We start from the raw sequence: 45,928 nt of genomic DNA on the forward strand, positions 1-45,928 counted from the left end.
CGATGCTTCGCGATGGGACCTTCTACCAGGCCCCGACCCCCTCACCGGCTTGACGAAGGACATAGGGGCACTTTTTCGCCCGCAGGCTTGCTGCGTCCACGATCACCGACGACCAGTCGATGCCGCCGGCGCCGCCGTGGGCGTCGAGGACCTTCTGGTGCAGCCGGGACCAGACCCCGGCCCGGGTCCAGTCCTGGAACCGGCGGTGCGCCGTGGGCACCGAGACACCGAACTCGGCGGGTAGATGCCGCCAGGCACAGCCCGCGGTCAGGACGTAGACCACCGCGGTGAACACCGCCCGGCCCTCGATCGGCGCCGTCCCACCGCCCTGGTGGCGGGTCTCGAACCGTGGCAGCAACGGCTCCACCAGCTCCCACAGATCATCCGGGACCAGCCGTAGAGCCAGGCTGTTCTCCATCACACCCATGATCAGATATGTGCCCGAACCACCACACGAGACACGCTCTTATTGAATATCGCCACAGCATCGTCGCGGCAGGAACGGCCGGTCCGAACCCGTATGGCCAGCCCTCGCATCGCGCCTCCCACGTAGCTGGTCAGCCGGGATCATGGGAGTGGCCGTGCTGTCTGCCCGGACTTGCGGGTGAGCGTGCTGGTGACTGCATGACGGACCGACCTGGCCCGGGTACACCGAAACCGCTACCACACCTCCGTCGAGACTCACGCACCGAAGATCATCGTGGGGCGCGAAGGTCCGTCGCTGGCTGCGCGTCCACACGGACCCGGGCCGGTCACCGAAAGGCCGCTACTGGTCTGGCACTTCAACGCCGACACGATCGCGGTCGACGAGGCCGCCGACGTGATCGATGCCTTGAAACAGGCCGCCGCGGAGGAGCCGAGGAGCCGAGGAGCCGGAAAAGGGGCTGCGGGCAGGGACAAGTCGGGCAGAACATCGACGGCTGCCCCGGGCGAGCCGAACAGCGACGCCTCCGGCGCCGACGCGGTGCGCGCCTGAAGGCCGAGGGCTTCCACGCCCGCTGCCCGGCGGTGCCGACAGCCTTACTGGCTGGTCGTGCGCGCCCTCGCCCCGATGCGCCTCGTGCCCACCTGCGACGGCCAGCCCAGCTACATCCCCCGCCACACCGTTCCGGTAACGCGTCCTCGACCTCCTCGGCGTCGACCCCACCCACCATGATCATCGAGTGGCCATGCGAGCCCGTCAAGACCGGATGTGCGGAGGACAGGTCACCTGGTAGGACGACAGCGGCAACGCGTGAGGGGCGCAGGACCCACAGATTTCCCCCCACCACACTCAGCGGGTCTCCGCCGGCACATCACCTCGAGTCGGTCATCCACAGGTCCAGCTCGCGGATCGCCTCGTCGGCGGAGCGGGCCACATTCTCGTCGTCGGGGGCCGCGATGACGGCCATGAGAAATTCCACCACTGACATCTGGAGTTGCTGGAGGTCGGAGTCCTGCTCGGGCATGTCGGCTCCTCAGGTCGCGGGGCGGATTCGGGTAGACGGCTGCGCGGACGGTACGGTAGCGGTCAGAAGGCGTTGCACGCCCGGAAGATGTGCGCCAGGCCCGACAGCGACGCCTGCCCGTCGAAAGCCACATACTCCGGAACCACGGTCTGGGGAGCCCACTTCTCCTTGTACGCGAGCTGGGTCTGCGCCGGGTAGAGCGCCGCTCCCTGCTCCCACAGGAAACGGGTGAGCCACTGGAAGGCGCGGCTGTGGCCGGGCACGTCGAGGGCCTCGTCAAGGCCGGTGAATGGAGTGAAGCCGAAGTGCAGCCACTGCACACCCTCGGCCCGGAACGTATCGATCGCGGTGGCGTTGATCGCCTCCATCAGGCCTGGCGACCCACCTGGCACCCGACGGCTCAGGTCGTGCATCCAGCCGGCCCGGCGACCGTACACCGGTGAGTACGAGACGTATCCGACCGCATCGCCGTCGATCGTGCCGAGGAAGAGCCTGCGGTGACGCTGGGCGGGACCACCAATCTCGCCGACGAGGAACTCGAGGGGGCGGGCATGCTCGCCCTTCGAGGACAGCCAGGCGCCGTCGATGCGCCGCAGGCTGTCCTCACACCGGCCGGCATCGGCCTCCTGCACCTTCAGCCCGTTGCGGAACGCCCGTGAGATCTTGTTGCGCAGCTGCATGAACCGGGTCCCACGCAGGCTGAAGTCTGCCAGGTCCACCGCCCACGATGCTCCGATCTGGTTGACCGTCAGGTTGTGCCGCCGGTACGCATCGGCGTCGTAGGATTGCAGCTGTACGCCTACCAGGTGCAGGCTCTCGGCCCGCACGTACGCGATGAAGCGTTCGAGCAGCTCGTCGTACGCGTCCGACGATGCGAACGGCCCGCCGAACTGGACCAGGTGCCGACCGGTCCGCCGGTAGACGATCACGCCGTCCAGCCCGCGGACGATGAAGGCATCGTTTCCTGCGCCGACCGCCAGGAACGAACTCGGGTTCTCAGCCTGCGTATGGCGTCGGACGGCGTCGAGAACCTGGTTGTGGATCTTCTCGGAGTATGTATCTGATGACATTCCACGGCTCCCTGCTCGCCGAGTGGTCGATGAAGAGCAGAATAGCTCCTTATATCGAGCCTCAGGGGCTTTACATGGCAGCCAGGACGCCGTCAGCCTAACGTCAGAATGATATCAGCGGGATCGTTCATAGTCGGTTCCGTGAACGGAACGGGGAAACCCGGGACGGGAACAAGGAGAGGTGCCCGGAGCGGCTCATCGGGGACCGGGAAAACCGGTCTGGCTCACGCCAACGCAGGTTCGAATCCTGCCCTCTCCGCGCTTGGCGCAGACTGCCGGCCGGATTTCTGGTCTCTCGACTGAACACGGAGAAAGTTCAGAGAACAGTGGCGATACCAGGCCGTCCGAAACCATCGGCACCGATTTTCGAGGAGCCCGGCGGAAACCCTATAACGAGTTGGATACGAAAGGTCTTCGATGGCAGTCCAGTCGCTTCGCAGCTACAAACTGTATATCGCCGGCAAAGATGTGGACGCCGACAGCTGGGTGTACACGGTCAGTTCTCGCTCGCTGCTGGAGGACGTTTTCACCAGCGTCAGTCTGAAGCGACGGCTCGAACAGGCCCCCGACTCCGAGGCCGCGCTGCATCCGTATGTGGCGGGCCGCTGCGCCGTCGCGGACAACACCGCGATCGACCTGGCTACCGAGGCGGCGGCGGCAGCAGCGGCAGGCTGGGCCTCGGTGCCGCTGGAGCGACGGATGCTGCTGGGTACCCGCTTCCGCGAGGAGCTGGAGCGGCGCCGCGACGAGTTCGTCGACATGCTGGTCGTCGAGGCTCATCCGGTGCGGCTGGCCCGCTGGGAACTGAGCTGCCTGCTGGAGGTGTACAGCGAGGAGAGTCTGGGCTGGTACCGGCAGCAGATGCACAACGAGTTCCAGCACGGCCAGCGACGGCTGGTCGTTCGGCGGCAGCCGGACGGCGTGGTGGCCTTCAACCCGCCGCAGAACGCCCCGGCGCCCAGCGCCGCCCTGATCGCCCTCGCTTTGATGGCGGGCAACACCGCCGTCGTGCGCGCCCCGCGCAGCATCCCGCTGAGCACGATGTGGCTGCTGCGAGACGTCCTGGGACCGTTGCTGGACGAGCTGGGTGCTCCGCCGGGAACTCTCAACGCGATCTGCGCCAACCCCCGGCAGACGCTGGAGCGCTGGCTGGTCGACCCGCTGATCGACGACATCTTCTATATCGGCGGCAGCGAGGAGGGGCTGCGCTTCGAGCAACGCTGCGTGGCAAACGGGAAGAAACCCATTCTGGAGCTGGCTGGCAATGACGGCATCATCATCTGGCACGATGCTGACATCAGATACGCTGCCGAGGCGATCGCGGAGGCGTTCTATGGCTCCGGGCAGATCTGCATGGTCCCCAACTACGTGCTCGTCCATCCGGCCGTCGCCGACGAGCTGATCGCCGAGGTCAGGACACAGCTCGCAGCCGTGCGGCCTGGTTACCCCGACGACGAGGACGTCCTGCTGTCACCGGTGCGGCGCAGCGAGAGGTTCTTCGCCCTGCTCCGGCAGGCGCTGGAGCGCGGCGCGGAGCTGATCGCCGGTGGCAGGCGGACCGAGCTGGACGGCACCCCATCCGACACCGGGGTCTTCCTGGAACCGACTGTTCTGCGGGTCGACGGGCTGGCTGACGCGCGAGGCTACGACGTGGTGCGCGAGGAGACCTTCTTCCCCCTGCTGCCGATCGTTGTACCCGCGCCGGCCAGCGACGACGAGCTGCTCGACGACTTCCTCACCTTCGTCAACACCAATGCGTACGGTCTGCGTAACTCCGTCTGGGCACGGTCCGAGACAGTAATCGACTTCTTTGTGCGACGCGTCTCCAACGGTGGACTACTCAAGATCAACGACTCGCACATCGGTTTCCTCCCCTATCTGCCCAGCCACGGCGGCACTGGACTGACTGGCGGCGTCTTCGGCGAGGCGAACTACCCGATCCTACGGACCTCGCATCTGCAGGGCGTCAGCGTCGCAGGGGACGTCAGCCCGCGTGCTGTGGTTCTCGGTTCCCACCACCGCTGACCCCGTGGTGCCGGACACCCCCATCGGAGGTCTCCCCCATGCGCACCCTCGAATCTGCCCGCGATCTGTGTGACCAGTACCACGAGGGACTAGTCAAAGCCCTTGCCGCAATCCCCCCCGCCGACCGGGAGGTGCCCGGCAGCCCGGTGATCGAGCTCTTCCGCACGCACAACGGCCCCGCGCTGCTCATCCCCGAGGCCTTCGGCGGCCTCGGTGCCGATGCCCTGGACTCGGTGCGAGTGCAGCGAGCCGTCGGTTCGTTGTCCCCCTCGCTGGCTGTGGCGGCCGCCATGCATCACTTCACAGCCGCCACGCTCTTCTCACTCGCCCGGGAGGAGGGCCGGCTCACCCCAGCCCAGATCGAGATGCTGCACGGTGTTGCGCCGGGCTCCCAGCTGATGGCCTCCGGATGGGCCGAGGGCCGCACCCAGACCAACATCCTGGTCCCCTCCGTAACCGCGGCTGCGACTGACCATGGCTATCTGCTCAGCGGCAGCAAGAAGCCGTGCAGCCTGGCCCGGTCGATGGACCTGCTCACCACGAGCGTCGCGGTACCGGGTACGGACGGTGCCCCGGAGCTGGCCCTAGCGCTGACCCCGGCCGATGTCCCTGGACTGTCGGTGCACCCCTTCTGGGGAAACGAGGTCCTGGCCGCCTCCGAGAGCGACGAGGTACGGCTACAGAACGTCTTCGTGCCCGCCGAGCTGATAGTCCGCGTTTCCGCCGACGACCCGCACCGGCTCGACGATCTTCAGACCACCGGGTTCGTGTGGTTCACCCTATTGATCTCGGCCGCCTACGTCGGAGCCGCCTCGGCCCTGATCGAACAGGTCGTCGAGTGCGGGCGGGGAAGCGCCGGTGACCGCACCGCACTGGTCGTCCGCGGCGAGGCCGCCTTCGCTCTGCTCGAGGGCGCGGCGCGGGCGGGTGTGGCGGACGAGGCAGCTGTCGCCAAGGTTCTGGTTGCCCGCTACGCCGTGCAGGACCTCATCGCTCAGGCCGTCGCGGACGCAATGGAGCTGCTGGGCGGCATCGACTTCGTCAGGTCCAGCGATAACGCCCGACTCGCCGCCGTCGCCCGGGCGCTGGCGTTCCACCCGCCGAGTCGCGGCTCCACCGCCGAGCCGTTGCTGCGGTGGTTCACTGGCGGATCGCTCGAGCTGGCCTAGCCCTGCGCTCATACGTCCCACCGCCCCGCAGCGCACACCAGGAGTAGCGGCATGACGGTCATTCCCGCCATCGGCACCGACGCGGTCGTCGGCACCGACACCGAGGCCGAGATCCTTGGTCTCTACCGCAAACACCTCAGCAAGGGCCGCGCGACCCTGGCCGAGCTGTTCGGCAGCCACATGGAGGTGGAGTCCCGCGGCGCATGGCTGACCACCAGCGACGGCAAACGTTTCCTCAACGCGGGTGGCTACGGCGTGTTCATCATGGGCGCCCGGCATCAGCTGGTCGTCGAGGCGGTAGAACGCCAGCTGCACACCCATCCGGTCGCCACGCGCATCCTGCTGGAGCCCACCGTGGCCCGCGCGGCCGAGGCGCTGGTCTCGGTGCTGCCGCCAGGACTCGACCGGGTGCATTTCGCGCTCTCCGGCGCCGAAGCCGTGGAGACCGGGCTCAAGCTTGCGCGGGCGGGCGGGCACACCCGCACCGTTTCCATGCTTGGCGGGTACCACGGCAAGACACTCGGGGCGCTGTCCGCGACGGCCAAGGAGGTCTATCAGCGGCCCTTCCGACCACTGATCCCCGACTTCCTGCACCTGCCCTACGGCGACGCCGAGGTGCTGGAGCGCGAGCTGGCGGCGAGTCCCGGCCGGGTCTGCGTGATTCTCGAACCGGTCCAAGGCGAGGGCGGAGTGGTGATTCCGCCCGACGGCTACCTGCGGCACGTCGAGCGGCTGGTCCGGGAGTATGACGGCTTCTTGATCCTCGACGAGGTGCAGACCGGTTTCGGCCGGCTCGGCCGGTGGTGGGGCGTGGACCACGAGGGGGTCGTGCCCGACGTCCTGCTGACCGGTAAGGCACTCGGCGGCGGGGTCGTCCCGGTCTCCGCCGCCGTGGCCACCCGTCAAGCGTTCCGGGTCTTCGACAAGGACCCGTACATCCACACAGCCACCTTCTCCGGCCAGCCGCTGGCGATGGCGGCGGTGCAGGGCGCAATCCGGGCGATGCGCGAGGAGGACCTCGTGGCCCGGGCCCGGGAACTGGGCGCCCGGCTGTTGTCAGGAATCGCTGAGATCGCCCGAAGCAACCTCCCCGACCAGGTCGTGGACGTGCGGGGCCGCGGGCTACTGATCGGCGTCGAGCTGGTCGAGGCCGGACTGGCAGGTGAGCTCCTGATCGAACTGTTCAACCACGGCGTGGTGGCCAACCATTCGATGATCGGCAGCGCGGTGGTGCGCTTCACTCCGCCGGCGATTCTCACCGATCGCGAGGCCGGCATCCTCCTGGGCTCCTTCGACAAGGCCACTCGGGCGCTCGTCACCGGCGCCACGACAATGCCCGTCAGCGGCTCGGCCCCCAGAAAGGCATGACCCCCAAATGCGACATGTTGAGCTGAACGCCATGGTCCGCTCCGCGACGGCGCGGGACGTCTTCGACAATATCCTGCACTGGGAACACTATCCGGAGCTGGCCCCGCACGTGCGCTCCGCGACAGTGCACAGCACCTATCCCGATCCGGAGTGCGCATCGAGCTGGGAACTGCACTTCCGCAGCGGGCTGCTTCGCTGGACGGAGCGGGACCAGTTCCTTCCCGAGAAGCTGGAAATCCACTTCGAGCAGACCGACGGGGACTTCGAATCCTTCTCCGGAACCTGGCACCTCGCCCAACAGGGTGACGACGTCACCGTCGCGTTCGCAGCGGATTTCGACTTCGGCATCCCCAGCCTTGAGGGAATCCTCGACCCGATCGCGGAGCGCGTCATCAAGGAGACGGTCGCCTGGGCCGTCACCGGCATGTTCGAACACACCGACCTCTTCGGCGACATCAGTCTCAGCGCCCCCGCCATGCCCGGGCTGCCGACGACTGCATAGCGGCGCGGCACGTTCCTGACCACTTCCGCTGGAGGTCGACCGTGGACCAGGCCAACCCTTTCGAGACCCCCCGCACCTTCGCTCTACACCGAGCCGAATACCTGGTGGGATTCACTGTCACCACCGGGCTGATGATCGCCAAAGCCACGGATATCCGCTGGATGCCCGCCGTCGGCCTTTTTCTCTACATCGATTTAATCGGGTATATCCCTGGCGCGATTGCGTTCAAGCGCAATGGCGGGCGACCCATCCACAAGGCCTACTACGTGCTCTACAACACCATGCACAGCTTGATCACCGCGGGCGCGGTCGCCGCTCTCTGGTGCTTGCTGATCGGGCCCGAGTGGGCGCTGCTCGCGCTGCCGTTTCACCTGTTCGGCGACCGGGCGCTGTTCGGCAACTTCCTGAAGTCCTTCGCGCTGCCCTTCGAGCCGGTGCGCCAGCAGGGCTACCTGCATTTGCTGACTGACCTGGGGGTAGCGCACCCCAAGCCCGTCAAGCACGCCCACGACCCGGTCCCGATCGGCCACATCCCGGCCAGCAGGAGCCTGACCAGTCATCCCACCGGCGGTGACGCCACCGGAGCCGCCGCCACAAACAGCGGCGCAGCGGGTCTCGCGGCCCCCAGCGGCGCCGCGACCGCCTCGCCTGGCACGGCCCGGTGAGCGGCAGGCAGCTGCCGCACGACAACCGAGGACGGACGAGATCACTATGACTGACATCGTCGGTATCTCACGGAACGGGACGGTCACGCCCGAAGCCGCCTGGGACACCGCACCCGGCCTGCTCGACGGCGCCACGAAGCTCACCCTCGGGCCGCAGGAGTGCAACCTGGCCTATTGGATCACTTCGGTGGCTCAGGGGACGCTCGCGCACCGGGGCGAGACCGGTCACCACCCGGACGCCGGCATTCCGGAGCTGCTCCGCCGTTCCGGGCCGCTGCGCGAGGCGCTCGTGCTGGAGTTCGGCTTCCGCGGCATGGCCGAAGAGATCGCCGCCCGACTTCTGTCTCACTACGTGGCGATCGCCCCGGACATACCGGAGCTGGAGTTCTATGTCACCCAGATGCTTGACGAGACACGCCACGCACGGGTCTTCCGTAACCATCTGGCGGAGGTCGGGGTACCGTTCGACGCCCTGCCGCCCGACGTCGCCGCCATGGCGGCCGACTACCGGGAGCGGGTCCTGCGCCCGGTAGAGGACTTCACTCTGGGGATCGTGCGGGACCGCGCGGACTTCGCTGGCGCGGTGGCCGTGTTCGCCATCGTCATCGAGGGTGTCCTCGCCCCGGCTGCCGAACTAAGCGAGCGCAAGTGGGCACCGCTCTCTCCGGCCACGAAGGAGATCTCTCGTGGCACGGCCATCGACGAGATCCGGCATCTGACTGTGGCCAGCACGATCCTGCGCGACCACCTGAAGGCCCGGCCCGAGATCCGTGAGTCGGTGCTGGAAATCATCCGTGCCGGGGTGCGGCTGTGGGACGAGGTCCCCGACCGGGAGTTCGTCATGCACCGCGAGGAGCTGTTCCAGGCTGGCATGTTCCAGCACGCGGACTTGATTGGCGACTACGAGATCTGGCCGGGCGTGCGGATGCTGGATACCACCCCGGAGCAGCGCTACGACATGGCCGACCGCTGGACCACGCAGATGGCCGAGGTCCGGATGGCCTACATGGGCCTGCCCACCGACGTGCTGGTCGGCGGGTCCGGGAAGACGCTGTGAGCGCCACCGCGCACGCGCCGGCGGTCCGTCGCGTAGCCGTCATCGCAGGGGTCGGCGGCTACGTACCGCCGACCGTGGTCACCAACAGGGAGCTGACCAGCCAACTGGACACCACCGACGAGTGGATCCGCACCCGCACTGGCATCGTCAGTCGGCACATGGTCTCGCCAGGCACGGCGACCTCAGACCTTGCGGTAGAAGCCGGCCGACGAGCGCTGGAATCCTCGGGGGAGCACTCTGTGGATACCGTCGTCCTGGCGACCACCACCCCCGACCACCCATGCCCGGCGACCGCGCCGGAGGTCGCCCACAGGCTCGGGCTCGGCGACGCCGCGGCCTTCGACATCGCGGCGGTATGCGCGGGCTTCCTCTATGGCCTGGCCACAGCGGCAGGCCTGGTCGCGGCCGGCACCGCAGAACGGGTACTGCTGATCGCGGCAGACGCCTTCACCACCATCATCGATCCCGCTGACCGTTCCACTGCGATCATCTTCGCGGACGGTGCCGGAGCCGCCGTGCTGCGGGCCGGCACCGCGGACGAGCCGGGCGCGGTGGGCAGGGTCGTGCTCGGTAGCGAGGGCGGGCTCGCCGACCTCATCCAGGTCCCGGCCGGGGGTTCCCGTCAGCGTAGCCGCGGGATCGCACCGGCCCCGGGTGAGGAGTTCTTCCGGATGCGGGGGCGCGACACCTACCGGCACGCGGTGGAACGCATGACCAGCGCGGCCCGGCAGGCCGCGGCTCTGGCGGGGTGGGAGATGGCGACCGACATCGACCGTCTCGCCGCTCACCAGGCGAACGCGCGGATTCTCACCGCCGTCGCCGAACGCCTGGGCATCGACGCGGAACGCTGCCTTTCCAACATCGCCCAGGTGGGCAACACGGGCGGCGCATCCATCCCGCTGCTGCTCGCCGAGGCCACCACCAGCGGCGAGCTGGTGGCCGGGCACCGGCTTCTGCTGACTGCCTTCGGTGGCGGGCTCGCCTGGGGCGCGACGACCCTGGTCTGGCCCGATCTCAAGACCTGCTGAGGACATCCCGACACACGCACGGAGGTGCGACAACATGTTCGAAACCCTGAAGGAGATTCTGGTCAGCAAGCTCAAGGTCGCGCCGGAACAGATCGTGCCCCAGGCCACCCGGGAGGATGCCGAACTCGACTCGCTGGCCATCGTTGAGTTGGCGCTCCTGCTCAACACCGAGCTCGGCCTGCCCATCAGCGACGACGACCTGCTGGAGACCGTCACGATCGGCGACATCGCCGAACTGATGGAGCAGCGGAGCGCGAACGTCTGATGGCCGGGGCCGAGATCGTCGTCACCGGTCTGGGCCTGGTGACACCGGGTGGCGTAGGTTGCGGTCCGAGCTGGGAGACGGTCTGTGCCGGGCGGCCCACGGCCGCGCCCGACCCGGCGCTGGCCGGCAACCCGGTGCGGATCTCCTGCCGGGTGCCGGGTTTCGACGCCGACCAGCTCCTCGGCGCGCGGCGGGCCCTCCGTCTCGACCGGTTCGTGCAGTTCGCCCTGGTCGCCGCGAGCGAGGCGGTCGCCGATGCCGGGCTCGAACCGGTGAGTTGGGACGGGGCACGAGTCGGTGTGGTGTTGGGCAGCGCCGACGGGGGACCCGGCACCGTCGAAGACCAGCACGCGGCGATGCTGGCCGGTGGCGCTGCCCACGTCTCCCCGCTGTTGCTGCCCATGCAGCTGCCGAACATGCTGGCGGGCCAGGCCGCCATCGAGTTCGGCGCCACCGGACCGAACCTGGTGGTGGCCACCGCGTGCGCCTCGGGCACAACTGCGGTTGGAGTCGCGCGAGACCTGCTGGTCCTCCACCGGTGCGACGTTGTGCTCGCCGGCGGCAGCGAGGCGATGATCACTCCGCTGGTGATGGCCGGATTTGCCCAGATGGGCGCGCTCTCCCGCCGGGAGGACGACCCGGCCACCGCGTCCCGCCCCTTCGACGTGGACCGCGACGGCTTCGTCGCGGGCGAGGGCGCCGGTGTGCTGGTCCTGGAACGACTCGCGGACGCCCGGGCTCGCGGCGCTCGCCCTCGGGCCCGGGTCGCCGGGTACGGCGCGAGCGCCGACGCCCACCACATCACCGGGCCGCATCCGCAGGGGGTGGGAATCGAGGCCGCCGTGCTGACGGCGCTCGCCGATGCCGGAGCCACCGCCGACGACGTGCGGCACATCAACGCCCACGGTACCTCCACCCCGTTGAACGACCTGGTGGAGGCCAGCGTGATGGAACGGCTGTTCCCCGGCAGACCGCTGGTCACTTCGACGAAGGGGGTCACCGGCCACCTGCTGGGCGCGGCCGGCGCGGTGGAGGCGGCGTTCGCCGTCCTCGCCGTGGAGCAGGGTCTGGTCCCGCCCACGGCAGGACTGCACACGCTGGACCCGCGCATGGACATCACGGTCGCCACGGCTGCCACAGCGACCCCTGTCGAGCTGGCGCTGAGCAATTCCTGTGGGTTCGGCGGCCAGAACGCCGTGCTCGCGATCGCGGCCGCCTGAACACGGCGCGTCCACCTGGGAAGGCTGACATGCACGACGTGCGCGAGTTGATCAATGACGGACCAGTGGCCGCAGCGCGGCTGGCCAGACGAGGGTACGAGCTGCAGCTGGAACCAATAGCAGCAGCAGCGGGCCGACGTACGGCCGCCATGCAACGGCTGGCGGAGCTCCGCGGGGCGTTGAAACGAGCCTCCCGCGGCAGTCAGGACGCCGCCCGGCAGGCGTCCCGGCAGCTGCGCGCCCAGATCCAGCAGGCGCAAGCCGAAGTGCAGGAGGCCGAACGGTACCTGAGCGAACTGACGCTGACGATCCCGAACCTGCCCATGGACGAGGTGCCCGACGGCTTCTCGGAGAAGGAAGCGGTGGAAATCCGCCGGGGCGGGCCCGACCCGGTTCCTGTCGACGAGGCTCGCCATCACGCCCTGGTCGGCGAGCGGCTGGCCGTGCTGGACATGACCGCGGCGGCGAAGTTGTCCGGTGCCCGGTTCAGCGTCGCGCGGGCGGCAGGCGCCCGGCTCGGGCGCGCACTGGCAGCCCTCTTCCTGGACCTGCACACGGAGCGGTTCGGCTACGTCGAGCTTTCCGTGCCGTATCTCGTTACCAGGCAGACCATGACCGGCACCGGCCAATTGCCGAAATTCGAGGACGACCTGTTCACCACCAGGGCCGGTGATCGGGAGCTGATACTGATCCCCACTGCCGAGGTCCCGCTGGTCAACATGTACGCCGGGAATGTTCTCGACGTGCGGAAGCTGCCCATCGCGTTGACCGCGCTCAGCCCCTGTTTCCGCGCCGAGGCGGGCTCCTACGGCCGCGACAGCCGAGGCGTACTGCGCCTTCACCAGTTCGAGAAGGTAGAACTGGTCCGAATCTGCGCCGTAGAGAACGCGCGTTCCCAGCTTGAGCTGATGCTGCGCCACGCCGAGGAGTGCCTGCGGTTGCTGGAGCTGTCCTACCGTGTCCTCCTTCTGCCGGCCGGCGATCTCGGGTTCGCCGCACGCATCACCTACGACCTTGAGGTGTGGCTGCCGGGCGGCGGCGCCTACCGAGAGATCTCCTCCGTCTCCGACTGCGGTACGTTCCAGAGCCGGCGGGCCGGGATCCGGGTACGTGCCCGGGATGGGGGCAAGGGGCCGGTGGCCACCCTGAACGGCTCCGCACTCCCGATCGGACGCACCATCGCCGCGCTGCTGGAACAGCGCCTCCAGCCTGACGGTTCGGTGCTGCTGCCGGAGGCACTCGTCCCCTATGCCGGTTTCCGCCGCATCCTGCCCGACGGGACGATGTCCCGCGAGCCGTGACGGCCTGCCATTCCCCGGCGGCCTTCGGATCCGCTGATCGTCGTGGTCGACGAAATCGCCTCGCTCACCACCTACGTGACCGACCGGGACCTCAAGAAGCGGATCGCCGCCGCGCTGCCGCTGCCGCTGTCCCAGGGACGCGCCCCCGGCGTCGTGGTCATCGCGGCCTTGCAGGACCCACGCAAGGAAGTCCTGCCGTTCCGGGACCTGTTCCCGGTCCGCGTCGCGCTGCGGATGACCGAAACCGACCAACCGGACCTCGTCCTGGGCAACGGCGCCCGGGAACGCGGTGCCCGCGCTGAGGAGATCCCCCGCGCCCTGCCCGGCGTCGGCTACGTGCTCCACGACGGCAACCCCGACCCGGTCCGCGTCCGCGCCGCCTACATCGACGATGTCGAGATCGGCCGCATCGTCACCCACTACCGACCGGCCAACGCGGCACGCGGGTGGACACCGGACGTCAGCGACTACTTCAACGACGGCAACGACTCCGACCCCCTCGACGGACTCGACCAGGCCGCATGAGCCGTCCGGACCCGCCATCCCTGGCGGCCCCGGACCCCTGCCCACCGCTGCCCTGGCTACCGGCCTGCCTGACCTGCGGGCATCCCCTGATCGCCCACGGCCAGCGTGGCTGTCGGGCCGATGTCGACGGGCTGCGCTGCGGCTGCACCCGCTTCACGACCTCCACCCCCGACACCTCGGAGGAACCCCCCTGCCAATGACCTCCACGCCGAGCACCCCCGCGCCGCCCGCTACAGCCCCGACGCGCGACCGGCCCGGTTCCCGGGCGGCACGGCTGCGTGCTCCGCTGGCCCGTCAGGTTGTCGAGGCGGTCGCGGTGGACAACGGGGTGTGCGTCCGGCCGCTGCCGATGCGCCGTACCAGCCTGGACACCGGCGAAACACAGATCATCCCCGTTCCCTGCGGTGCCACGCTGGCCTCGAAGTGCCCACCGTGCGCGGAACGGGCCCGCCGCCTTCGGATCGCGCAGTGCAAGGCCGGATGGCATCTCGACGACGAACCCCTGCCCGACCCCGACCCGCCCTCGGACGACGCGAAGGCGCTTGCCGTGCTGCGCGCGGACCTGGAAGCCGTGCGGGATGAGGTTCTGGAGGCCGGCGACGTCGCGCAGGTCCGTGAGATCGACGAACTTATCGACCAGGTGGACGCCGAGCTGACCGACCTCGGCGTGCGCGGCCGGATCGCCCCGACCGATCGGGACAGGCCGCGCCGGGCCCGGTCGACGAAACGACGCCAGGATGCCCCCGACCTGCCCCGGCTGCCTGTCGACCGGCGCACCGTCGGCCGGACGTTCACCGCCCCGGACGGCACGGCGTGGCGCCCATCGATGTTCCTCACCCTGACCTGCGACTCGTACGGGCGGGTGCACTCCGACGGCACCCCGGTGGACCCGAGCACCTACGACTACCGGCGGGCCGCGCGCGATGCCATCCACTTCCCGAAACTGCTGGATCGGTTCTGGCAGAACCTGCGCCGGTCGGTCGGCTGGGACGTCCAGTACTTCGCCGCACTCGAACCCCAACGGCGCCTCGCTCCCCACCTGCATGCGGCGATCCGCGGCACGGTCCCGCGCGTCACGCTGCGGCTGGTCGCTGCGGCCACCTATCACCAGGTGTGGTGGCCGACCACCGGCCTTCCCGTCTACGACAGTCAGCATCTACCGGTGTGGGACGACACCACCGGCAAGTACCACGACCCCGACACCGGCGACGCGCTGCCCTCCTGGGATGCGGCAGTGGACGCGATCGGCGACGACGACGACGAACCCGCCCACGTCGTCCGGTTCGGCCCGCAGCTCCGCGCGGACGGGGTGACCGCGAACTCGGCGAACACCGGCCGGATGATCGGCTATCTCACCAAGTACCTGACAAAGTCTCTCGACGCCTGCCACGCCGTGGACACCGACCGGCAGCGGGCACACGTCGACCGGCTCGCCGCTGCCCTGCGCTACGAACCGTGCTCCCCGACCTGCGCGAACTGGCTGCGCTACGGCATCCAACCCCGCCACCCCCGCCGTGAGCTCACCCCCGGCCGGTGCACCGGGAAGGCCCACCGGCGGGAAACGCTCGGGTTCGGCGGCCGACGGGTCCTGGTCTCACGCCGCTGGTCCGGCAAGACACTCACCGACCACCGCCACGACCGGGTCGACTTCATCCGCCAACAGCTCGAAGCCCTCGGCGCCACCGGTACCGGACCGGCTGCCCCGGCCGGCGACCCGACCCGCCTTGCCTGGACGCTGCTGCGCCCCGGGGACCCGGCCGCACCCCGCCGTGAACACCTGATCCTGCACGCCATCGCCCAACGCCACGCCTGGCGCGCACAGCTCGGACTCGCCACCGGACCTGGGACCGGCGAAGGCGCGGACGGGAGTTCGGCAACCGGGCCACCGCTGGCGGACGCCGCCTGACCCTCGCCCCGGCCCACCCTGGAGCCCGCGTGACAAAGCTCTTGCTCACCCCCACCGAAGCCGCTGACCTGCTCGGCGTCAGCCGAAGCACCGTCTACGAACTCCTGAACAGCGGCGACATCGAATCCGTCCACATCGGCCGTGCTCGCCGGATCCCCTCGGCGGCGCTGCTGACCTTCGTCAACCGCCTCCGCGGCCTGGACGACGCACAGGCGGCATGACCGGACTCAGGGGGCGACGGCCGGCGGAAGGCCGGGGCGGTGCTCGGCAATCCACATCTCCACGTCGTCCGTCCGCCAGATGTGACCGGCGGCCAGGGAAGCGAACGGCACGGGGAACGTCGGGTCTTCCTTCAGAAGCTGGTTCACCCGGGTACGCCCGACCCCCAACCGGCGGGCGATCTCCGCCGCCCCCATAAGCGGTTGCGTCATACCCACAATCTACTGGACGACCGTCCAGACCCGTGTGTACTGTGGGGTCACTGGACGGTCGTCCAGTCCCGTGGAGGCGGTTCCAGCCGGGTGCGGCAACACCCGACCGGAACCTTGGCCCCTTCCTGCGTGAACAGGAGAGAGACCCATGCCCATCTTCCCGCCCGGCCCACCGGACCCGGACCGAACCCCCGGCACGGCCGTGCCGCTGATCGTGGCCAGCATCGTCCAGCCCGGCGTGTACGCCCTGACCGTGCGCCCCGGTGCCGACGCCCACGACGTCAGCGAAGCCATGTCCCGACTGCCGGTCGACGCCTTCCTGACCGCCCACTTCGGCGACATCGACCTGACCATGGTCTTCCGCACCGTGCCCGACGACACCGAACCCGAGACCACCGGCGGCACCACCCCGACGGCACCGGCAGCGGCAAGCGGAACCCGCCCGTAACGGCTCCTCTGCCCCACTCGTTCTTTCCGTTCTCTGGCGACGCCCTGACCGGCCATTCCAACGCCAGAGAACGGAATCCCCCTCGCGCCGGACCACGCGACTCGCGACCCGGCGGCCGTTCTTTCGGCAAGGAGCCAGAACCACCATGCCCACCAACACCCCGCGACGGGTAAGCCTCGCGCAGGCACTGCATGGCCACCTCGACCGCGCCGACCGCGGCCAGGGACGCGCCTACCCGCAGGCCGACGGAGAGAGCAAGTTCGCGTGCGACATGGGAGACAGCCCCTACGGCTGCCCTTGGTGCGACGCGGTCGAATGGCCCACCGGCAACCCGCTGGACGTGGCCTGATGAGCGTGCTCAGCATGGCCGAGGAACCCTCGGACGACCGACCCGGCCGCCGGAAGTCCCGGGGTCGCCGTGCGCACGGCGAGGGCTCCGTGTACTGGCGCGAGGACCGACAGCGCTGGGTCGTCGAACTGGACTACGGCATCGTGAACGGGCGCCGGAAACGCGCCGTGCGCTACTTCCGAACCCAGGAAGATGCCATTGAGACTCAGCAGAAAGCCCGGCAGGCACAGGCGGACGGCGTCGTTCACCTCGACCGGCGCTCGCGGTTCGGCGACTTCCTCACCTACTGGATTGACGAGATCATCATCCCGTCGGAACGGGCAGAGTCGACGAAGTCGAGCTACCGGGACATGACCGACAACCACATTCGCCCGGCTCTCGGCGACAAGCGTCTCGTGGACCTCAAACACGAGGATCTGCAAAGGTTTCTGAACCGCAAGGCGCAGGACGGTTACAGCGCCTCGACCATGCGCACGTTCCGAACCATCCTGCGTCAGGCGCTCAACGAAGCCGTGATCACCGAGAAGGTCTCCCGCAACGTCGCGGAGACGCTGCGGGTACCCAAGGCCCGGAAGCCCACACGCAAGGTCACCCCGCTGAGCAAGGAAGACGGGCTTCGCCTCCTCAAAGCAGCGGCTGCCACCCGACACCATGCGCTGTATGTCCTGCTCGCGATGGTCGGACTTCGGCGGGGTGAGGCACTGGCCCTGCGCTGGTCCGACTTTGACGAGACTGCCTCGACGCTGCGGATCGAACGGCAGGTCACGCGCGTCCGGGGCGTCAAGGGCCTGATCGTCGGGCCGACGAAGAGTGAGGCCGGCAAGCGCACGATCGTCCTACCAGCGCGGTGTGTCGCGGTGCTGCGCTCGCATCGTGTCGCACAGGCGGCCGACCGTGCCGGCGCCGGGAAACGCTGGAAGGAACACGGGCTGATCTTCCCCAGCACCGTCGGCACCCACCTGGAACCCCGCGGGCTGAACACCCACCTGACGAAGCTGTGCACGGAAGCCGGCGTACCCCACCACGGGCCGCACGCGCTGCGGCACACCGCCGCGACCATGGCCTACGCACTCGGCGTCGACTGGAAGGAAATCCAAGCGATGCTCGGCCACACGATGCTCTCGACGACCATGGACATCTACGTCGACCTGACCGACACCGCACACCAGGACACCGCGTCGAAGCTCGACGGCTGGTTCCCGGCAGAGGACACGGAGGAGGACGACTCGGAAGACCCGAACGCCTGACAGACTGTTGGCTGTCACCTTGGCTGTCAGGAAGCGGCAGAGCCCCGTACCTTGGATGGGGGTACGGGGCTCTGACCTGTCTCAACCGTGCGTGCGCTCGGAGGGAATCGAACCCCCAACCTTCTGATCCGTAGTCAGATGCTCTGTCCGTTGAGCTACGAGCGCGCGCCTGCCACCGTGGCGGCCGGCGTTGCCAGCTTACAGCACGGCGGAGGCGACTCCGCCACCTGGACCGCTCCGGGAGGAGCGTAGTTCGTCCGATGCCCGAAGTGAGTGATCTCCATGGGTCGGTGACCGCGGGATGAGCCTGGCGGCAGGCTCCCGGATGCGCCGCGCCTCGACGGGTCGTGGCGCGGCCTCCCGAAGGGCACCGACGTCGCCGTAGCGACGGGTCCCTGTCCGCGTTCCGTTATGAGGGTGGATGGTCCGTGCCGCGGCCGGGGGCATCGGGGGCGGAGGTGACGGTGACCGGTGTTGGCCGTGGACTCCACTTGTCGTTCAGCCGATTCTCGGCGGGGGGCCATGGGGCTTTGTCACGTACACCGGCCGCGTACGATCTGCAGAGATCGTCTTGGGCGGAACGGCTTGCTGTGGCGCCGTGCTCCGGCCGTACGGGGCGTGTCTGGGTGATCAGGGTCAGGGTCGGTGGCGGGCTCGAACCTCGGGGGAATGATGACGCAACGGTTGACCGACGAGGAGGTGCTGGAGCTCGCACGCGCCTTCTACCGTCAGAACGAGATCCTGTCCCTGCTCGAACGAGCCGGTCTGGATCGTAGCCAGCAGCCGGGCTGGTCCGGGCAGAGCGCCCAGGAGTACTGGCGGGCGATCAATCGGCTGGTCGAATCCGAGCAGCTGCCCGACGGACGGCTGCGGATACTGACCGAGGCCCAGCGTGATTTCAGGGCCAACCGGACCTTCATCAGGGGCATCGAACAGGCGAGCGCCGCCGCCTTGGCGCCCCGGGGTGTCCTGCTCGCGGTCGACTCCGTGGCGCGCCGGCCCGAGGGCACGCTGGTGCCGGTGGACTGGCGGCTCGGTCTCGCCACCATCGTCGAGGACGCGGCACGCCGATGTGGTCTCGCGGCGGGCGCCATCGTCCACCGACAGCGCGATACCGATCTGATCGGTCTGGTCGCGGACGACGCGACCGCGCCGGTTCTGGTCGGGGCGTTCACCGCCGAGCTGGCCGGTGCGCTGGCGACCTACAACGGCGAACGGCTCGGGGCCGAGCGGGTGCGGCTGCGACTTGCCCTGCATGTCGCCGACGGCACGTCGATCCCCGTGTCCAGCGCCGATGCCGATGCCGTGTTCGACGGGCCGGCGGCCGCGCTGACCCATCGTCTCGTCGACACGCCGGGGCTGAGCCAGCTGCTGCGCGCCCAGCCGACCGCGGACCTGGTCGTCATCGTGTCCTCCTCCCTGTACGAAACGACGGTTCGCGCGACGACGGGGACGACGGGGGTGGCAGGAGCAGCGGGAGCGGCAGGCAGGACAGGGGTGCGCGGCCTCGATCCGGCGGCGTTCCGCGAGGTCGCCATCGAGCTGCCGCGCGACCTTCAGGTCTCGCCGGCGATGCACTCGGCCTGGGTGACCGTGCCCCGTCCGGAGGTCGGGGCACGCGCGGGGCGTCCGGTGGACTCGTCGGCCACGGACGCCCCGCGGCCGGCGGCGGACGCCGAGAACCGCCCGTGGGACTACCTCATCTCCGTCGCCGACAAGGACACCGACTGGGGTGCGTGGATCGCCTGGGAACTGGAACAACGCGGGCTTCTCGTGCATCTGCAGGCCTGGGACGTCGTTCCCGGGAACAATCCGGTGATCCAGATGGACCAGGCGATCCAACACGCCGAGAAGACCCTGGTGGTGCTCTCGGAGAACTACCTGCGGGCCCCGGAGGTCCAGGCCCAGTGGACGGCGGCCTGGAGCGCCGACGCCACCGGTATGAAACGGCGGCTGGTGCCGGTGCGGGTCGCCGAGTGCCGACCGGGAGGCATGTTGCGCGGCATCACCTGCATCGACCTTGTCGGTCTGGACGACTCCGCCGCCCGGGCTGCCTTCCATCGAGGCATCGACGCGGTGATCACCGGCCGCGGCCGCCCGGACTCCGCGCCGCCCTTCCCCGGGCCCCGCCCGCGGTCCTGACCGGCCCCGCGGTCAGCTCCGGGGCGCTGCTTGCACCAGCCCGGGCCCGGTCGGAGCTGGTTCGCCGCTGTCGGACCGGACCTGTTGGGAAAGGCGCATCGAGCAGAAGTGCGGGCCGCACATGGAGCAGAAATGTGCGGATTTCGCCGCGGGAGCGGGCAGCGTCTCGTCGTGGAAGGCCCGGGCGGTCTCCGGGTCGAGGGCGAGATGGAACTGGTCGGCCCAGCGGAACGCGAACCGGGCGTCGGACAGGGCGTCGTCCCAGGCGCGGGCCCCGGGATGCCCCTTCGCGAGGTCGGCGGCGTGGGCGGCGATCTTGTAGGCGATGACGCCGGCCTTGACGTCGTCCCGGTCCGGCAGGCCGAGATGTTCCTTCGGGGTGACGTAGCAGAGCATCGCCGTGCCGTGCCAGCCGATCACCGCGGCGCCGATCGCGGAGGTGATGTGGTCGTAGCCGGGCGCGATGTCGGTGGTCAGCGGACCGAGGGTGTAGAACGGCGCGTCATGGCAGAGCTCGCGTTGCAACCGGACGTTCTCCTCGACCAGGTGCAACGGGACGTGCCCGGGCCCTTCGACCATCACCTGGACGTCGTGTCGCCAGGCGACCTGGGTCAGCTCCCCGAGGGTGGCGAGTTCCGCGAGCTGGGCCTCGTCGTTCGCGTCCGAGACCGAGCCGGGCCGTAGACCGTCGCCGAGCGAGAACGTCACGTCGTAGGCGGCGAGAATCTCGCAGAGTTCCTCGAAATGGGTGTAGAGAAAGTTCTCCTGCTGATGGGCCCGGCACCAGGCGGCGAGGATCGCACCGCCACGGGAGACGATTCCGGTGCGCCGCCGGGCGGTCAGCGGAACATAGCGGGCGAGCACGCCGGCGTGCACCGTCATGTAGTCGACGCCCTGTTCACACTGGCGGATCACGGCGTCCCGGTAGGCCGCCCAGGTCAGTTCCTCCGGCCGGCCGCCGACCTGTTCCAGCGCCTCGTAGATCGGCACCGTGCCGACCGGAACGGGAGAGTTACGCAGAATCCATTCCCGGGTGCGGTGGATGTCGGCGCCGGTCGAGAGGTCCATGACGGTGTCGGCGCCCCAGCGGGTCGCCCACACCATCTTCTCGACCTCCTCGGCGATCGACGAGGTCACCGCCGAATTACCGAGATTGGCGTTGATCTTGACCAGGAAGGCGCGGCCGATCGCCATCGGTTCGGATTCCGGATGGTTGACGTTCGCGGGCAGCACCGCGCGGCCGGCGGCGATCTCCGCCCGCACCGTCTCGGCCGGCAGCCCCTCCCGCACGCCGACGAACTCCATCTCGCGGGTGATCTCCCCGCGCCGCGCGTAGCCCAGCTGGGTGAGCGCCCCCCGGTCCAACGCCCGCGCCCCGCGCCGCACCTGACGCCCGCCGATGGCCCCGACCTGCCCGTTGACGGTTTCGAGCGGCGCACCGTTGTCGCCATCGGTGCGGACACCCGCGCCGTTCTCGCCCTCAGCTCTACCGCCGACGCCGACTCCGCCGCCGACGCTGGTCTCGGTGTCGCCCCGCGCGTCGATCCACGGCGCCCGCAGCGGCGCCAGACCACGGCGGACGTCGATGTTCACCGTGGGATCCGTGTACGGGCCGGAGGTGTCGTAGAGCACGACGCTGTCCCCGGTGCTGAGGACCACCTCCCGCATCGGCACCCGCAGCTCCCCGTCGGTGTCGGCGCCGAGCAGCCAGGTCCGGCGACTGCCGGGCAGTGGCCCGGTCGTCACAACGGTTTCCGCCGGCTGCCGTGGTGCGTGCGGCAACGGTGGGCGGGACGGCGGTGACAGGGCACTGGCGGCATCCGGAGCAGCGGAATCCGGGACGGCCGTTCCACACGAGGAAGACGACCGGGAAGAAACGTCGGACAACGGCAGAGAAGGACGGATTTCATCGAGCGACATCAGGCAGAACTCCCTACGCCGGCATTACCCGGACAGGTTCTGCGGTCGACGGCCCCAGCCGCCCTCTCAGCCCCTCGGTGGAGCTCCCGCGATGTGCGATGTGCGATTACCGCCAGAATAGGCCACCGGAGTTCCGCGCGTCCGCGAAAACCCGGTTTCCGGTCGGCGGACGCGGTCAGTCCGCGGTGGGTGGTGCGACCTGGCCCAGGTAGCTGGCCTCGATGAGGTCGGGGCGGGCGATGAGTTCGGCGGCGGACGCGGTCAGGGCGACCCGGCCGCGGTCGAGGACGTAGCCGCGGTCGGCGACCCGCAGCGCGAGCGCGGCGAACTGTTCGACGAGCAGCACCCCGGTGGACGTCTCCGCCGCGATGGTGCGCAGCAGTTCGAGCAGCCGCGGCGCCACGCCGGGAGCAAGGCCGAAGGACAGCTCGTCGACCAGCAGCAGCCGCGGCCGACGCACCAGGGCGACGGCGAGCGCCAGCCGCTGACGTTCCCCGCCGGACAGTTCGCCGGCCGGCCGGTCGAGCAGGCCGGTCAGCGGCGGGAACCAGCCGAGGACCCGGTCGATCTCGCCGCGGTGGGACCGTCCTGCCGCCATCCGCAGGTTCTCCCGGACGGTCAGCCGGCCCAGCGCCCCCCGGCCCTGCGGGACGACCGCCAGGCCCCGGCGGGCCAGCGCGCTCGGCACCGGTCGACGCACCCGTTCCCCCAGCAGGGTGAGCTGCCCGGCGCTGACCGGCAGCTGGCCGGCGGCGGTGCGGATCAGCGTTGTCTTGCCCGCGCCGTTCGCCCCGAGCAACGCCACGATCTCCCCGGCCCGCACCGTCAGCGACACGTCGCGCAGCACCGGACCCTCGTGGTATCCGCTGGTCACCGCCGCCAGCGTCAGCAGCTCCTCCCCCGTCCCGCCCCCGGACGTCGACGCGCCCAGCGACGTGGACGTCCCCGGTGCCGGCGGCACGTCCGCTGGTCTCGGGCCGGACGCCGGGGTGGCAGACGCGGGAGTGGCAGACGTCGGTCTGACAGACACCGGGGTGGCAGGCGCCGGGGTGGCAGGCGCGGGAGTGGCAGGCGCGGGAGTGGCAGGCGCCTCGGTGGCCTCGCCGAGGTAGGCGGCGCGCACCGCGGGGTCGGCGCGGACCACGTCGGGGCGACCGCTGGTGACGATTCGGCCGCCGTCCAGGACGAGCACGTGGTCGCAGACGTCGAAGACGAGCTGCAGGTCATGGTCGACGAGCAGGACGGCCACGCCGCGGCCGGCGATCTGGCGAATCCGGACGGCGAGGTCCGCCCGGTCGGCGGGGTCGAGACCGGCGGCGGGCTCGTCGAGCAGCAGGACGCCGGGGCCGCCGGCCAGCGCCCGTCCCACGGCGACGGCGGCCCGCTCGTCGTGGGTCAGCGTCGCCGGCAGCAGACCCGCGATCGGCGCCAACCCGAACTCCCCGGCCCGAGGCCCAGCCGAGGGCGAACCCGACGCGGCGGCGACGACGGCGAGGTTCTCCTCGACGTCGAGGCTGTCGAACAGTTCCAGGGCCTGGAAGGTACGGGCGAGGCCGTGGCGGGCCCGGGCGTGCGGCGGCAGGCCGACCAGGGGGACGCCGTCCAGCGTGATCTCACCGGAGAAGATCGTCGCGAAGCCGGTGAGGGCGTCGATGAGGGTCGTCTTGCCGGCGCCGTTCGGGCCGATCAGACCGGTGACGCCGCCCGCGGTCAGGGTGAACGAGACGTCCTCGACGATGCGGGCGCGGCCCTGCCCGGCGGACAGGTCCGCCACGGCCAGGCGCGTCATCGACAGGTCCGCGTAGGGCTGGGCGGTCATCCGGCGTCTCCGGAACGGCTGGCGCGGTGCGCGCCGACGGGGCGGCTGGAACCGGCGGGTCGACCGGCCGGGCGACCGGCGGGTCGACCCGTGCCGGCGGGACGACGGCCCGCCGGCAGCCAGCCGAGGGCGGGCAGCCAGCTGGGGATCGCCGCCCCCCGGTCATCCCCACCCCCGACCCGACCGGAACCATCATGATCGCCATCCGGTGGCGTGCCGCCGTGGGCCGTTCGGGCCGTCCGGGCTGGGCGGTGGACGAGGCCCGCGGGGCGCAGTACGGCGAGCACGACCACGGCGAGTCCGCACAGCACCAGCTGGTACTCGCCGAGCCCGAAGGCCCGGTCGAGCGCGGTGAAGACCAGGCCGTTCGGGGCGAGCATGCCGGCGACGACCGCCCCGCCGACGCTGGTCACCCCGCCGACGGCGGCGATCGCGAGGAACAGCAGCGACGCGGTCACGCCGAACGAGTCCAGTGACAGGCGGCCCTGGCTGTAGCCGATCAGGCAGCCGCCGAGACCGGCGATCGCGGCCGACAGGGTGAACGCGAGGATCCTGGTGCGGCGCACGTCGATGCCGGCGGCGGCGGCGGCCCGCTCGTTGGCGCGCACGGCGAGCATCTGCCGGCCCAGCGGGGCGGTGCGCAGCCGGGCCACCCCGTAGCCGCAGGCGGCGAGGACCGCCAGGGTCAGCAGGCCGTACCGGGTGCGGGGGAAGCCGTCACCGGCGATGCCGAGGTCGAGGCCGAACAGCTTCGGGCTGGGCACCGACGAACCCTTGAGACCACCGGTGACCAGCGGGTTACCGAACACCGCCTGTTGGATCGCCACGCCCGCGACCAGCGTGATGAGGGCCAGATCCACCCCGCGCAGCCGGCGGGAGACGACACCGAGGAACAGGCCGGCGGCGGCGGCGGCGATCGTGGCGAGGATCGGGGCGATCGGGAACGGCACCCCGAGCTCACCCTGCAACCGGGCGAGCAGGAAGCCGGCGACCCCGGCCAGCGTCATCTGGGCCAGCGAGAGCTGACCGACATACCCGGTGAGCACGACGAACGACAGGCAGACCACGGCCGCGGCGAGGCTGCGTTCCAGGCCGAGGCGGTAGTTGCCGTCCAGCAGGAACAGGGCGACGACCCCGACGGCGACACCGACGAGCAACCCGGCCAGCGGACGACGGGCCGGGGTGACGACCGGCAGCGGCGCGGACACCACCGCGCTCGCGGAACGGCCCGGGATGAGCGCACCGCGCCGGGCGGCGACGACCAGCACGCCGATCATCGGGATCAGCTCGCGCATGCCCTGCTGGTTGAGCCAGGACGCGTCCTGCTGCAACGGCAGCAGGACCGCCTGCGCCACGCCGATCGCGAGCGCCCCGGCGACGGTCAGCCCGAACGACGACAGACCGCCGATCAGCGCCGCGGCGAGCGCCGGGACGACCAGCAGCGAGTAGCCGGTCGGGTTCAGCGAGCTGATCGGGGCGACGAGGATGCCGGCCAGCGCCGCGAGCACCGCGGCGAGCATCCAGTTCACCGCGGCGATCCACGCCGGACGCCGACCCAGCAGCGCCGTGGTCTCCTCGTCGTCCGCGACGGCCCGGGTGGCCAGGCCGAACATCGTCCAGCGCGACACCGCCCACAGGCCGGCCGCGGCCACGACGACGATCGCGGCGAGCAGCAGCCGGTCGCTGGACACGGTCGCGCCGGCCACATGCAGGGCGTGCTGTGGCAGCACCGGGGTGAGGAAGCGGTTGCTGGTCCCGAACTGGATCACCGCGATCTGCTGCAACGCGATCGTGAGCCCGACGGCGGCGACCACCGTCATCATCGGCTGGGCGCGGCGCAGCGGGCGGAACACCAGCAGGTAGGCGGCCAGGGCCAGCAGCGCCGCCATCACCAGCGAAACCGTCAACGCGAGCGCGAACGACGGGGTATCCGTCAGATGAATTCGTGGCGGCAATCCGACGACCGGCAGAACCAGGTCGCCGACCTCACGAAGTTCGGCGTACTGATATGTGGCATACATGGCGAAAGCGCCATGCGCGATGTTGATGACGCCGGACGCCCGATAGGTGAGCACCAGGCCGAGGCCGAGGGCCGCGTACACCGCACCAGGTCCCAGGCCCAACAGCATGGCGGCTACATACGTGTCCACGGGGCTCCCGAGCTGGCGAACGGCATCCCGGTCAGCCGGCGGACACGCGGGCGACGCGGTGGGCAGGGCAGTGCGTGCGTGCTCATCGCATCATGTCCGTCCCGCCGGGTCGGCGCTTCCCCGTCCTGATTCCAGGTGGGTGGGAGTGTAACTTGACCGCCCGTGAGACAAGCTTCCCGCGCCCTGTTCGCCTTCTCCGTCGCCTTCTCCGTCGCCCTGGCCGGTGTCGGATGCACGAGCCAGCGCGGTGGCTCGTCCGGCGGCGCATCCACCGGCTCGTCCTCCGGGACGCTGACCGGGACACCGATCACTCTCGGTTTCGTCACCGTCGAGAACTCCGCGCTCGGGTCGTATCCGGAGACACGCCGTGCCGCGCAGGCCGCCGTGGACCGGGCGAACTCCGCCCTCGACGGGGTCGGCGGGCATCCGCTGCGGCTGGTCACCTGCGCCACCGACGGCTCGCCGGAATCGAGCCAGAACTGCGCCAACCAGCTCGTCGCGAAAAAACCGCTCGCGGTCGTCGGGGGAATCGACTTCGGCACCCAGGCCGCGATGCCCATCTACGAATCCGCCCACATCCCCTACGTCACCGGATCGCCACAGCTGTCCGGCGAGCTCAACTCGAAGAACGCGTTCGCGCTGTCCGGCGGCACGGTGTCGGAACTGCTCGGCATCACCGAGTACCTGACCGCGACCAAGCACATCCGCAGTGCTCACGCCCTGTACGTGGACCTGCCCGGTCTGCTCAGCGCGGCCATCCAGGGCTCACAGAACATCCTGCACAAGAAGGGCGTCACCGACGTCAAACTTATCGCCGAGAAGGCGGATGCCGCTGATTTTGCGCCTGCGGTGACCCAGGCCGCGGCCGGTAATCCCGACGCGATCATCGTGGTGTTCCAGGCGGCGGCGTGTGCCCGGATCGCCCAGGCCGCCGCGGCGCTGAACGTCCGTAGCGACATGTACTTCGTCGGTACCTGCGCGTCCCCGGCGGTGCCGCGGGCCGCCGGTGGCAGGACCGACAACCTGTACTTCGCCTCCAGCTACCTGCCGGTGCCGGCCAGCGGCGGCGACGCGGACATGGCCGCGTTCCGTTCGGCGGTGCCCGACGCCGACCGCACGTCGGCCTCCCAGGGTGCGTTCTCGACCGTACTGAACCTGCGGGCGTTGCTCGCGAAGCTCCCTGCCCCGAGCGCGGCGACGCTGACCACCGCACTGAAGGCCACCGTGAACGAACCGAACGTGATGGCCCACCCGTACACCTGCGACGGCAAGCAGATCGAGATCTTCCCAGCGGTCTGTGACACCTCGGTCCGCCTGCTGCACTGGCAGGACAACGCCTTCAGCGATGTCACCGGTGGCTGGGTGGACGGCCGCCAGCTGATCACCCTGATCAACTGACCGACCCGCCCCACTCGACTCCGGCCTCGATCCGGCTCCGGCCCCGACCCCGACCCCGACCCGCATCGATCAGATCCGGATCGGGGCCGGGCCGTCAGATCTCCGCGACGGCCTCGGCGAACTGGGATCTGTAGAGCCGCGCGTACGCTCCCCCGACATCGAGCAGGGACTCGTGGTCGCCCTGTTCGACGATCGCTCCGTCCTCCATGACGAGGATGGTGTCGGCGTCCCGGATCGTGGACAGCCGGTGGGCGATGACGAACGCCGTGCGCCCGGCCCGCAGGGTCGACATGGCCTGTTGGATGAGCACCTCGGTGCGGGTGTCCACCGAACTCGTCGCCTCGTCGAGGACGAGGATGAGCGGCTCGACCAGGAACGCCCGGGCGATCGTGATCAGCTGCTTCTCACCGGCGCTGACCCCGGTGCCCTCATCGTCGAGCACCGTGTCATAGCCGGCGGGCAGGGTGCGCACGAACCGGTCGACGTGGGCGGCCTTCGCCGCGGCGACGACCTGCTCCTGGGTGGCACCGGCCGAGCCGTACGCGATGTTCTCGGCGATGGTGCCGCCGAACAGCCAGGTGTCCTGCAGCACCATGCCGATCTGGGCCCGTAGCCCGTCGCGGCTCATCGTGGCGATGTCGACCCCGTCGAGGGTGATCCGCCCGGAGGTCACGTCGTAGAAGCGCAGCAACAGGTTGATCAGCGTCGTCTTACCGGCGCCGGTCGGCCCGACGATCGCGATGGTGTGCCCGGGCTCGGCGACCAGGGACAGATCGTCGATCAGCGGCTTGTCCGGCTTGTAGCGGAAGCCCACATGCTCGAACGCCACCCGGCCGCGTGGTGCCACCACCACGGCGGGTCGCACCGGATCCGGGGTCTGTTCGTCGACGTCGAGCAGTTCGAACACCCGCTCCGCCGACGCGATCCCGGACTGCAACAGGTTCGCCATGCTGGCGAGCTGGGTCATCGGCTGGCTGAACTGACGCGAGTACTGGATGAACGCCTGCACGTCACCGATCGACAACGAGCCGGACGCCACCCGCAGCGCACCGATCACCGCGACCAGCACGTAGTTGACGTTGCCGATGAACATCATCGCCGGCTGCATCAGCCCGGAGATCGACTGGGCCCGCCAGCTCGCCGCGTACAACTGCTCGTTGTACTCCCGGAAGATCTGCGCGGACTCCTCCTGCCGGCCGAACGCCCGAACCAGGTTGTGCCCGGTGTACATCTCCTCGATGTGCGCGTTGAGCCGACCGGTGAGCCGCCACTGGGCGACGAACTGCGGTTGGGCCAGCTTGCCGACCCGGGTCGCCACGATCACCGACACCGGCACGGTCACCACCGCGACCAGAGCCAGCTCCCAGGAGATCCAGAACATCATCGACAGCACGCCGGTGATGCTCAGGATCGACACGACAAGCTGGGCGATGCTCTGCTGCAGGGTCTGGCCGAGGTTGTCGATGTCGTTGGTCACCCGGCTGAGCACCTCGCCGCGGGGCTGACCGTCGAAGTAGCGCGCGGGCAACCGGGCGAGTTTGTGCTGCACATCGGTGCGCAGTTCGGACACGGCGCGCTGGATGGCCCGGGTCGTCATCCGGGCCTGGATCACCCCCGCCGCCCCGGCGACGAGGTAGAGCACGGCGACCCAGAGCAGCACCCGACCGATGGCGTCGAAATCCATCCCCGTGCCGGGGGTGATGTGCAGCGAGGACAGCAGGTCGGCCTGGGTGCCATGGCCCGAGGCGCGCAGCGCCGCGACCGCGTCCTGCTGGGACGTGCCGGCGGGCACGTTGCGGCTGAACACACCGGAGAGCACCAGGTCGGTGGCGTGCCCGAGCAGCCTCGGGCCGGCGACGTTCAACCCGACGTTGACCACCGCGAGCAGCCCGGCGACGGTCAGGATCGCCCGCTGCGGTCGCAGCCGGCCCAGCAGCCGCCGGGTCGACCCGGCGAAGTCCGCCGACTTCTCCCCCACGCCCTGACCGGCGAGGAACCGCGCCGGCCCGGCCATCGGCGCCGGCCCCCGACGCGGTGCCGCGATGCTCACACCGCGGCTCTCGTCCGCGCTCCCACCGGCCCGGCCGTTCTCTCCGGCACCCCTGTTCTCGCTGGTACCGCCGTTCTCGCTGGTACCGCCGTTCTCGCTGGTACCGCCGTTCCCACTCACGCGGCCTCCTGCTCGGTGAGTTGCGACAGGACGATCTCGCGGTAGGTCGGATTACCCGCCATGAGCTCATGATGGGTGCCGGTACCGACAATTTCGCCGGCCTCGAGCACGATGATCTGGTCGGCGTCGCGAATGGTCGCCACACGCTGGGCCACGATGACGACGGTGGCCTGCGCCGTCTGCTCCGCCAGGGCGGCGCGCAGCCGCGCGTCGGTGGCGTAGTCGAGCGCCGAGAACGAGTCGTCGAACAGATAGATCTCCGGTCGGCGCACGAGGACCCGGGCGATCGCGAGGCGCTGACGCTGCCCGCCGGAGACGTTGGTGCCGCCCTGCGCGATGGGGCTCGCGAGCCCGTCGGGCATCGCCTCGACGAACTCCCGGGCCTGCGCGGTCTCCAGCGCCTGCCAGAGCTCGTCGTCGGTGGCGTCCGGGTTGCCGTAGCGCAGGTTCGACGCGATCGTCCCGGAGAACAGGTACGGCCGCTGCGGAACGATGCCCACGGTGCGGCTGAGCAGTGCCGGGTCGAGGTCGCGGACGTCCACCCCGTCGACGAGCACGGCGCCCTCGGTGGCCTCGGCGATCCGTGGGATCAGCCCGACCAGCGTGGTCTTCCCGCTTCCGGTGCTGCCGATGATCGCCGTGGTGCGCCCGGGACCGGCGGTGAGGCTGACCCGGTGCAGGACCGCGATCTCCGCGCCCGGGTAGCGGAAACCGACGTCGCGCAGCTCCAGCTGGCCGACCGCGCGCAGGGCGCGCACCGGCTCGGTGGCCGGGCGCAGCGACGACTCGGTGCCCAGCACCTCGCTGATGCGTTCCGCGCACACCTCGGCCCGCGGGATCATCATGAACATGAACGTCGCCATCATCACCGACAGCAGGATCTGCATCAGATAGCTGAGGAAGGCGGTGAGCGCACCGATCTGCATGTCACCGGTATCGATGCGATGCGCACCGAACCAGATCACCGCGACACTGGAGAAGTTCACAATGGTGAACACCAGAGGGAACATCATCGCCAGCAGATTGCCGAACCGCAGCGACACGTCGGTGAGATCGTCGTTGGCCGCGCCGAACCGCCTGCGTTCGTGTGCGTCGCGCACGAACGCACGAATCACCCGCAGGCCGGTGATCTGCTCCCGAAGGATCCGGTTGACGGTGTCGAGTCTCTCCTGCATGCCCCGACCCAGCGGCCGCATCCGGCGGACGATCATCCCGATCGCGATCAGCAGCGCCGGGACGATCGCGACCAGCAGCAGCGACAGCGCCGCGTCCTGGTTCACCGCGAGGATGATGCCGCCGACGCACATGATCGGCGCGGAGACCGTCAGCGTCGCCCCGAGCAGGACGACCATCTGCACCTGCTGCACGTCATTGGTCGCACGGGTGATCAGCGACGGGGCACCGAAGCGGTTGACCTCGCGGGCCGAGAACGCCTGCACCTGATCGAACACGGCGGCTCGCAGGTCGCGCCCGACCGCCATGGCGGTGCGCGCGCCGAACATCACCGCGGCCCCCGCGCAGACCAGCTGCACCACGCTGACGCCGAGCATGACCGCGCCGGTCCGCAGGATGTAGCCGGTGTCGCCGACGACGACACCATGATCGATGATGTCGGCGTTCAATGTCGGCAGATAGAGCATGCCAAGCGTCGCCACCAGCTGCAGCGCCACCAGCGTGGCGACGGGCCGGCGGTATCGGCCGAGGTACACCCGCAGGAGTCGAACGAGCATACGATCCTCTCAGCTACTCTCGGCCACTATAAGCAACCTTCCGCTGTCACACCGGACACCCTCCGCGAGGGCATGCCACTGCGGGCACAGTTCCATGGATGACGGACAGATCTCGTGACCGGGGGGCCTCCGCCGCAGGCGCGTAGTGACCTTACGACCTGACCCGGACTTCAGGTCAAGGCTTTTCCGAGCAGGCCCGTGCCGGCGTCACGATCTCGCCGTCGTGGCGCTCCCGACGTGGCCGGACGGACCACATTACCGAGTGCCGTACCAAATCCGGCGGCCTGGCTGACCGCCGACGACCGACCGGCCAACACCGGCGCCACCGCCCCGGACGAACCGGCGAGAACGGTCCCGGCCGATCCGTGCGAACCGCAATCGGATGATGACACCCGACACTTCACTCGTTTTCTCCAGGACCACACAGGACCCGATTCCCGCGCCAGGTTCCGCCGCCGCCCGGACCACCGGCCAACTGGCCGCTTCGCGCCCTCCGAGCACCCCGGCCGAGACGGATCCCCATCCTCGAGGCAGCGCCGACAACCCGGTTTCCGGGCAGCCGCCCTTACGCGGCACACATCGCTCATCCCTCGCCCGAGGGCGGCGGGTCGGCGCCGTGGAATACACCGCCCAGACGAAGATCCGCACTATCCAGACCCGATCCCACCCCGAAAGTCAACGCCTGACGCGGATGGCACTCGTGAGGGTTTACACGTCCACCTCGTGGTGCGACCAACCGTTCCATCACCACGCCGAACGGCTACCCTCAGGGGCGGCTGTAGGTCAACGGGCAGGCGGATCGACCCACCGCATGGTCGTCGAACGACACGGTTGTCGGGCGGCACCGGTTGTCGGGTGCGATGAGGCGGCCGAGGGCGGCGGACCGTTCGTATTCGCGGGGCGGCCGTGCGTTCGCGGCAGCCGAAAGTTCAGGGCGCCTCCGCGTGCTCACGGGGCAGCGGGACGTTGCCACACCAGTTCGGATTCGGACGCACCACGACGACGAACGGATGGTACGGCGATGTCCCTTGCCGGAGCCCGGCCCCGCGGCCCGAAGGCCGAGCTCGAGAACAAGAGTCAGCTGGCGTTGCTCCATCATCTCCACGATCTCAACCAGCCGTATCGAGTCAGCTACGAGATGGTCGTCCGCAAGGTCTGGGCGGATGACGGAGACGCCCGCGTTCGCCGCTCCCGCGCCCGCGATCTCAGCCGCCAGTTCCGCGGCGACAAGGAGATCGACTGGCACGTTGTCGAGTGCTACCTCGAACTGCTCTTCCCGGACGATCACGAGGAGCGCGGCGCACAGCTCGCCCATGCCCATCCGCTGTTCGTGGCGGCGTTCGGCCCCGAGGCGGCCGACGAAGCGGACCCGGGCGAGGACGCGGCCGCGGAGCCCAGCCCCGAGTACGTCGCCGAACTCGAGCGTCAGCTCGCCGAGTCGCGGATGCGCGCCTCCTTAGCCACCGCGCTCCTGGTGATCGTCCGTTCGGAGAACGCCACCCTGCGCGGTCGAAGCGTGTCCTTCAACTGGTTCGACACCGCTGCCACGACCGGTGACCGTGCCCTGGCCGACCGGACGTCGGGCAACCGCGCCGCCCTCGGCGACCGCGCGACCCCCGGCGGCCAGCCGGCACCGGATCGCCAACCAGCACCGGGCGGCCGGACAGCGTCGGGCGGCCACCCACCCGGTGACGGCGCGCCGCATGACCCGGTGACCGCCCCGATCGCCCGCCCGCCCACCCGGCGCAACGCCCACCGTCACCGCCGTAGCCCGACCGTGGCACCTCGTCCCACCCCGGTCTCGGTCTCGGGGCGTCTCTACCCGAGCGCCGCCCCGACCCTGGCCGCCGCGGTCGCCGCCGCTGCCGCCGCCGCCAGGTCCACGTCCGCCGCCACCAACGCCACGTCGAGTACCTCTGTCGCCGGTGCGTTCTCGACCGCGGCGGGCCGATCGACCGCGGCTGCCCGCGGATCGGGGGATGCGTCCCCGGCCGGACCGTCGGCCTCCGCCCGCACGACCTCCGGCCGCGGCGCCGGCGTCCAGCCGGACGGGCTTTCGGCCCCGGGCATCCAGTCGGTGGGCATCCCGGCGACGGGGAACCGCGTCTCCGGGAACCGGGGCGCGGCCAGCGAGCCGGACATCCTCGCCGCCGGCCCAACCCGTCGACGCCGCGGCCGCTGACGGCCCTGACCGTTGACGACACCGCCGCCGGACGATCCGGTGCCACCCACGGGTCGGCGGATGCTTGACGGCGCTGATTCCGGGCATCCCGCCCACAGCCGCCCCGGCCATCCAGCCGGGCGTCACCGCAGACGGGAGAGCGTGCCCCATGGACCGGGAGATGTTTGTCAAGCTGCTCAACGACGATCTCAGCTCGGAATACCAGTCGATCGTCCAGTACATCCAGCACGGTGCGACCATCACCGGCCCGCAGTTCCTCGCCGTCGGCGAGGAGATCAAGCGCCACCTGCCGCAGGAGCTGAACCACGCGACGATCCTGGCGGAACAGATCTCCTTCCTCGGCGGCACACCGACCGCCGAGGTCTCGGCCGTCAGTTCCGCCACCGACCCCGAGGACGCGCTGCGTACCGACCTGCTGCTGGAGTCCGAGCAGCTTGACCGCTATCGCGCACGGGTCGGCCAGGCGAACGATCTTGGACTCGCGGACGTGGCCGAGGCGTTGCGCCCCCTGCTCGAGCAGACCCAGGAGCACGTGCGTGATCTCCAGAGCGCCCTGGGACGCTAGCCGCACCGAGTCACCCGTCGCGCGCGCGGACCCCAGGCCTGGTCATGACCTCCGGTAGCTCGTGACCTTCGGTAGCCGCTTTCCGCGGCGGGTGTCCCGACGTTCGGACGGGCGTCCTCGCCACCCGGATCGCCGTGGTCGTGTTCGTCTCCGATGTGCCGACCATGGCGATCCGCGTGCGGGTGGGTCGGCGCGTGCGGGTGGGTCGGCGCGGGCGGGTGGGTCGGCGCGTGCGGGTGGGTCGGCGGATGTGGGTGGGGTCAGATGAAGACGCGACTGTCGGAGTCGACGATCTGCTTGCCGAGTGGCATCAGCGAGACCGGGATGAGCTTGAAGTTCGCCAGGCCCAGCGGGATTCCGATGATGGTCAGGCACAGCGCGATGCCCGTCGTGAGATGGCCGAGGGCCAGCCACCAGCCGGCGAAGAGGATCCACAGGACGTTGCCGATCAGCGACGCGTCCCCGGCTCCGGGCCGGTCGACCAGTCGCCGGCCGAACGGCCAGAGGGCGAAGTTGGCCATCCGCAGCGACGCGATCCCGAACGGGATCGTGATGATCAGGATGAAGCACACCACCGCTGCCAGCAGATACCCGAGGGCCAGCCACAGGCCGCAGAAGACCAACCAGATGACGTTGAGCACGACGCGCACCGTGGACCGCTCCCTCTCACATGATCGGACCGGCCCACCGGACCAGCCACCCGACGATCCCACCAGGACGGCTCCCGGCGGGGAAACTCCCACAGTGACCTACCCCGTCCGGAACGTCTTCACGAGTCCAGCGCCCATCGGTCACCGTCCGAGGTCATGGCCGCCGGCCCCGGGCATCCACAGCCGAAACTGGTTACCTTCTGGGTTGAGGCAATCGCGTTTCGCCAGCGAACCCTCGCCCCACGCGACGAATCCATGACAGCCTGCCAACCAACCCGACCCACTGGCCCGGCTGGTCAGTGTCAGCCCGACAGCCCGACAGCGCTGCCTGACCGTACGGGATAGGTGGATGACCGGTATGCGAGTGTTCGATCATGTGGTCGATCTGGTCGGTGACACACCGCTGGTGGCGCTGACGCCGACGCTCGAGCAGACGCGCGCACCGCTGCTGGGCAAGGTGGAATACCTCAGCCCGGGCGGGTCGGTGAAGGACCGGGTGGCGCTGGCGATGGTGGCCGCCGCCGAGGAGTCGGGGGCGCTGCGCCCCGGTGGCACGATCATCGAGCCGACCAGTGGCAACACCGGGGTGGGGCTGGCGCTCGTCGCGGCGCGGCGCGGCTACTCGTGCGTGTTCACGATGCCCGACAAGATCAGCGAGGAGAAGCGGTCGGTGCTGCGTGCCTACGGCGCGCAGGTGGTGATCTGCCCGACGGCGGTGGCGCCGGACGATCCCCGGTCGTACTACCAGGTGGCCCGGCGGCTGGTCCGCGAGACCCCGGACGGCTGGAGCCCGGACCAGTACTCCAATCCGCACAACCCGGCGGCGCACGAGGCGACCACCGGCCCGGAGATCTGGCGCGACACCGACGGCAGGATCACCCATTTCGTCGCCGGCATCGGCACCGGCGGCACCATCAGCGGCGTCGGGCGTTACCTCAAGGGCGTGTCGGACGGAGCCGTCCAGATCGTCGGCGCCGATCCGCAGGGTTCGGTCTACTCCGGCGGCACCGGCCGTCCCTACCTGGTCGAAGGGGTCGGGGAGGACATCTGGCCGGCGACCTACGACCGCACGGTGGTCGACCGGGTGGAGGCGGTCAGCGATCGCGAGTCGTTCCTGATGACCCGCGAACTCGCCCGCCGCTGCGGGCTGCTCCTCGGTGGCTCCGGTGGGCTGGCGGTGGTGGCGGGCCTGCGGGTGGCCCGGGAACTGGGACCGGACGGCCTGGTCGTCGTCCTGCTGCCGGATTCGGGCCGCGGCTACCTGTCGAAGATCTTCAACGATGACTGGATGTACGAGTACGGCTTCCTGGAGCCGCCGCAGACCGGACCGACCGTCGCCGACGCGCTGGCCCACAAGGCCGCCCAGCACCGGACGGCCGCGCCACCGGACCTGGTCCACGTGCATCCGCAGGAGACGGTGGGCGCGGCGATCGGCTACCTGCGGGAGTACAACGTGTCGCAGATGCCGGTGGTGGCGCACGAGCCGCCGCTGCGGGCGGCCGAGGTCGCCGGCGCGGTGCTCGAACGGCAGTTGCTGGCGGCGGTCTTCGCGGACCGGGCCGCGATCGACGCCCCGGTCACCGAGCACCTTTCTCCCCCGTTGCCGATGGTCGGTACCGGTGAGCCGCTGTCGCGGGTCGTGACGGTCCTCGGGGACGATCTGGCCGTGCTCGTCCACGACAATGGCAGCCCGGTCGGCATCCTGACCCGATCCGACCTGCTGAGTTTCCTGGCCGCGACGCCGTAGCGTGACGACATGGACGCCACTGCCGCCTCGGCCGCCAGCCCCGACCCGAACTCCGGCCCCGATCTGAGCCTCGGCCGCGACCCGGCCGTCCATGCGGACGTGGGTGCCGGCCCCGAGCCGCGGTCGTCCGGTCGGGCCCAGAACGCCGCCGGCTTTGAGACGATCGCGATCCATGCTGGTCAGGAGCCTGATCCGACGACCGGCGCCGTGGTCCCACCGCTGCATCTGGCCTCGACGTACGCCCAGGACGGGGTCGGTGGGCTGCGCGGCGGATTCGAGTACAGCCGGTCGTCGAACCCGACCCGGGCCGTCCTGGAGACCTGCCTCACCGCGCTCGAAGGCGGCCGGGCGGCGCTGGCGATGTCGTCCGGTATGGCTGCCACCGACACGGTGCTGCGCGCGGTCTGCCGTCCCGGTGATCACATCGTCATTCCGGCGGATGCCTACGGGGGGACCTACCGGCTGGTCGCCCGGGTGCTCTCGCAGTGGAACGTCGAGCACACCGCCGTCGATCTCGCCGATGCCGAGGCGACCCGGGCCGCGATCCGTCCGGGCGTCACCCGGCTGGTGTGGTGCGAGACGCCGACCAACCCGATGCTGACGATCGCCGACATCGGCGCGCTCGCGACCCTCGCCCATGACGCCGGCGCGCTGCTCGCCGTGGACAACACGTTCGCCTCCCCGTACCTGCAACAGCCGCTGTCCCTCGGCGCGGACGTGGTGGTGCACTCCACCACGAAGTACCTCGGCGGGCACAGCGACATCGTGGGGGGTGCGATCATCACCGCCGATCCGGACCTGGCCGAGCGACTACGGTTCCTGCAGAACGCGGCCGGGGCGGTACCGGGGCCCTTTGACTGCTGGCTGCTGCTGCGCGGCATCCGAACCCTCCCGGTACGGATGGACCGGCACTGCGCGAACGCCCGGCATGTCGCGACCCACCTCGCCGCGCATCCGGCGGTCGAGACGGTACGTTATCCGGGTATGCCCGGCCATCCCGGCTACCCGGTGGCCGTGAAACAAATGCGGGATTTCGGTGGAATGGTGTCTTTCACCCTGTCGGGTGGCCATGCCGCCGCCCTCGAGCTGTGCGCGCGGACCAGGCTTTTCACCCTCGCGGAGTCGCTTGGCGGGGTCGAATCCCTCATCGAGCATCCGGCCAGCATGACCCATGCGTCCGTGGCTGATTCGCCCCTCGCGGTGCCGGCGAACCTGGTCCGGCTGTCCGTTGGCATCGAAAACGCCGACGACCTCGCCGACGATCTGCGTCAGGCACTGGACGGGCTGTCCACGGCTTTCCCGTCGAAGGCCGCGGACACCACCACCGCCAGCCGGGCCGGTTCGTCCTAGCTCGACCGGCCGAGCCGGGATCGCACCCGATGCTCGCACCACGGACGGTGCGTCAACCGCCGCCGCAACGGCCGATATATGTGCACGATCTGGAGATGCGGGCGACATAGCGAACCTTAAAAGGTTAAGGTTGTGTTGCTGCGTTGGGGGTCACGGTCGGAAACTCACGGGCGGAGAACACATGGCTGCACGTGTGGGTAGGCCGGGCACCCGCCCGGTCCACCGGGCTGCGAGCGTCAGGAGTACGGGATGGGCGCTTCGGCGGACCGTCGTGCGCTGCTTCGACACGGCGCGGCCGCCTGCGCCGCTCTCGCCGCCGGCGCGGCGGCCCTGGGCGGTCTGCCCTTCGGGGACGTGCCAGTCGTGAGCTTCCCCGCGGCTGACAGCCGCACCGCGCTTGACGAGGTCGAATCCGCCCTGCGCACACTCGCCCGCCGGTGGGAGACGACGCCCCCCGCGGAACTGGTGGCCCGGCTGGTCATCCTCGAACAGCAGGCACGCACGATCGGGCGCTGGCGCCTCGGCGAGGCCCTGCGCCAGGACTGGACGCGCACCCACGGCCGCATCCTGGTCATGACAGCCGTCGCCCAGGGTGACGCGGGCCTACCGGCACGGGCCACCGCGTCGGCCCGTGCCGCGTTGGTCCTCGGCCGCCACGTCGGGGACACCGTCTCCGTGGCCCACGCCCGGGTCGTGCTGGCGGAGCTCGCCGCCTACGCGTTCGCCAGCACCGACGATGGTCTCCAGCTCGCCCGGGCCGCCCGGGCGACCGCCCCTCGGGCGCACACCGCGATCCTGGCCATCACCACCGAGGCGCACATCATGGCCGCGCGAAACATGCCGATCGCCGGTGTCGTCGAGGTTCTGCGGGAGGCCGAGGCCATCGCCGCGACCCTGCCCGCCGGCACCCCCGGCTACAGCCTGGACGGCATCCATCCGGCCTACCTGCCGACGTTCGGCGGTGCGGCGCTGGTGGCGGCGGGTTCGCTGGCCGAGGGAGAACGCCGGCTGGCCGAGGCGGCCGGCCTGTTCGACCGGAGCAGAGCCTCGGGCGCGCTGGCCGCGGTGCGGCTCTACCAGGCCTCCGCCGCGATGCGCGGGCGTGACCTCGAGCGGGCCCAGACGCTGGCCACCCGGGCGCTGGCCGCGTCGGCGGTGCGGCCGAGCAGCTGGCTGTCGAACGGCATCCTCTCCCTGGCCCAGCGGGCCAGCCGCCACGGGGCGGACTGGTCCGGCCTGGTCGTCCAGGCCCGAGAATGGTCACCGGCCTGAGCCGGTGCTTTCCGGGCGGCATGCCGCGCGCGGCACACTCCCACAATCACGGCAGTGGCCGTAACAGTAGCCATCGCGGCCACGAAGCACATCAGGTACGCAAATCCGGGAGACGAAAGAACGACCGACGACCCACTACCGAAGGATCGTGAAGGTGTAATGTTCGAAACGATCTGCAACGGCGGTGGAGTCGCCCGGGCGCCGGGCGGGCTGTGAATGGGCACGGCGCCACGCTATCCGCTGCCAGACAATGCCCTCGGGCCGGGGTCTCCGCTCGAGACAACACGGCGGACACCTCGCGGTTTCGGCCCGAAAAACAGCTGTCGGGCGCCGTTCGCCCAGGACATCCGACCCGACATGTCGCCCGGCAACCCAACGTTCATCTCATGCTTGTATACAGCCTGACCTCCCGGTTCACCGTGACACACGGTCGGGTCGGACATGCCCGTCCATCGACCTGACCAGTCGCCGTGGTCCACCCGCCCGCGCAGGGCCCTCTGATGACCGGCCGGTCGGGCGCCGGGCCTGAATCCGGGCCGGGTTCGTGGCGACGCCGACCGGGTCCGGGCCCGACCAGCCCGAAGGTGGGCGGCCTGTGCCCGACGCCACCCTCGGTCGGTGTTCGACCGCGCCCGCCCCTGCGGGCGCTGGATCCCTGGACCGTCGAACGCGGCCCGGGCGACCCGACCGTCATTCTCGGAATGTGCGCAACCGGACGCGAGCGTGTAGGTCGACGTATAGCGGGTAATCCCCCGACAGCCACGGATCACCGCGGTGACCCACTCAGCAGAAGGAGCCGGTATGAGCGCCCGGGTCGGCACCCGAACCAGCAGCATCAGTCTGGGAACGCTGCTCTACCTCGTCATCGGGGTCATCCTCACCGCCAGCCAGGACTACTGGAACTTCACCGACTGGGACGGCCATGCACTGGCCAGTCTTTTCACCGCGGTGATCGCGACCGTGCTGTGGCCGCTCGCCATCTTCTACCACTTCATTCTGACGCCCCGCTGATCCTGGGCCGTGGCCCGGCCCAGCCCGATCCGCGGCGTCGGCCGCTCCTTTTCCTGACCGCCGTCCCGCCGGCACTCCACCGGCACCCCGAGAGCGGTTTGCCGGCGACGGGACCGGCCTCGACCGTTTTCCCGCCCCGTGTCGTCCGGAATCAGGGACCTGCTCTCCAGGGCAGTCCGGACGGTCCTTCCTCCCGCCCCCGACCCGATCGATCCGCTGGATGCGCGGGACCGCATCACGAGTTTTGAGGTCGGGCGGCGGGCCGGTCATGCCAGTGTCATCCGCCGGCAGCACCCGTGGTCGTTCTCACGCGACCACGGGTGCGCGTCGGCGTGCTTCGCTAGACTTCGCAGCGCTGTTGCCGTCGAGCTTTCGCGACGTCGGCCCGTGCGCGGATCAGGGAGGCCGTCCGATGGAACCGTGCCGGATCATCAGTGTGGTGGGTAATCCCAAACCCGCGTCCCGCACCCGGCAGGTCGCCGAGGCGGTCGCCGCCCGGGTCGAGGCCGTGCTGACCGCCGCCGGCCACACCGCCACCACCGACGTCCTCGAGGTCAGCGAGCTGGGTGCGGGTCTGCTCGGCTGGGGCGACCCCGCCGTCAAGGCGGCGCTCGCCACCATTCGCTCGGCCGATGTGCTCGTCGTGGCCACCCCGACCTACAAGGCCACCTACACCGGGCTGTTGAAGCTGTTGCTCGACCAGATCGGGGGCGGCGAACTCGCCGGTCTGCCGACGGTGCCGGTCCAGGTCGCCGCCGCGCCGCAGCATGCGCTCGCCGTCGAGGTCCACCTGCGTCCGGTGCTCGTCGAGATCGGCGCCGCCTGCCCGACGACCGGCGTGTTCGTCCTCGATTCGCAGCTCGAGCAGCTGCCCGCTCAGTTGGACGCGTGGGGCGCGGTGAGCCTGCCGGCGATCAGCGCCCTCGTCGCGGCCCGACGCGCCGTGCCCACCTCGGTGGTCTGACCCCCGCACCCGATGCCCTTTCCAGACCCCTCGCTGGGGCCACGGCAACCACGGCCGGCCATGGCTACGGCGGCTACGGCGTGAGGTCGGCTCGTCTGTCCGGTAGTCCCAGTCCCAGCGGTCCCGGTGGGCGCGGCAGCTCCACGGCGCCGGGCCAGGCCGGTGGGGTGGTCGGCACGGTCCCGGTCAGGCCATCCACCGGGAGGGTGGGGGCGACCGGCCAGGCGGGCACGGCGAGGCCGGGCGCGGCGACGCTGGGCCGCACGAGGCTGGGCGCGGCGCTGGGGACGGCGGGGATCGCGGACTGTGCGCTGCCACCGTCCACGAGGGACGGCGGTGCCGACGGCGTCAGGCCGTAGATAGGGTCCGGATAGGGCGGCAGGGTGGGTACCGGCGGGGCGAGTTCGACCCCGTTGCCCCCTGGCCCGCCCGGGTGGCCGGCGTCGGGTCCCGCGGTCGAGCCGGCGGAGCCGGTGCCACCGAGAGCACCGCCGCGACCGGTGGCCTCGAGCCCGAGCTGGTTTCGCGGATCGCCCGCCGCCCACAGGCTGGCATCATCGTCGGTATCGGGGTGGACGCCGAGCGGCGCGGCGAAGCCGAAGGCCACCACCGCGACCGTGAAGCCGATGGTCGCCACGATCAGACCACGGCGCCGATCCGGGATGCGCAGACGGTCGACGTGGCCGCGGACCGTCCCCACGATACCGGTGACCATGACCATGACGGCGAGCAGAGCCATTGCCATGGCGACGGTCGGCATCGGGCCCCCAGATCGCAGCGGTTGACCGAACAGCCACACCGTAACTCACCAAGAGTTACCTAGAAGATACGAAGAGCACCGTGTCGGCTGCTGTCGTGCCCTGATCCGGCACTCGTCGGCGGGGCCGCTCTCGGGGCCTGCTGACGCCGGGAAAGCGCCACCGGCGGCACCTCGAGCGACGGCGTCCCGATCGAGGGCGTCCCGATCGAGGGCGTCCCGATCGAGGGTTCGACAGGACCGATCGACCGCGGCGCGTCGACCGTGACCGTCGGGCGCGCCGATCCAGGCGTCTGGCTGGAGGACGAGGGCCCGGCAGACGCTGACGGCCGGGCCGAGACCGAACGCGAGGGAGAAGGCGCGGCCGGACCGGGCGGCACCGACACCCGCGGGGATGCTGTCGCCCGCGGGGATGCCGATGGTTGCGGGGACAGGGTCGCCCGCGTCGGCGTCCGTGGGGGCGTGGTCGCGCGGGTCGGCGTCGACGACGGCGAACGAGTCGGACCGCGTGAGTTCACCGTCGGCTGCGGAAACGGGAAGCTTCGCGGCCGCTGCGTCGCCGGACCATCCGCACCGCCGCCACCCGAACCGCCGCCGGTGCCGGACCCACCGCCGTCGCCGTCACCGTCGGAGGTGGCCGGCGGTTTCGACGACCCGCCGCCCCCTCGGGTGGGCGTCGCGGCCGCGCTCTCGCTGCGTGAGGGAGCGGCCGTCCGCGGTGCGGTGGTCCGGGGCGGGGTGGTCCGGGGCGGGGTGGTCCGCGGTGCGGTGGTCCGCGGTGCGGTGGTCCGCGGTGCGGTGGTGCGCGGTGGGGTTGTTCGGGGCGCGGGAGCGGTACTCCGGGGTGGTGTCGTGCGCGGCGGGGTGGTCTGGGGCGGGGGTGGTGGGGTGGTGGGGCGCGGCGGTGTCGTGCGCGACGGAACGGGCGGCGCCGGCAGGGTGACGCGGGGTGGGAGCGTCCGCTGCGGCGGGGAAGCGGGCGGTGCCGGTGGCGCCGGCGGTGCTGGCGCCCGAGACGGCGCCCCGGCCGCGCCACCGCCGGTGCCGCTGCCCGCCCGACCACCGCCGCTCGTGGCCGCGGGCGGGACGTCCACCCGACCGGAACCGCCGGAACGAGCCGGCGGCGGGTCGCCACCGGCGCCGACGCCAGCGCCGTAGGGCACGGACCGGCTGTAGGCGGCCGGACTCGGATCGCCCACGGCCGGGCTGCCCTCGGGTCCACCGGCCGGACCGGAGGCGCCGGGCGGGTCATCGCCGCGCGGCTCGGCCGGGACGGAGCCGGTCGGACGTGGCAACAGGATCACGCTGCTGGAACGATCGTGGCTGCCGCCGTCCCCGGTGCCGATACCGTTCACCGCCAACATGCCGAACGCCAACATCGCCACCGATCCGGCACCGGTGACGATGCCGGCACGACGGCGGTCGTAAATCCAGGCCCATTCGGCCTGGCCACGAGCCAGACCAAGGATGCCAGCAAGTATTACCAGCCCGGCGACAGCCAGGCAGAAGAACATCATCGGGACCCCCCGCGGGCGCAGTCGCCTACCAGACTAGGGGCGATCCAGTGGTTTCCCAGCACAGGAACTTGAAAGCGTTTCTTCCCTTTCCCGGCTCGTGCCGGACATCACCGGTTCAATCGGTATCCGAACCTGACGAAGCAATCCGATCGAGGATACCTGCGGTATCGGTCCCGGCCGGAAGCGTGCCGAAAGCGAGACCGCCGTCACCGGCCAGCCGCGACGCGCAGAACGCATCTGCGACCGCCGTCGGCGCGTGCTGGACGAGCAGGGATCCCTGGAGGACGAGCGCCAGCCGCTCGACCAGCCGGCGCGCCGTGAACGGCTCGCCCCCGGTGGCCTCGAGCCGGGAAAGTAGCTGGTCAGCGGCCCGATCGAGCCGGCTGTCGGCCCCACGGGCCGCGTCGATGTCGGCGGTCACCGCCGCCAGGCCCCCGGGTTCACGGGCCAGGGCCCGCAGCACATCGAGGGCGTTGACGTTCCCGGCGCCTTCCCAGATTCCGTTCAACGGCGCCTCACGGTACAGCCTGGGCATTCCCGACTCCTCGACGTAACCGTTTCCGCCAAGGCACTCAAGTGCCTCCACCACCACCCCCGGAACGCGTTTGCACACCCAGTACTTGGCCACCGCCGTCGCGATCCGTCGAAACGCTCGTTCCGTGTCGTCACCGCACAGGGATCGATCCACCGCACCGGCCACCCGCATCACCAAAGTGGTGGCCGCCTCGGTTTCCACGACAAGATCGGCCAGCACGTTGCGCATCAACGGCGCGTCGATGAGCAGGCCACCGAAGGCACGTCGGTGCCGGACGTGATGGGCAGCCGAAAGCACCGCCGCACGCATTCCGGCCGCGGCGGCCAGGGCCGCGTCGAGCCGGGTGAGCGTGACCATCTCGAGGATGACTGCGATCCCACGGCCCGGCTCGCCGACGAGCCAGCCCACCGTGTCGTCGAACTCCGGCTCGCCGCTGGCGTTGCTGCGGTTGCCGAGCTTGTCCTTCAGCCGCTGGATGCGAAAGGTGTTGCGGGTGCCGTCCGGCAGCACCCGCGGGACGAGGAAGCAGGACAACCCGTCCGGCGCCTGGGCCAGCACCAGGAACATGTCGCTCATCGGGGCGCTGGTGAACCACTTGTGGCCGCGCAGTCGGAAGGTCCCGTCGCGGGCGGGCGTCGCCGTCGTGGTGTTCGACCGGACGTCGGAGCCGCCCTGCTTCTCGGTCATTCCCATCCCGGCGAGCAGGCCCGCCTTGGTCTCGGGCACCCGCAGTCCCGGGTCGTACACCCGGCTCGTGAGCAGCGGCTCGAACCTGGCCGCGAGGTCCGGCGCGACCCGCAGGGCCGGAACAGCCGCGTACGTCATGGACACCGGGCACAGATGTCCCTGCTCGACGGTTCCCCAGACCAGGATGTCGGCCGCCCGGGCGACGTGGGCGCCCGGGCGCGGCTGGGCCCAGGGCGCCGCGGCCATCCCCGTGCGGACTGCGACGTCGAGCAGCGCGTGCCAGGCCGGATGGAACTCGACCTCGTCGATGCGGTGTCCGTACCGGTCATGGGTGCGCAGTTGCGGCGGGAACCGGTCGGCCTGCTCGGCCCAGCGCAGCGCCTGTTCGGAGCCGGCGAGGGTGCCGAGGCGGCGCAGGTCGGGCAGGTGCCAACCCGCGCCCTCGCGGGCCATCGCGGCTCGCAGCGCCGGGTCCGCGGACGGGTCATGGCCGACCAGTGGCGGCGGCTGATTGGTCACCTGATGGGTGTGTGCGGTCGGCGTGCTCATCGCGACCCCTGTTCCTGTGTCCACGTCGGTGACCAGCGTCTGTGGCCGACGCCGCGCAATTCGTCGAAGGTTCCACGCGGATGTGCCGCGTACAACCTCCGTCGCCGACGAGTTGACCTGCGGCGTGTTAATTGATTCCGCACAGCACGAACCGCCGCTACGTGCCGGTTATCCACCCGCATCGGTCCTGCCGCCGCGCTCCACTGACCGCAAACGGCACGACCAGGTCGATCCGGCCGGGTGCGGTCGGCCGGTCATCCCGTGGGGTGACCGGCCGACCGATGTCACCCGAACGCGCGGCCACGGTCCGTACAGCCGTAGCCGCGATCACCTGACGCTGCTGCGCGACCCTGCATGGGGTAAGCCCATCGTGTCATCACGCACCGCATTCACAGATGCGGATAGTAACGACCTTTACCCATCGCGATCGTCACTCACAACGCTCGATCAGAAACAGCGAATCGCCGAGCACTCTCCTCCGGGACGGGCAAGAAGGGCACTCAGCGTAGTTATCTGGATGCCGACTTCGAGCAAAATTACACATTGTTTCGACAACGCAACTTAGAGTATCTGGCATTTCGCCCTACGGAGAATCGACAAGCCCTCACTCGGGACGCCTCCGAACCATCTCATTGTCGCCGGCCGCACACTGCGCAGTCGAAGCGCGCGCATACGACCCGGGGGCACCGAAATCTGACGACGGATACTCGTATGGTAGCTGTTCAGCTCGGGTGAGTGGTTCGGTGGCTGTATTTGCGCAGGTGGGAGTGGCCGTCGGTGGGATCGGTG

Annotated in this window: 39 protein-coding genes, 2 tRNA genes, 1 pseudogene and 1 riboswitch; of the genes and pseudogenes, 29 read left to right on the forward strand and 13 right to left on the reverse strand. The window is 70.3% G+C overall.

Annotation, left to right across the window (positions count from 1 at the left end; all coding sequences use genetic code 11):
* Positions 1-22: 22 nt before the first annotated feature.
* Entirely contained in the window at positions 23-418 is a 396-nt protein-coding gene (locus MXD59_RS22730; RefSeq protein WP_248826626.1) for a transposase, read from the reverse strand.
* A 282-nt stretch (positions 419-700) separates the two neighbouring features.
* Here MXD59_RS22730 and MXD59_RS22735 point away from each other — a divergent pair, with 282 nt between their 5' ends.
* Positions 701-976, forward strand: coding sequence for a hypothetical protein (locus MXD59_RS22735; protein ID WP_248826627.1), 276 nt, complete (start codon positions 701-703; stop codon positions 974-976).
* Between the two features lie 319 nt (positions 977-1,295).
* Here MXD59_RS22735 and MXD59_RS22740 read toward each other — a convergent pair whose 3' ends face one another.
* Both MXD59_RS22740 and MXD59_RS22745 read right to left on the reverse strand, forming a co-directional pair.
* Positions 1,296-1,448 (reverse strand): hypothetical protein, encoded by a 153-nt coding sequence (locus MXD59_RS22740; RefSeq protein WP_248826628.1) that lies wholly within the window; start codon positions 1,446-1,448, stop codon positions 1,296-1,298.
* 62 nt (positions 1,449-1,510) lie between these two features.
* Positions 1,511-2,518: a bifunctional lysylphosphatidylglycerol flippase/synthetase MprF gene (locus MXD59_RS22745; protein ID WP_248826629.1), complete on the reverse strand. Its 1,008-nt coding sequence runs from the start codon at positions 2,516-2,518 to the stop codon at positions 1,511-1,513.
* Positions 2,519-2,693: 175 nt separating this feature from the next.
* On the opposite strand from MXD59_RS22745, the gene MXD59_RS22750 reads away from it, so the two are divergent.
* The 15 genes and pseudogenes from MXD59_RS22750 to MXD59_RS22820 all read left to right on the forward strand — a co-directional run bounded on the left by MXD59_RS22750 (position 2,694) and on the right by MXD59_RS22820 (position 15,770).
* A tRNA-Phe gene (locus tag MXD59_RS22750) sits at positions 2,694-2,777 on the forward strand.
* A 158-nt stretch (positions 2,778-2,935) separates the two neighbouring features.
* Positions 2,936-4,543 (forward strand): aldehyde dehydrogenase family protein, encoded by a 1,608-nt coding sequence (locus MXD59_RS22755; protein ID WP_248826630.1) that lies wholly within the window; start codon positions 2,936-2,938, stop codon positions 4,541-4,543.
* A 38-nt stretch (positions 4,544-4,581) separates the two neighbouring features.
* A complete protein-coding gene (locus MXD59_RS22760) occupies positions 4,582-5,712 on the forward strand; it encodes an acyl-CoA dehydrogenase family protein (protein WP_248826631.1) in 1,131 nt (376 codons plus the stop codon).
* A gap of 51 nt (positions 5,713-5,763) precedes the next feature.
* The gene (locus MXD59_RS22765) at positions 5,764-7,080 is read left to right on the forward strand and encodes an aspartate aminotransferase family protein (RefSeq protein WP_248826632.1); all 1,317 of its coding nucleotides are present in this window, start codon (positions 5,764-5,766) and stop codon (positions 7,078-7,080) included.
* Between the two features lie 7 nt (positions 7,081-7,087).
* Positions 7,088-7,582 carry a type II toxin-antitoxin system RatA family toxin gene (locus MXD59_RS22770; protein WP_283097344.1) on the forward strand — a complete coding sequence of 165 codons (495 nt, stop codon included), beginning with the start codon at positions 7,088-7,090 and terminating at the stop codon, positions 7,580-7,582.
* Between the two features lie 41 nt (positions 7,583-7,623).
* Entirely contained in the window at positions 7,624-8,247 is a 624-nt protein-coding gene (locus tag MXD59_RS22775) for a hypothetical protein (protein WP_248826634.1), read from the forward strand.
* A 46-nt stretch (positions 8,248-8,293) separates the two neighbouring features.
* Positions 8,294-9,304 carry a diiron oxygenase gene (locus MXD59_RS22780; protein ID WP_248826635.1) on the forward strand — a complete coding sequence of 337 codons (1,011 nt, stop codon included), beginning with the start codon at positions 8,294-8,296 and terminating at the stop codon, positions 9,302-9,304.
* Positions 9,301-10,332, forward strand: coding sequence for a beta-ketoacyl-ACP synthase III (locus MXD59_RS22785; RefSeq protein WP_248826637.1), 1,032 nt, complete (start codon positions 9,301-9,303; stop codon positions 10,330-10,332). Before MXD59_RS22780 ends, MXD59_RS22785 begins: the two co-directional genes overlap by 4 nt.
* Positions 10,333-10,366: 34 nt before the next feature.
* Complete coding sequence (locus MXD59_RS22790) at positions 10,367-10,597, forward strand: acyl carrier protein (protein WP_248826639.1); 231 nt, start codon at positions 10,367-10,369, stop codon at positions 10,595-10,597.
* On the forward strand, positions 10,597-11,817 hold the full coding sequence (locus MXD59_RS22795; protein WP_248826641.1) for a beta-ketoacyl-[acyl-carrier-protein] synthase family protein: 1,221 nt from the start codon (positions 10,597-10,599) through the stop codon (positions 11,815-11,817). Before MXD59_RS22790 ends, MXD59_RS22795 begins: the two co-directional genes overlap by 1 nt.
* Before the next feature lie 29 nt (positions 11,818-11,846).
* Entirely contained in the window at positions 11,847-13,118 is a 1,272-nt protein-coding gene (gene serS / locus MXD59_RS22800) for a serine--tRNA ligase (RefSeq protein WP_248826643.1), read from the forward strand.
* A gap of 24 nt (positions 13,119-13,142) precedes the next feature.
* Positions 13,143-13,643 (forward strand): annotated as a pseudogene (locus MXD59_RS22805) (FtsK/SpoIIIE domain-containing protein); the annotation flags it as partial.
* The gene (locus MXD59_RS22810) at positions 13,640-13,843 is read left to right on the forward strand and encodes a hypothetical protein (RefSeq protein ID WP_248826644.1); all 204 of its coding nucleotides are present in this window, start codon (positions 13,640-13,642) and stop codon (positions 13,841-13,843) included. The pseudogene MXD59_RS22805 and the gene MXD59_RS22810, both read left to right, overlap by 4 nt.
* The gene (locus MXD59_RS22815) at positions 13,840-15,549 is read left to right on the forward strand and encodes a replication initiator (protein WP_248826646.1); all 1,710 of its coding nucleotides are present in this window, start codon (positions 13,840-13,842) and stop codon (positions 15,547-15,549) included. The genes MXD59_RS22810 and MXD59_RS22815 overlap by 4 nt, the downstream gene beginning before the upstream one ends.
* Before the next feature lie 29 nt (positions 15,550-15,578).
* Complete coding sequence (locus tag MXD59_RS22820; protein ID WP_248826648.1) at positions 15,579-15,770, forward strand: helix-turn-helix domain-containing protein; 192 nt, start codon at positions 15,579-15,581, stop codon at positions 15,768-15,770.
* 6 nt (positions 15,771-15,776) lie between these two features.
* Here the strand turns inward: MXD59_RS22820 and MXD59_RS22825 are convergent, their stop codons facing one another.
* Positions 15,777-15,980: a helix-turn-helix transcriptional regulator gene (locus MXD59_RS22825; protein ID WP_248826649.1), complete on the reverse strand. Its 204-nt coding sequence runs from the start codon at positions 15,978-15,980 to the stop codon at positions 15,777-15,779.
* Positions 15,981-16,128: 148 nt separating this feature from the next.
* Here MXD59_RS22825 and MXD59_RS22830 point away from each other — a divergent pair, with 148 nt between their 5' ends.
* The 3 genes from MXD59_RS22830 (at position 16,129) to MXD59_RS22840 (ending at position 18,024) form a co-directional block, all read left to right on the forward strand.
* The gene (locus tag MXD59_RS22830) at positions 16,129-16,428 is read left to right on the forward strand and encodes a hypothetical protein (RefSeq protein ID WP_248826651.1); all 300 of its coding nucleotides are present in this window, start codon (positions 16,129-16,131) and stop codon (positions 16,426-16,428) included.
* Between the two features lie 145 nt (positions 16,429-16,573).
* Positions 16,574-16,777, forward strand: a complete 204-nt coding sequence (locus tag MXD59_RS22835; protein ID WP_248826653.1) for a hypothetical protein — start codon at positions 16,574-16,576, stop codon at positions 16,775-16,777.
* A 14-nt stretch (positions 16,778-16,791) separates the two neighbouring features.
* Positions 16,792-18,024 carry a tyrosine-type recombinase/integrase gene (locus tag MXD59_RS22840; RefSeq protein ID WP_248826655.1) on the forward strand — a complete coding sequence of 411 codons (1,233 nt, stop codon included), beginning with the start codon at positions 16,792-16,794 and terminating at the stop codon, positions 18,022-18,024.
* Positions 18,025-18,116: 92 nt separating this feature from the next.
* Here the strand turns inward: MXD59_RS22840 and MXD59_RS22845 are convergent.
* Positions 18,117-18,189, reverse strand: a tRNA-Arg gene (locus MXD59_RS22845).
* A 480-nt stretch (positions 18,190-18,669) separates the two neighbouring features.
* Here MXD59_RS22845 and MXD59_RS22850 point away from each other — a divergent pair.
* Positions 18,670-20,166: a toll/interleukin-1 receptor domain-containing protein gene (locus tag MXD59_RS22850; protein WP_248826657.1), complete on the forward strand. Its 1,497-nt coding sequence runs from the start codon at positions 18,670-18,672 to the stop codon at positions 20,164-20,166.
* Positions 20,167-20,178: 12 nt separating this feature from the next.
* Here MXD59_RS22850 and thiC read toward each other — a convergent pair whose 3' ends face one another.
* From thiC to MXD59_RS22865, 3 genes are all read right to left on the reverse strand, one after another.
* Positions 20,179-22,086, reverse strand: coding sequence for a phosphomethylpyrimidine synthase ThiC (gene thiC, locus MXD59_RS22855; RefSeq protein ID WP_248826659.1), 1,908 nt, complete (start codon positions 22,084-22,086; stop codon positions 20,179-20,181).
* Positions 22,080-22,186, reverse strand: a riboswitch (TPP riboswitch). Its footprint overlaps the gene before it by 7 nt.
* A gap of 75 nt (positions 22,187-22,261) precedes the next feature.
* Positions 22,262-23,905 carry an ATP-binding cassette domain-containing protein gene (locus tag MXD59_RS22860; protein WP_248826660.1) on the reverse strand — a complete coding sequence of 548 codons (1,644 nt, stop codon included), beginning with the start codon at positions 23,903-23,905 and terminating at the stop codon, positions 22,262-22,264.
* Complete coding sequence (locus MXD59_RS22865; RefSeq protein ID WP_248826662.1) at positions 23,902-26,055, reverse strand: ABC transporter permease; 2,154 nt, start codon at positions 26,053-26,055, stop codon at positions 23,902-23,904. The genes MXD59_RS22860 and MXD59_RS22865 overlap by 4 nt, the downstream gene beginning before the upstream one ends.
* Before the next feature lie 162 nt (positions 26,056-26,217).
* Here MXD59_RS22865 and MXD59_RS22870 point away from each other — a divergent pair, with 162 nt between their 5' ends.
* Positions 26,218-27,453 (forward strand): ABC transporter substrate-binding protein, encoded by a 1,236-nt coding sequence (locus tag MXD59_RS22870; RefSeq protein WP_248826663.1) that lies wholly within the window; start codon positions 26,218-26,220, stop codon positions 27,451-27,453.
* A 94-nt stretch (positions 27,454-27,547) separates the two neighbouring features.
* Here MXD59_RS22870 and MXD59_RS22875 read toward each other — a convergent pair whose 3' ends face one another.
* On the reverse strand, positions 27,548-29,467 hold the full coding sequence (locus MXD59_RS22875; protein WP_248826673.1) for an ABC transporter ATP-binding protein: 1,920 nt from the start codon (positions 29,465-29,467) through the stop codon (positions 27,548-27,550).
* 152 nt (positions 29,468-29,619) lie between these two features.
* Entirely contained in the window at positions 29,620-31,353 is a 1,734-nt protein-coding gene (locus MXD59_RS22880; RefSeq protein WP_248826664.1) for an ABC transporter ATP-binding protein, read from the reverse strand.
* Between the two features lie 1,021 nt (positions 31,354-32,374).
* On the opposite strand from MXD59_RS22880, the gene MXD59_RS22885 reads away from it, so the two are divergent.
* Positions 32,375-33,535 carry a hypothetical protein gene (locus MXD59_RS22885; RefSeq protein WP_248826665.1) on the forward strand — a complete coding sequence of 387 codons (1,161 nt, stop codon included), beginning with the start codon at positions 32,375-32,377 and terminating at the stop codon, positions 33,533-33,535.
* Between the two features lie 160 nt (positions 33,536-33,695).
* Positions 33,696-34,100 carry a ferritin-like domain-containing protein gene (locus tag MXD59_RS22890; protein ID WP_225438700.1) on the forward strand — a complete coding sequence of 135 codons (405 nt, stop codon included), beginning with the start codon at positions 33,696-33,698 and terminating at the stop codon, positions 34,098-34,100.
* A gap of 260 nt (positions 34,101-34,360) precedes the next feature.
* Here the strand turns inward: MXD59_RS22890 and MXD59_RS22895 are convergent, their stop codons facing one another.
* A complete protein-coding gene (locus tag MXD59_RS22895; protein ID WP_248826666.1) occupies positions 34,361-34,750 on the reverse strand; it encodes a YccF domain-containing protein in 390 nt (129 codons plus the stop codon).
* 358 nt (positions 34,751-35,108) lie between these two features.
* Between MXD59_RS22895 and MXD59_RS22900 the strand changes: the two genes are divergently transcribed.
* The 5 genes from MXD59_RS22900 (at position 35,109) to MXD59_RS22920 (ending at position 41,094) form a co-directional block, all read left to right on the forward strand.
* Positions 35,109-36,497 (forward strand): cystathionine beta-synthase, encoded by a 1,389-nt coding sequence (locus MXD59_RS22900; RefSeq protein ID WP_248826674.1) that lies wholly within the window; start codon positions 35,109-35,111, stop codon positions 36,495-36,497.
* Between the two features lie 9 nt (positions 36,498-36,506).
* Positions 36,507-37,847 carry a cystathionine gamma-synthase gene (locus MXD59_RS22905; protein ID WP_248826667.1) on the forward strand — a complete coding sequence of 447 codons (1,341 nt, stop codon included), beginning with the start codon at positions 36,507-36,509 and terminating at the stop codon, positions 37,845-37,847.
* A gap of 249 nt (positions 37,848-38,096) precedes the next feature.
* Positions 38,097-39,119 carry a hypothetical protein gene (locus tag MXD59_RS22910; protein ID WP_248826668.1) on the forward strand — a complete coding sequence of 341 codons (1,023 nt, stop codon included), beginning with the start codon at positions 38,097-38,099 and terminating at the stop codon, positions 39,117-39,119.
* 801 nt (positions 39,120-39,920) lie between these two features.
* Positions 39,921-40,130 (forward strand): hypothetical protein, encoded by a 210-nt coding sequence (locus MXD59_RS22915; RefSeq protein WP_163550620.1) that lies wholly within the window; start codon positions 39,921-39,923, stop codon positions 40,128-40,130.
* 412 nt (positions 40,131-40,542) lie between these two features.
* The gene (locus MXD59_RS22920) at positions 40,543-41,094 is read left to right on the forward strand and encodes an NADPH-dependent FMN reductase (RefSeq protein WP_248826669.1); all 552 of its coding nucleotides are present in this window, start codon (positions 40,543-40,545) and stop codon (positions 41,092-41,094) included.
* Positions 41,095-41,167: 73 nt separating this feature from the next.
* Here MXD59_RS22920 and MXD59_RS22925 read toward each other — a convergent pair whose 3' ends face one another.
* Positions 41,168-41,854, reverse strand: a complete 687-nt coding sequence (locus tag MXD59_RS22925) for a hypothetical protein (protein WP_248826670.1) — start codon at positions 41,852-41,854, stop codon at positions 41,168-41,170.
* 261 nt (positions 41,855-42,115) lie between these two features.
* On the opposite strand from MXD59_RS22925, the gene MXD59_RS22930 reads away from it, so the two are divergent.
* Complete coding sequence (locus MXD59_RS22930; RefSeq protein WP_248826671.1) at positions 42,116-43,009, forward strand: hypothetical protein; 894 nt, start codon at positions 42,116-42,118, stop codon at positions 43,007-43,009.
* Between the two features lie 474 nt (positions 43,010-43,483).
* On the opposite strand, the gene MXD59_RS22935 is transcribed toward MXD59_RS22930, so the two are convergent.
* Complete coding sequence (locus MXD59_RS22935) at positions 43,484-45,139, reverse strand: acyl-CoA dehydrogenase family protein (protein WP_248826672.1); 1,656 nt, start codon at positions 45,137-45,139, stop codon at positions 43,484-43,486.
* Positions 45,140-45,928 lie beyond the last annotated feature (789 nt).

Origin of the sequence: Frankia umida (assembly GCF_023242945.1) — a bacterium.
Classification (GTDB): Bacteria; Actinomycetota; Actinomycetes; order Frankiales; family Frankiaceae; genus Frankia; species Frankia umida.

What these genes read in the sequence shown, in the direction of transcription:
- MXD59_RS22730 (WP_248826626.1), bottom strand. Translation starts at nt 418, where the DNA reads ATGGAGAACAGCCTGGCTCTACGGCTGGTCCCGGATGATCTGTGGGAG.
- MXD59_RS22740 (WP_248826628.1), bottom strand. Translation starts at nt 1,448, where the DNA reads ATGCCCGAGCAGGACTCCGACCTCCAGCAACTCCAGATGTCAGTGGTG.
- MXD59_RS22745 (WP_248826629.1), bottom strand. Translation starts at nt 2,518, where the DNA reads ATGTCATCAGATACATACTCCGAGAAGATCCACAACCAGGTTCTCGAC.
- MXD59_RS22755 (WP_248826630.1), top strand. Translation starts at nt 2,936, where the DNA reads ATGGCAGTCCAGTCGCTTCGCAGCTACAAACTGTATATCGCCGGCAAA.
- MXD59_RS22760 (WP_248826631.1), top strand. Translation starts at nt 4,582, where the DNA reads ATGCGCACCCTCGAATCTGCCCGCGATCTGTGTGACCAGTACCACGAG.
- MXD59_RS22765 (WP_248826632.1), top strand. Translation starts at nt 5,764, where the DNA reads ATGACGGTCATTCCCGCCATCGGCACCGACGCGGTCGTCGGCACCGAC.
- MXD59_RS22770 (WP_283097344.1), top strand. Translation starts at nt 7,088, where the DNA reads ATGCGACATGTTGAGCTGAACGCCATGGTCCGCTCCGCGACGGCGCGG.
- MXD59_RS22780 (WP_248826635.1), top strand. Translation starts at nt 8,294, where the DNA reads ATGACTGACATCGTCGGTATCTCACGGAACGGGACGGTCACGCCCGAA.
- MXD59_RS22790 (WP_248826639.1), top strand. Translation starts at nt 10,367, where the DNA reads ATGTTCGAAACCCTGAAGGAGATTCTGGTCAGCAAGCTCAAGGTCGCG.
- MXD59_RS22795 (WP_248826641.1), top strand. Translation starts at nt 10,597, where the DNA reads ATGGCCGGGGCCGAGATCGTCGTCACCGGTCTGGGCCTGGTGACACCG.
- serS (WP_248826643.1), top strand. Translation starts at nt 11,847, where the DNA reads ATGCACGACGTGCGCGAGTTGATCAATGACGGACCAGTGGCCGCAGCG.
- MXD59_RS22810 (WP_248826644.1), top strand. Translation starts at nt 13,640, where the DNA reads ATGAGCCGTCCGGACCCGCCATCCCTGGCGGCCCCGGACCCCTGCCCA.
- MXD59_RS22815 (WP_248826646.1), top strand. Translation starts at nt 13,840, where the DNA reads ATGACCTCCACGCCGAGCACCCCCGCGCCGCCCGCTACAGCCCCGACG.
- MXD59_RS22825 (WP_248826649.1), bottom strand. Translation starts at nt 15,980, where the DNA reads ATGACGCAACCGCTTATGGGGGCGGCGGAGATCGCCCGCCGGTTGGGG.
- MXD59_RS22830 (WP_248826651.1), top strand. Translation starts at nt 16,129, where the DNA reads ATGCCCATCTTCCCGCCCGGCCCACCGGACCCGGACCGAACCCCCGGC.
- MXD59_RS22835 (WP_248826653.1), top strand. Translation starts at nt 16,574, where the DNA reads ATGCCCACCAACACCCCGCGACGGGTAAGCCTCGCGCAGGCACTGCAT.
- MXD59_RS22840 (WP_248826655.1), top strand. Translation starts at nt 16,792, where the DNA reads ATGGCCGAGGAACCCTCGGACGACCGACCCGGCCGCCGGAAGTCCCGG.
- thiC (WP_248826659.1), bottom strand. Translation starts at nt 22,086, where the DNA reads ATGTCGCTCGATGAAATCCGTCCTTCTCTGCCGTTGTCCGACGTTTCT.
- MXD59_RS22860 (WP_248826660.1), bottom strand. Translation starts at nt 23,905, where the DNA reads ATGACCGCCCAGCCCTACGCGGACCTGTCGATGACGCGCCTGGCCGTG.
- MXD59_RS22875 (WP_248826673.1), bottom strand. Translation starts at nt 29,467, where the DNA reads ATGGCCGGGCCGGCGCGGTTCCTCGCCGGTCAGGGCGTGGGGGAGAAG.
- MXD59_RS22880 (WP_248826664.1), bottom strand. Translation starts at nt 31,353, where the DNA reads ATGCTCGTTCGACTCCTGCGGGTGTACCTCGGCCGATACCGCCGGCCC.
- MXD59_RS22885 (WP_248826665.1), top strand. Translation starts at nt 32,375, where the DNA reads ATGTCCCTTGCCGGAGCCCGGCCCCGCGGCCCGAAGGCCGAGCTCGAG.
- MXD59_RS22890 (WP_225438700.1), top strand. Translation starts at nt 33,696, where the DNA reads ATGTTTGTCAAGCTGCTCAACGACGATCTCAGCTCGGAATACCAGTCG.
- MXD59_RS22900 (WP_248826674.1), top strand. Translation starts at nt 35,109, where the DNA reads ATGCGAGTGTTCGATCATGTGGTCGATCTGGTCGGTGACACACCGCTG.
- MXD59_RS22905 (WP_248826667.1), top strand. Translation starts at nt 36,507, where the DNA reads ATGGACGCCACTGCCGCCTCGGCCGCCAGCCCCGACCCGAACTCCGGC.
- MXD59_RS22910 (WP_248826668.1), top strand. Translation starts at nt 38,097, where the DNA reads ATGGGCGCTTCGGCGGACCGTCGTGCGCTGCTTCGACACGGCGCGGCC.
- MXD59_RS22915 (WP_163550620.1), top strand. Translation starts at nt 39,921, where the DNA reads ATGAGCGCCCGGGTCGGCACCCGAACCAGCAGCATCAGTCTGGGAACG.
- MXD59_RS22920 (WP_248826669.1), top strand. Translation starts at nt 40,543, where the DNA reads ATGGAACCGTGCCGGATCATCAGTGTGGTGGGTAATCCCAAACCCGCG.
- MXD59_RS22925 (WP_248826670.1), bottom strand. Translation starts at nt 41,854, where the DNA reads ATGCCGACCGTCGCCATGGCAATGGCTCTGCTCGCCGTCATGGTCATG.
- MXD59_RS22935 (WP_248826672.1), bottom strand. Translation starts at nt 45,139, where the DNA reads ATGAGCACGCCGACCGCACACACCCATCAGGTGACCAATCAGCCGCCG.